This window comes from Streptomyces sp. NPDC033178, assembly GCF_055577685.1.
Window position 1 is genome coordinate 1 of record NZ_JBVIPT010000033.1, and the last position, 57,671, is coordinate 57,671.

General features: G+C 71.1%; 42 protein-coding genes and 1 pseudogene (1 of these 43 running past the window's edge). 27 read left to right on the forward strand and 16 right to left on the reverse strand.

Annotation, left to right across the window (positions count from 1 at the left end):
* The first annotated feature begins 413 nt into the window (after positions 1–413).
* On the forward strand, positions 414–863 hold the full coding sequence (locus ACZ5VQ_RS46785; RefSeq protein WP_307526818.1) for a PTS sugar transporter subunit IIA: 450 nt from the start codon (positions 414–416) through the stop codon (positions 861–863).
* A 76-nt stretch (positions 864–939) separates the two neighbouring features.
* The gene (gene ptsP / locus ACZ5VQ_RS46790) at positions 940–2,610 is read left to right on the forward strand and encodes a phosphoenolpyruvate--protein phosphotransferase (protein WP_469110387.1); all 1,671 of its coding nucleotides are present in this window, start codon (positions 940–942) and stop codon (positions 2,608–2,610) included.
* Positions 2,611–2,704: 94 nt separating this feature from the next.
* On the opposite strand, the gene ACZ5VQ_RS46795 is transcribed toward ptsP, so the two are convergent.
* Together ACZ5VQ_RS46795 and ACZ5VQ_RS46800 are read right to left on the reverse strand one after the other, a co-directional pair.
* Positions 2,705–3,601, reverse strand: a complete 897-nt coding sequence (locus tag ACZ5VQ_RS46795; protein ID WP_469110347.1) for a hypothetical protein — start codon at positions 3,599–3,601, stop codon at positions 2,705–2,707.
* A 114-nt stretch (positions 3,602–3,715) separates the two neighbouring features.
* On the reverse strand, positions 3,716–5,683 hold the full coding sequence (locus tag ACZ5VQ_RS46800; protein ID WP_469110348.1) for an acetoacetate--CoA ligase: 1,968 nt from the start codon (positions 5,681–5,683) through the stop codon (positions 3,716–3,718).
* A gap of 213 nt (positions 5,684–5,896) precedes the next feature.
* Here ACZ5VQ_RS46800 and ACZ5VQ_RS46805 point away from each other — a divergent pair, with 213 nt between their 5' ends.
* Positions 5,897–8,263 (forward strand): glycoside hydrolase family 31 protein, encoded by a 2,367-nt coding sequence (locus ACZ5VQ_RS46805; protein ID WP_469110349.1) that lies wholly within the window; start codon positions 5,897–5,899, stop codon positions 8,261–8,263.
* 83 nt (positions 8,264–8,346) lie between these two features.
* Here the strand turns inward: ACZ5VQ_RS46805 and ACZ5VQ_RS46810 are convergent, their stop codons facing one another.
* Both ACZ5VQ_RS46810 and ACZ5VQ_RS46815 read right to left on the reverse strand, forming a co-directional pair.
* Positions 8,347–8,883, reverse strand: coding sequence for an NUDIX domain-containing protein (locus tag ACZ5VQ_RS46810; protein ID WP_469110350.1), 537 nt, complete (start codon positions 8,881–8,883; stop codon positions 8,347–8,349).
* A 47-nt stretch (positions 8,884–8,930) separates the two neighbouring features.
* Positions 8,931–9,740: a M15 family metallopeptidase gene (locus ACZ5VQ_RS46815; RefSeq protein ID WP_469110351.1), complete on the reverse strand. Its 810-nt coding sequence runs from the start codon at positions 9,738–9,740 to the stop codon at positions 8,931–8,933.
* Between the two features lie 325 nt (positions 9,741–10,065).
* Between ACZ5VQ_RS46815 and ACZ5VQ_RS46820 the strand changes: the two genes are divergently transcribed.
* The 5 genes from ACZ5VQ_RS46820 (at position 10,066) to glpK (ending at position 16,504) form a co-directional block, all read left to right on the forward strand.
* On the forward strand, positions 10,066–10,491 hold the full coding sequence (locus ACZ5VQ_RS46820) for a Zn-ribbon domain-containing OB-fold protein (protein ID WP_469110388.1): 426 nt from the start codon (positions 10,066–10,068) through the stop codon (positions 10,489–10,491).
* A complete protein-coding gene (locus ACZ5VQ_RS46825; protein ID WP_469110352.1) occupies positions 10,488–11,678 on the forward strand; it encodes a lipid-transfer protein in 1,191 nt (396 codons plus the stop codon). Before ACZ5VQ_RS46820 ends, ACZ5VQ_RS46825 begins: the two co-directional genes overlap by 4 nt.
* 115 nt (positions 11,679–11,793) lie before the next feature.
* Entirely contained in the window at positions 11,794–13,446 is a 1,653-nt protein-coding gene (locus ACZ5VQ_RS46830; protein ID WP_469110353.1) for an EAL domain-containing protein, read from the forward strand.
* Between the two features lie 785 nt (positions 13,447–14,231).
* Positions 14,232–14,957: an MIP/aquaporin family protein gene (locus tag ACZ5VQ_RS46835; protein ID WP_055613366.1), complete on the forward strand. Its 726-nt coding sequence runs from the start codon at positions 14,232–14,234 to the stop codon at positions 14,955–14,957.
* Between the two features lie 35 nt (positions 14,958–14,992).
* Positions 14,993–16,504, forward strand: coding sequence for a glycerol kinase GlpK (glpK, locus tag ACZ5VQ_RS46840; RefSeq protein ID WP_469110354.1), 1,512 nt, complete (start codon positions 14,993–14,995; stop codon positions 16,502–16,504).
* Positions 16,505–16,673: 169 nt separating this feature from the next.
* Here glpK and ACZ5VQ_RS46845 read toward each other — a convergent pair whose 3' ends face one another.
* Both ACZ5VQ_RS46845 and ACZ5VQ_RS46850 read right to left on the reverse strand, forming a co-directional pair.
* On the reverse strand, positions 16,674–17,279 hold the full coding sequence (locus ACZ5VQ_RS46845) for a GTP-binding protein (RefSeq protein ID WP_307526799.1): 606 nt from the start codon (positions 17,277–17,279) through the stop codon (positions 16,674–16,676).
* Positions 17,260–21,093 carry a hydantoinase B/oxoprolinase family protein gene (locus ACZ5VQ_RS46850; protein WP_469110355.1) on the reverse strand — a complete coding sequence of 1,278 codons (3,834 nt, stop codon included), beginning with the start codon at positions 21,091–21,093 and terminating at the stop codon, positions 17,260–17,262. Before ACZ5VQ_RS46850 ends, ACZ5VQ_RS46845 begins: the two co-directional genes overlap by 20 nt.
* A gap of 251 nt (positions 21,094–21,344) precedes the next feature.
* Here ACZ5VQ_RS46850 and ACZ5VQ_RS46855 point away from each other — a divergent pair, with 251 nt between their 5' ends.
* From ACZ5VQ_RS46855 to ACZ5VQ_RS46870, 4 genes are all read left to right on the forward strand, one after another.
* Positions 21,345–22,184 carry an IclR family transcriptional regulator gene (locus ACZ5VQ_RS46855; RefSeq protein WP_469110356.1) on the forward strand — a complete coding sequence of 280 codons (840 nt, stop codon included), beginning with the start codon at positions 21,345–21,347 and terminating at the stop codon, positions 22,182–22,184.
* A gap of 308 nt (positions 22,185–22,492) precedes the next feature.
* Positions 22,493–23,386, forward strand: coding sequence for a beta-keto acid cleavage family enzyme (locus ACZ5VQ_RS46860; protein WP_469110357.1), 894 nt, complete (start codon positions 22,493–22,495; stop codon positions 23,384–23,386).
* A gap of 130 nt (positions 23,387–23,516) precedes the next feature.
* Positions 23,517–24,518, forward strand: a complete 1,002-nt coding sequence (locus tag ACZ5VQ_RS46865; RefSeq protein ID WP_469110358.1) for a 3-hydroxyacyl-CoA dehydrogenase NAD-binding domain-containing protein — start codon at positions 23,517–23,519, stop codon at positions 24,516–24,518.
* The gene (locus ACZ5VQ_RS46870; protein ID WP_469110359.1) at positions 24,515–24,994 is read left to right on the forward strand and encodes a thioesterase family protein; all 480 of its coding nucleotides are present in this window, start codon (positions 24,515–24,517) and stop codon (positions 24,992–24,994) included. Before ACZ5VQ_RS46865 ends, ACZ5VQ_RS46870 begins: the two co-directional genes overlap by 4 nt.
* A gap of 74 nt (positions 24,995–25,068) precedes the next feature.
* Here the strand turns inward: ACZ5VQ_RS46870 and ACZ5VQ_RS46875 are convergent, their stop codons facing one another.
* From ACZ5VQ_RS46875 to ACZ5VQ_RS46885, 3 genes are read right to left on the reverse strand one after another with little or no spacing between them, the layout of a single operon-like run.
* Complete coding sequence (locus ACZ5VQ_RS46875) at positions 25,069–25,464, reverse strand: DUF742 domain-containing protein (protein WP_200399608.1); 396 nt, start codon at positions 25,462–25,464, stop codon at positions 25,069–25,071.
* A gap of 9 nt (positions 25,465–25,473) precedes the next feature.
* Positions 25,474–25,914, reverse strand: a complete 441-nt coding sequence (locus tag ACZ5VQ_RS46880; protein ID WP_189839795.1) for a roadblock/LC7 domain-containing protein — start codon at positions 25,912–25,914, stop codon at positions 25,474–25,476.
* Positions 25,911–28,904, reverse strand: coding sequence for a nitrate- and nitrite sensing domain-containing protein (locus tag ACZ5VQ_RS46885; RefSeq protein ID WP_469110360.1), 2,994 nt, complete (start codon positions 28,902–28,904; stop codon positions 25,911–25,913). Before ACZ5VQ_RS46885 ends, ACZ5VQ_RS46880 begins: the two co-directional genes overlap by 4 nt.
* A 792-nt stretch (positions 28,905–29,696) precedes the next feature.
* Between ACZ5VQ_RS46885 and ACZ5VQ_RS46890 the strand changes: the two are divergent.
* Positions 29,697–30,107, forward strand: a pseudogene (locus tag ACZ5VQ_RS46890) (hypothetical protein); the annotation flags it as partial.
* A 194-nt stretch (positions 30,108–30,301) separates the two neighbouring features.
* Here ACZ5VQ_RS46890 and ACZ5VQ_RS46895 read toward each other — a convergent pair.
* Positions 30,302–31,483, reverse strand: a complete 1,182-nt coding sequence (locus ACZ5VQ_RS46895) for an NAD(P)/FAD-dependent oxidoreductase (RefSeq protein ID WP_469110361.1) — start codon at positions 31,481–31,483, stop codon at positions 30,302–30,304.
* Entirely contained in the window at positions 31,480–31,827 is a 348-nt protein-coding gene (locus tag ACZ5VQ_RS46900) for a bifunctional 3-phenylpropionate/cinnamic acid dioxygenase ferredoxin subunit (RefSeq protein ID WP_469110362.1), read from the reverse strand. The genes ACZ5VQ_RS46895 and ACZ5VQ_RS46900 overlap by 4 nt, the downstream gene beginning before the upstream one ends.
* Before the next feature lie 215 nt (positions 31,828–32,042).
* Between ACZ5VQ_RS46900 and ACZ5VQ_RS46905 the strand changes: the two genes are divergently transcribed.
* From ACZ5VQ_RS46905 to ACZ5VQ_RS46945, 9 genes are all read left to right on the forward strand, one after another.
* Positions 32,043–32,861 (forward strand): IclR family transcriptional regulator, encoded by an 819-nt coding sequence (locus ACZ5VQ_RS46905; protein WP_200399604.1) that lies wholly within the window; start codon positions 32,043–32,045, stop codon positions 32,859–32,861.
* A 237-nt stretch (positions 32,862–33,098) separates the two neighbouring features.
* Positions 33,099–34,184, forward strand: a complete 1,086-nt coding sequence (locus ACZ5VQ_RS46910; RefSeq protein WP_469110363.1) for an S-(hydroxymethyl)mycothiol dehydrogenase — start codon at positions 33,099–33,101, stop codon at positions 34,182–34,184.
* The gene (locus tag ACZ5VQ_RS46915) at positions 34,181–34,807 is read left to right on the forward strand and encodes an MBL fold metallo-hydrolase (RefSeq protein ID WP_469110364.1); all 627 of its coding nucleotides are present in this window, start codon (positions 34,181–34,183) and stop codon (positions 34,805–34,807) included. Before ACZ5VQ_RS46910 ends, ACZ5VQ_RS46915 begins: the two co-directional genes overlap by 4 nt.
* Positions 34,808–34,879: 72 nt before the next feature.
* A complete protein-coding gene (locus tag ACZ5VQ_RS46920; protein ID WP_469110365.1) occupies positions 34,880–37,330 on the forward strand; it encodes a GcvT family protein in 2,451 nt (816 codons plus the stop codon).
* Between the two features lie 22 nt (positions 37,331–37,352).
* Positions 37,353–38,507: an N-methyl-L-tryptophan oxidase gene (gene solA, locus ACZ5VQ_RS46925; RefSeq protein ID WP_469110366.1), complete on the forward strand. Its 1,155-nt coding sequence runs from the start codon at positions 37,353–37,355 to the stop codon at positions 38,505–38,507.
* 11 nt (positions 38,508–38,518) lie between these two features.
* Positions 38,519–39,682 carry an aromatic ring-hydroxylating oxygenase subunit alpha gene (locus ACZ5VQ_RS46930; RefSeq protein ID WP_469110367.1) on the forward strand — a complete coding sequence of 388 codons (1,164 nt, stop codon included), beginning with the start codon at positions 38,519–38,521 and terminating at the stop codon, positions 39,680–39,682.
* On the forward strand, positions 39,675–41,141 hold the full coding sequence (locus tag ACZ5VQ_RS46935) for an aldehyde dehydrogenase family protein (RefSeq protein ID WP_469110368.1): 1,467 nt from the start codon (positions 39,675–39,677) through the stop codon (positions 41,139–41,141). Before ACZ5VQ_RS46930 ends, ACZ5VQ_RS46935 begins: the two co-directional genes overlap by 8 nt.
* Before the next feature lie 190 nt (positions 41,142–41,331).
* The gene (locus tag ACZ5VQ_RS46940; RefSeq protein ID WP_469110369.1) at positions 41,332–42,909 is read left to right on the forward strand and encodes an APC family permease; all 1,578 of its coding nucleotides are present in this window, start codon (positions 41,332–41,334) and stop codon (positions 42,907–42,909) included.
* Between the two features lie 52 nt (positions 42,910–42,961).
* On the forward strand, positions 42,962–44,512 hold the full coding sequence (locus ACZ5VQ_RS46945) for a GMC family oxidoreductase (protein WP_469110370.1): 1,551 nt from the start codon (positions 42,962–42,964) through the stop codon (positions 44,510–44,512).
* Positions 44,513–44,583: 71 nt separating this feature from the next.
* On the opposite strand, the gene ACZ5VQ_RS46950 is transcribed toward ACZ5VQ_RS46945, so the two are convergent.
* The 4 genes from ACZ5VQ_RS46950 to ACZ5VQ_RS46965 all read right to left on the reverse strand — a co-directional run bounded on the left by ACZ5VQ_RS46950 (position 44,584) and on the right by ACZ5VQ_RS46965 (position 52,879).
* On the reverse strand, positions 44,584–49,374 hold the full coding sequence (locus tag ACZ5VQ_RS46950; RefSeq protein ID WP_469110371.1) for a coiled-coil domain-containing protein: 4,791 nt from the start codon (positions 49,372–49,374) through the stop codon (positions 44,584–44,586).
* A 118-nt stretch (positions 49,375–49,492) separates the two neighbouring features.
* Complete coding sequence (locus ACZ5VQ_RS46955; protein WP_469110372.1) at positions 49,493–50,371, reverse strand: hypothetical protein; 879 nt, start codon at positions 50,369–50,371, stop codon at positions 49,493–49,495.
* A gap of 139 nt (positions 50,372–50,510) precedes the next feature.
* Entirely contained in the window at positions 50,511–52,037 is a 1,527-nt protein-coding gene (locus ACZ5VQ_RS46960; protein ID WP_469110373.1) for a hypothetical protein, read from the reverse strand.
* A gap of 146 nt (positions 52,038–52,183) precedes the next feature.
* Positions 52,184–52,879: a GntR family transcriptional regulator gene (locus tag ACZ5VQ_RS46965; RefSeq protein ID WP_469110374.1), complete on the reverse strand. Its 696-nt coding sequence runs from the start codon at positions 52,877–52,879 to the stop codon at positions 52,184–52,186.
* Positions 52,880–53,076: 197 nt separating this feature from the next.
* On the opposite strand from ACZ5VQ_RS46965, the gene ACZ5VQ_RS46970 reads away from it, so the two are divergent.
* Genes ACZ5VQ_RS46970 through ACZ5VQ_RS46990 form a run of 5 tightly spaced genes read left to right on the forward strand, consistent with a single transcriptional unit; the run spans position 53,077 to position 57,472 of the window.
* Positions 53,077–54,396, forward strand: coding sequence for an MFS transporter (locus tag ACZ5VQ_RS46970; RefSeq protein ID WP_469110375.1), 1,320 nt, complete (start codon positions 53,077–53,079; stop codon positions 54,394–54,396).
* Complete coding sequence (locus ACZ5VQ_RS46975; protein WP_469110376.1) at positions 54,393–55,214, forward strand: putative hydro-lyase; 822 nt, start codon at positions 54,393–54,395, stop codon at positions 55,212–55,214. The genes ACZ5VQ_RS46970 and ACZ5VQ_RS46975 overlap by 4 nt, the downstream gene beginning before the upstream one ends.
* A 19-nt stretch (positions 55,215–55,233) precedes the next feature.
* Positions 55,234–55,992: a LamB/YcsF family protein gene (locus ACZ5VQ_RS46980; protein ID WP_362084805.1), complete on the forward strand. Its 759-nt coding sequence runs from the start codon at positions 55,234–55,236 to the stop codon at positions 55,990–55,992.
* Positions 55,989–56,603: a 5-oxoprolinase subunit PxpB gene (gene pxpB, locus ACZ5VQ_RS46985; protein ID WP_469110377.1), complete on the forward strand. Its 615-nt coding sequence runs from the start codon at positions 55,989–55,991 to the stop codon at positions 56,601–56,603. Before ACZ5VQ_RS46980 ends, pxpB begins: the two co-directional genes overlap by 4 nt.
* Positions 56,603–57,472 carry a 5-oxoprolinase subunit C family protein gene (locus ACZ5VQ_RS46990; protein ID WP_469110378.1) on the forward strand — a complete coding sequence of 290 codons (870 nt, stop codon included), beginning with the start codon at positions 56,603–56,605 and terminating at the stop codon, positions 57,470–57,472. Before pxpB ends, ACZ5VQ_RS46990 begins: the two co-directional genes overlap by 1 nt.
* A 129-nt stretch (positions 57,473–57,601) precedes the next feature.
* On the opposite strand, the gene ACZ5VQ_RS46995 is transcribed toward ACZ5VQ_RS46990, so the two are convergent.
* Positions 57,602–57,671, reverse strand: partial view of an SGNH/GDSL hydrolase family protein gene (locus tag ACZ5VQ_RS46995; protein WP_469110379.1) — the 3' portion only. Its footprint extends 788 nt past the window's final position; only the last 70 of its 858 coding nucleotides appear in the window; its start codon lies beyond the right edge, outside the window — the gene reads right to left on this strand; it ends in the stop codon at positions 57,602–57,604.

Below are 57,671 nucleotides of genomic sequence, written 5' to 3' on the forward strand. Positions count from 1 at the left end.
TTTGGCACGCTGTTGAGTTCTCAAGGAACGGACGCTTCCTTCGTACTCACCCGAGAGACTCTCTCGCGGCTTTCCTCCGGGCGCTTCCCTTCGGTGTTCCAAACTCTATCAGTGATTTTCCGTCTCTCTGACCGCGGTTCTGCGGACATGCAGAACCAGACCCCGAGATAGGATCCGACAAGTTGGATGCTGCCAGGCAAGGACGCTTGGTCGCGTCACTCGGCCTCAAGCAGGTCTACGACTCTACATGCGGCTGCGGAGCGCGTGCAAATCGTTTGTGCTGTGCTCTACGGTCGCCAACCGGGTCCTCTCGTGCGGAACCGGCACTTCATATGACTTACGCTGCTGAGCAGCGCGCCGTCCAGGACAGGCAGCGACGGCCCATATGCATCTCCGCCCCTGGGAGGCTTCCCATGACCACCGTGACGTCCCCTCTTGCAGGACGCACCATCGGACTCACAGCCGTACCTGATCCGGTCTTCTCCGGAGCCATGGTGGGCCCCGGCACCGCGATCGACCCCGTCCGGGAGGCCTCGGCGGCCGTCGCCCCCATCGACGGCGTTGTTGTCTCGCTCCACCCTCATGCATTCGTCGTGGTCGACGAAGAGGGGCACGGAGTGCTGACGCACCTCGGTATCGACACCGTTCAGCTCAACGGCGAGGGCTTCGAGCTGCTCGTCAACAAGGGCGACACCGTGCAGCGCGGCCAGTCCGTGGTGCGCTGGGACCCAGCTGCGGTCGAGGCCGCCGGCAAGTCCCCCATCTGCCCCATCGTGGCACTCGAAGCCACAGCCGAGTCCCTCTCCGATGTCAGCGTTGACGCAGACGTGAAAGCTGGCGACGCTCTCTTCGGCTGGCACTGACTTCCCTGGCGTCATGAACAGCAGGCACGACAACCATCGCGGCGGCGGGACCCGCCGCTCTATCGGAGACGGTGACATGGAGACAACGCTGCGAGGCGTCGGCGTGAGCCACGGTGTGGCGATCGGCGAGGTTCGGCACATGGGAACGGCGGTGCTGGAGCCGCCTGCCAAGCAGATACCGACGGAGGACGCGGAGCGCGAACAGGGGCGCGCCCGCAAGGCCGTCGAAGCCGTTGCGGCCGACCTGATGGCACGCGGCAATTTGGCGGGCGGCGAAGCCCAGGCTGTTCTGGAGGCCCAGGCCATGATGGCCCAGGACCCGGAGCTCATGGCCGATGTCGAGCGGCGTATCGCGGTCGGGAGCACGGCGGAGCGCGGGGTGTACGACGCGTTCGCCTCGTACCGCGCGCTGCTGGCGAATGCCGGTGAGTACCTCGCCGGTCGTGTGGCGGACCTCGACGATGTGCGGAACCGTATCGTCGCCCGGCTCCTCGGTGTGCCGATGCCGGGTGTGCCGGACAGCGACGAGCCGTACGTCCTGATCGCTCGTGACCTCGCACCCGCCGACACCGCTCTGTTGGACCCGACGCTGGTCCTCGGTTTTGTGACCGAGGAGGGTGGGCCGACCAGCCACAGCGCGATCCTGGCTCGGGCGCTCGGTGTTCCCGCCGTGGTGGCGCTGCCGGGTGCGGGTGAGCTTGCCGAGGGCACGTTGGTCGCCGTGGACGGCAGCACCGGCGAGATCTTCGTGAATCCGAGTGCGGAGAAGAAGGCCGAGATGGAGGCCGCGGCCGCTGCGCGCAAGGCCGCGCTGGGCGCCTCGACCGGGCCCGGTGCAACCTCGGACGGGCACAAGGTGCCGCTGCTGGCCAATGTCGGTGGTCCCTCGGACGTTCCCGCTGCGGTCGCTGCCGGTGCCGAGGGCGTGGGTCTGTTCCGTACCGAGTTCCTCTTCCTTGACGACAGCAAGAACGCGCCGTCGGAGGAGAAGCAGGTCGAGGCGTATCGCAAGGTGCTTGAGGCCTTCCCTGAGGGGCGGGTCGTGGTGCGGGTGCTCGATGCTGGCGCCGACAAGCCGCTCGACTTCCTGACGCCGGCCGACGAGCCGAACCCTGCGCTGGGCGTGCGCGGGCTCCGCTCGCTGCTCGACCACCCCGATGTGCTGCGGACGCAGCTGACGGCGCTCGCGAAGGCTTCCGAGGGTCTGCCTGTCTACCTCGAGGTGATGGCGCCGATGGTCGCGGACCGTGCCGACGCCAAGGCGTTCGCCGACGCGTGCCGTGAGGCGGGTCTGCGGGCGAAGTTCGGTGCCATGGTCGAGATTCCGTCGGCCGCTCTGCGGGCGCGGTCGATCCTGCAGGAGGTCGAGTTCCTGTCGCTGGGGACCAACGACCTCGCGCAGTACACCTTCGCCGCCGACCGCCAGGTGGGTGCCGTGTCCCGGCTGCAGGATCCGTGGCAGCCCGCGCTGCTCGACCTGGTCGCGCTGTCCGCCGAGGCGGCCAAGGCCGAGGGCAAGAGCTGTGGTGTCTGCGGCGAGGCCGCTTCGGACCCGCTGCTCGCGTGTGTGCTGACCGGCCTCGGTGTCACCTCTCTCTCCATGGGTGCCGCGTCGATTCCTTACGTCCGCGCGACGCTGGCCAAGTACACGCTGGCCCAGTGCGAGCGTGCCGCGGCGGCCGCGCGCGCCTGTGACAGTGCCGAGGAAGCGCGCACGGCGGCCCAGGCGGTGCTGTCCGGCGAGTAGTCGGTGCCGTCAGCCGTCGATGCCGTGCGCCGTTGTCGCTGATGGGCCCTGGTCGAGGGGCGCTCCGCCTGAGGGTGGGGCGCCCCTCGTGTGTTCAGTGGGTGTGCCGTGTCGTGGGCCCTTCCTCCCCCAGGTCGGGTGGTGCGCAGTAGTCGACTCCGGATTCCGGGGAGACGAGGTCGCCGGAGACGATGTCGGTGCAGTAGGCGTCGAAGACCTCGCCGGCGGTGAGCGGCTCCAGGCCTTCGCCGCGAAGTCGCCAGCCGTAGACACGGTCGGTCGTGTCGGGGGTGCTGGCGCGCAGGACCAGGCCACCGGGGCTCTGGGTGGCGATGCCCAGTGCGAGCACGGTGGTGAATTCGAGGGCCTCGGCCTCGTCCAGGTGGGGTGTTCCGTGCTGGTCGTCGTCGGCCCGGAGGACCGCTACGAGCGTTTCGGGCTCCGTGGAGACGCTGCACACGAGGTGGCGCTCGCCCGGGCCCGAGGCGTCGAGGATGCGGACGAGCAGGTCGGAGGCGCGTACGAAGGCGACTCGGCCGATGTCCTCGCCGCAGGATGCGCAGGTGCCGATGCGGGACAGCAGCGTCGTCGCGTACTCCCAAGTGGCCTGGCGGACGGCTTCGTCGATGAGGTTCGGGACGAGGTGGTCGAGGGGCTGGCCCTCGTACGGGACGGTCGCGCCTGTCGCGGCGAGTTCCGCGGTGAAGCGGGTGCGGCTGGACGGTGTGTCCGGTTCCAGACCGTGCTCGGCGCAGAATTCCGCGTACTCCTCGGGGTCGAAGAGTGCCACCGTGGTGTGGCCGCCCTGGGAGGCGAGGGTTCGGAGCAGGGCTTCCACCTGCTGGAGATAGCTCGCGTGGCTGTCGAAGGTGAAGGTGCGGTAGCGCCGCCGCATCGCGGTGAAGTCCTGCTCGTCGGTCAACAGCCCGATGGTTCCGGCGATTTCGCGGCGCAGGACGCGTCGCATGGTCTGGTGCTGGGTGTGTGCCATTTTTCCCCCTGCGTGCAGTCGATCAATGCTCACTCACAGTAACCGGCAGCACTGACAACGCCCCTGGGACGTGGGGGGGAGCACGCCCGAGGCGACGCTGGAATGCAGGGTTGGTCAGGCTCGCTTGCGGGCCAGTTCCTCGTAGAAGTGGAGCAGGTCGAGGTTGTCGATGGAGCCGGGGTTGACCGCCTTCTCCAAGGGGGTGCCCTGGAGGAGGCGTTTGACCGGGACCTCGATGCGCTTGCCGGTGAGGGTGTGCGGGACTCCGGGTACCTCGATGACCTCGTCGGGGATGTGGCGAGGTGAGAGCTGCTCGCGGATGGTCTGCTTGATGCGGCTCAGGAGGGCGTCGTCGAGTACGGCTCCGGGGGCGAGGTGGACGAAGAGGGGCATCCAGTAGCCGCCGTCGGGCTGTTCGATGCCGATGACGAGGGACTCGCGGATCTCGGGGAGCCGCTCGACGGCTTCGTAGATGTCGGCCGAACCCATGCGGACGCCCTGGCGGTTGAGGGTGGAGTCCGAGCGGCCGTGGATGACGACGGAGCCGCGTGCGGTGACGGTGATCCAGTCGCCGTGGCGCCACACTCCGGGGTACGTGTCGAAGTAGCTGTCGTGGTAGCGGCTGCCGTCTGGGTCGTTCCAGAAGCGGATGGGCATCGACGGCATGGGGTTGGTGACGACGAGTTCGCCGACCTCGTCGATGAGGGGTTCGCCGCTCGGGTCCCACGACTGGAGGTCGGTGCCCAGGCCGGGTGCCTGGAGTTCGCCGACGTGGACGGGGAGGGTGGGGACCGCTCCCGCGAAGCAGGAGCACACGTCGGTGCCGCCGCTGACGGAGGCGATCCACAGGTCGTCGCGCACCTCGTCGTGCAGCCAGCGGAATCCGTCGGGCGGCAGGGGCGAGCCGGTGGTGGCGACGCACTGGACGCGGGAGAGGTCGAAGTCACGGGAGGGGTGGACGCCCGCCTTCCGGCAGGCCATGACGTATGCCGCCGACGTGCCGTAGAGGGTGGCGCCGGTGCGTTCGGCGATGCGCCACTGGGCGGCGGTGTCCGGGTAACCCGGGCTGCCGTCGTACAGGACGATCGTGGTGCCCGTCAGGAGGCCGGAGACGAGGAAGTTCCACATCATCCAGCCGGTGGACGTGTACCAGAAGAAGCGGTCCTCGGGCCCCAGGTCGCAGTGGAGGCCGAGCTGCTTGAGGTGCTCGACGAGGATGCCGCCCTGGGACTGGACGATGGCCTTGGGGAGGCCGGTCGTGCCGGAGGAGTAGAGCACCCACAGGGGATGGTCGAAAGGGACCTCTTCGTAGACGGGCGTTACGTCCGCGGATGTGAGGGCCGACCATTCCAGGGCACCCTCGGGGGCCTCGGTGCCGAGCAGCGGGATGTGGACGACGGCGCGCAGGGTGGGCAGTTCGCGGCGCAGTTCGGCGACGGTGTCGCGGCGGTCGTGTTCCTTGCCGCCGTAGCGGTAGCCGTCGACGGTGAACAGCACGACGGGTTCGACCTGCTGGAAGCGGTCGAGGACGCTGCGGGCGCCGAAGTCGGGGGCGCAGGACGTCCAGACGCCGCCGACGGCCGCGGTGGCGAGGAGGGCGACGACGGCCTGGGGCACGTTCGGGAGGTAGCCGCTGACGCGGTCCCCCGGGCGTACGCCGAGGGCACGGAGTTCGGCGGCCAGGGAGCCGACCTGGCGGCGCAGTTCGGACCAGCTGACCGGGGTCGGTTCGTGGTTCTCGTCGACATGGAGGAGGGCCGGTTCATCCGCTCGGGTGTCGGCCGCTCGCAGGGCGTGCTCGGCGTAGTTGAGGGTGGCTCCCGGGAACCACTGTGCGCCCGGCATCGAGCGGTCGCCCAGCACGCGCGCGTAGGGGGTGGAAAACCGTACGTCGAACCACTCGGTGACGGCTTTCCAGAACGTGTCCAGTTCGTCCACGGACCAGCGGTGCAGAGCGGCGTATCCACCCTCGGCGGGGGCTCCGTGGTGCTCGGCCGCCCAGGTCTGGAATCGGGTGATCTGTGACTGGGCGATGCGGCCCGGGTCGGGTTGCCAGAGCGGCGAGGGGTTCGCTGAGGTCATGGGGCGGCTCCCGGACAGTGCGCGTCGTGTGCGTGTACCGCGCACGGGCTGGGGTGTGCGCGTCACGCGGCTGACACGGACGATGCCATGTGATCGACATCCGCACCAGGGCGAGCCCCACATAGTCCGGCGCGTGAAGATGTGGTCCTGCCACGGGTGAACGGAAGTTGAACGACTCACTCATCGGCCGCTTCGGGTGGCAGGCTGAGCAGCATGGACGGTCGTGACCTGGTGCGTTCGATGAAGGCGGTCGGTTCGGTGGGGTCGGCCCAGGGGCTGCGTACCGTGCGGGCCGCGTGGCGGAGGAGGCGTGCCGACGCCTCGGGGCTGCCGCCGCGGGGCGCCGAGCGTGCGCGGGTTCCCGGGCCCGTGCTGAGCGTGGAGCCGGGTCCGGGTGGCGGGGTCGTCCGGTTCACCCGGTCGGAGCTGCGGATCACCGTCACGGCCGGCGGAGCCGTCTTCTGGGGTTGGGACGGGGCGGGGCCCGAGCCGTCTTACGCGCTCGTGGGCTCCTCTCCCGAACCGGATCCCCGGGCCCTGCTGGAGCCGGACAAGGACGGCGCGTGGCGGGTCGTGGCGGAGCGGATGACGGTCGTCGTGTCGCGGCACGGGGCCGTGGAGGTGCGTACGCCGGGCGGGGTGACCCTGCGGCGGGATCTGCCGCCGCGGTGGTGGGAGCCGGTGGGCGGTGGGGAGGCGCGCTGGATGCAGCGGTCCGAAGTGGCCGCGGACGCACGCTTCTTCGGCCTGGGCGGGCGCGCGTCGGGGCCCCGGCTGCGCGACGGAACGTATCGGCTGTGGAACACGGATCCGGGGCACGCCTTCGGGCCCGGCGACGATCCGCTGTACATCACCATGCCGGTGCAGATGGTGGTGGCCGACGCGGCCACCCACCTGGTGTTCCACGACAACACGTGGGACGGCGGTGTGACGCTGCGCGAGGGCGAGGAGGGTGCAGGGTCCGGGCACGACCGGGCCGGGACGAGCGAACTCCGGATGGACGGCGGGCCCCTGCGCTGCTGGGTGATGGTGGGCAATCCCGCGCGCGTGCTGCACGCCTGGGCGTCTCTCACCGGGGCCGCCGCGCTGCCGCCGGCCTGGGCCCTCGGGCACCATCACGCGCGGTGGGGCTTCGGGAGCGAGGAGGAGGTGCGACGGATCGTCGGCGGCTATCACGAGCGCGGGCTGCCGCTGGAGGCCGTGCACCTCGACATCGACCACTTCGACGCGCATCAGGTGTTCACGGTCGACCGGGACCGGTTCCCGAAGCTGCCGGTGCTCGCCGAGGAACTGCGCCGGGACGGGATCCGGCTGGTGTCGATCGTGGATCCCGCGGTGAAGGCGGAGCCCGGTAACGCCGTGTACGGCAGTGGGACCGCCGAGGAGGCCTTTGTTCGGGACGCCGCCGGGCAGCCGGTGCGTGGTGTGGTCTGGCCGGGTGAGGTGGTCTATCCGGACTTCACGCGCGCGCGTACGCGCCGGTGGTGGGGCGGTCTCTACGAAGAGCGGCTCTCCCACGGGTTCGCCGGTTTCTGGCACGACATGAACGAGCCGGTGTCGTTCGCCGCCTTCGGGGAGTCGACGCTGCCCCGTTCGGCGCGGCACGACCTGGAGGGTCGCGGCGGTGACCATCGCGAGGCGCACAACGTGTACGCGCTCGGCATGGCGCGGGCCGGCTACGAAGGCCTGCGCGAACTGACGCCCCAGGAGAGGCCGTTCCTGTTCTCCCGCTCCGGGTGGGCCGGAATGCAGCGCTACGGAGGGACCTGGTCCGGGGACGTGGCCACGGGGTGGCCCGGTCTGCGGGCGTCCCTGTCGCTGGTGATGGGCCTCGGGCTGTGCGGCGTGCCGTATTCGGGTCCCGATGTGGGCGGCTTCGACGGGAGCCCCTCCCCCGAGCTGTATCTGCGGTGGTTCCAACTGGGGGCGTACCTGCCGCTGTTCCGTACGCACGCGAGTCTGCGGGCGGGACGCAGGGAGCCGTGGGAGTTCGGTGACGACGTTCTCGGGCACGCGCGCGTGGCGCTCGTCGAACGGCGGCGGCTGCTGCCGTACTTCATGACGCTGGCGCATCTGGCACGCCGTACGGGTGCGCCCTATGTGCGGCCGGTGTGGTGGGGCGCGCCGGAGGACAGGGCGCTGCGGGACTGTGAGGACGCGTTCCTGCTCGGTGACTGTCTTCTGGTGGCGCCTGTACTGGACCCGGGCGCCGATCGGCGTGCGGTGCAGCTGCCGCGCGGGCGCTGGTACGACACGGTGACCGAGGAGGCGTACGAAGGGCCCGGGCAGGTACTGCTCGATGCCCCCTTGTCGCGGATTCCGGTCCTGGCCCGTGCGGGGGCCGTACTGCCGGTGCGTGGCGAGGACGGCGGCCTGGAGCTGGAGGTGTGGGCGCCCGCCCGCGGACGGACCGGGGGCGGGCTGGTGGTGGAGGACGCGGGCGACGGCTGGGAGGAGCCGGAGATCGAGCGCTATGTGACGCGTCGGAAGGGGAGGCGGGTGATCGTCGAGCGGTACGGGGAGGACGGCCGCAGTGAGCCGTCACTGCCCGTTCGGGTGCGGGGGCTGGGAGCGATGTGACACGCCCCTGAAGGGGGCCCACAGCCCCCCGGTGGGGCCACTCCCGAGTCGGGCGTGACCCCACCGGGGCGCGTGCGGAGCTCTCAGACGTATCGGCCCTCGAACCACGCCTTCGCCGCCAGGGTGTGCAGCGGGAAGGCGAGTTCGGTCGCCCTGCGCAGCAGCTGCCAGCCCTCGGTCTCGTCGGTCGCGACGGACGGCGGCAGGTCGGCCACCGGACGCTCCGGGAGGGCTCCGAAGAGCAGCAGGTGGCCGTCGGGGGAGCTCAGCGCGTCGACGAGCCGTACGTCGCGGCCGGCCGCGGCGATGCCCGTCTCCTCCTTGAGCTCACGGACGACGGCCTGCCGCCAGTCCTCCCGTTGGTCGATGAACCCTCCGGGCAGGGCTGTGCCCCCGCGCGCGGGGGCGATGGTCCGGGTGATGACGACCAGGGCCGCGCCCTTGGTGTCGTACACGGGTTGCAGGGCCACCGCGACCGGAGTCGGGTTGCGGTAGGCCACGGTTCCGCAGGAGGAGCAGGTGCGGGGCCAGCCGGAAACGCCCTCTCCGTAGGGCGCGCCGCAGCTCGAACAGTGGGAGTCCGGCGCGGAGTTGACGGACGGGATCTGGGTTGGAGACACGCCCGGGACTGTATCCGATCATCACAAGGACGGCTGCGCGGGCCACCTCAGTGGGAGTGGATGAGGGATTTCCTCGACACCGGGAAGTCGAAATAGGTGTCGGGGTACAGCTCGGGCTTGTACGTGAAGTGCCACCACTCCTCGGCCAGGTTGACGAAACCGAGGCCTTCGAGGGTGTCCTTCAGGAGCAGCCTGTTGGCGCGCTGCTGTCCCTGGATGCGCGGGTCGAGGGTGTGCGACAGGGTGTCGAAGCAGTCGTAACCGGTGCCCATGTCCACGGAGTTGTCCGGGAAACGCTCGCCCTGGGGCGCGAAACAGGGCACGAGGGGCTCTCCGGGGACGTACGGGCGGGTCGGCAGTGCCGGGAGCTTCACGAGGGTGAGGTCCATAGTCGAGCCGCGGCTGTGGCCGGACTTCTCCGCGATGTAACCGTCCTCGAACAGACGGGTCTTGTCGACGTTCGGGTAGAACTCGTCCTTCATGGCCTGGTCTTCGAGGTCCTTGGCCCAGCGGACGAAGTGGTCGACGGACCGCTGGGGCCGGTAGCAGTCGTACACCTTCAGGGAGTAGCCCTGCACCAGCAGTCGTTCCTGAGCCTTGTGGAGGGCCTCGGCGGCGGGCCTGGTGAGGATGCAGAGGGGCTGCTGGTAGCCGTCGATGCGCTCACCCACGAAGTTGTGCGGGGTGAAGTAGCGGATCTCCTCGATGATCGTGGGGTCCACGGATCTCAGGGCCACGAAGTCGGCGGGAGCCTTCGGCTCGGTCGTGGCCCGGGCCGTCACGGAGGCCGCGGTGACGGCCAGCAGGGCGGCGAGGACGGTGACGAGGCTGCGTACCGCCATGGAGAGTCGTGTCATGTTCCCTGCATCTATCAGGTGCGGGTTCCCCGGGGGAAGAGATCGGATACAGTCCGCGCCCGTTCGGGTGAGCGGACAGGGCCGGGGCGAGATGCGACCCGCGTGGCTCAGGGATGAGGAACGGCCGGAACCACCCCCGTGGGCCCCGGCCGTCCCTACCGATACTCCGACGCCCAGGAGGCCTGATCGGTTCTCCCCTGACGGCCCGGATTGTGCCCGGTGAGGCACTCCGGCGCCCTGCCCAATCGACTCCGCCCGTGGCACACTTCTGACGTTCCGTCAGATCCAGTGCCGTGGAGGGATCTTGTCGCGCACCCGTACACCCGTGGTCACCGGCTGGTTCACCGGCGAGGGGGAGGAGTTCCGGCTCCTCGGCACGCGCTGCTCGGCCTGCGCGTCGGTGTTCTTCCCGCGTGAGGACGCCTTCTGCCGCAATCCGGGTTGCCCCGGCGGCGATCTGGCGGAGGTCCCGCTGTCGCGGCGCGGCCGCGTGTGGTCGTACACGGACAGCCGTTACCGACCGCCGTCACCCTATGTGTCCGATCCGGAACTCGAATGGCGGCCGTACGCGTTGATCGCTGTGGAACTGGAATCGGAACGGCTCGTGGTGCTCGGACAGACCGTTCCCGGGGTGACCGTCGCCGACCTGGCGGTGGGCATGGAGGTGGAGGTCGTCCCGGGCGTGCTGAACGAGGACGCGGAGACGACCTGGACGACCTGGCACTGGCGGCCGACGGGGGTGACGGCATGACGGACGAGGTGGCGGTGCTCGGCGCGGGCATGCACCCCTGGGGCAAGTGGGGGCGCGGCTTCGTGGAGTACGGGACGGTGGCCGCGCGCGCGGCGCTCGCCGACGCGGGGGTCGACTGGCGGGACGTCGGCTCGATCGTCGGCGCGGACACGGTCCGTGGCGGATACCCGGGGTATGTGGCGGGGGCGACGTTCGCCAAGGCACTGGGCTGGCAGGGCGCCCGGGTCGCGAGCGTGTACGCGGCGTGCGCGTCGGGGGCCCAGGCCGTCAACACCGCGCGGGCGCAGATCCTTTCGGGTCTCGCGGACGTGGTCCTGGTGGTCGGCGCGGACGCGGCCCCGAAGGGCTTCTTCCGGCCTGCGGGCGGGGAGCGGCCCGACGATCCGGACTGGCTGCGGTTCCGGGTCCTGGGGGCGACGAATCCGACGTACTTCGGGCTGTACGCGCGCCGGCGGATGGCCGTCCACGGGGACACTCTGGAGGACTTCGCGCAGGTCAAGGTGAAGAACGCGGCTCTGGGGGCGCTGAATCCCAACGCCCGCTACCGCAAGCGGGTCACGGCCGAGGAAGTCGCCGCCTCGGCCGTCGTGGCCGATCCGCTGCGGCTGCTCGACATCTGCGCGACCTCGGACGGGGCGGCGGCGCTCGTGCTGTCCAGCATGGAGTTCGCACGCCGTCACGGGGCGGCGGACCCGGTGCGGATCCGCGCGGTGTCCACGGTGACGCCGCGCTATCCCAACACCGTGCTGGACCTTCCCGACATCGCTACGGACTCCGCGGTCGGGGCGGAGCCGGCGGCCGACACGTTCCGCGCGTCGATCGCGCGGGCCGCGTACGAGGAGGCAGGCGTCGGCCCCGAGGATATCTCGCTCGCGGAGGTCTACGACCTGTCCACGGCCCTGGAGTTGCAGTGGTACGAGGATCTGGGACTGTGCGGCGAGGGCGAGGCGGCCAAGCTGCTGCGCGTGGGCGCGACGGCGCCGGGGGGACGAATACCGGTGAACGTCAGCGGCGGACTCGCCTCCTTCGGAGAGGCCGTTCCGGCGCAGGCCATCGCCCAGGTCTGCGAGCTCACCTGGCAGTTGCGAGGAGCGGCGGGTGACCGGCAGGTCGCGGGGGCGCGGGTGGGGATCACCGCGAACCAAGGACTGTTCGGCCACGGGTCGGCCGTGATCGCCGTCAGGTGAGGAGGCGCGGTGTGCCGGCGGGGGGCGTCCGCACGCTGTGTGATCGGCCCGGAATCGTGCGTGAACAGCTCGTGAACTGCGCCTGGGCGCACGCGGGTGGCGTCATTATGCTTCCGTGCCCTCCTGGACGGATACTGTCCGCTTCGCCTTCCAACCGGTCGTCAATCTGACGACCGGAGGGGTCACGGCGCTGGAGATACTCGCCCGTCCGGAGTCCGGTGACATCCTCGCTCAGGCGCGCCGGGATCCCGAACTCGACGGCCGGCTGGCCGCGTTGGCGATGCGGGCGGCGGCCCGTCAGGAGACGCTGCTGCCGCTGCACGTCAACGTGTTCGCCGGGACCCTCGCCGATCTCGGAGGGCTCGCCGCGCTCCGTGACGAGGTGCGGGAGGCCGGGCGCATGCCGTGGGAGGTGACGGTCGACGTCGGCCCGCCCTTCACCCACGTACCGCACCAGGCGCTCCTCGAAGCGGTGACGGTGCTGCGGGACGCGGGTTTCCGTATCTGCGCGGACGGCATCGGCGACGGTGACGTGCCCCTGCGGTTGCTCGCGGATCTCGCGCCAGATCTGGTGAAGCTGGACGCGTCCCTGCTGTCGAGGCCGGCGGTGGTGCGGGCGATGCGCACGCTGTGCGAGCAGCTCGGGGCGTTGTTGTCCGTCGAGGGCGTGGAGACCGAGTCGCAGTGCGCGGCGGCGGTGTCCGCGGGCGCGCAGCTGGCACAGGGCGAGTTGTTCGCACCTCCGGCACGGCGGCCCGCGGCGGATGTGTACGTTCCGGCCCTCTCCCCCGTGGCCGCGGCGACGCCGCCCTACGGGCCGCCCGTACGACAGTTCGTACGGCCTGCCGCGCTGCTGCCCGCCGGGGCGTCCGCGGGGCAGGTGCGGGCGCTGCTGACCGGGTCGCCTGAGGTCTCCGGGGTGGTGCTCGTGGACGCCGCCGGGGTGCCGGTGCGGTCGGTGCACCGCTCACGGTTCCTGCTGTCGCTGTCGGGGCGCTACGGGCACGCGCTGTACGCCGACCGGCCCGCCGCGAGGCTGGGCGATCCGCCGCGCACGGTCGGGGTCGACGCGACCGCGTGGGAGGTTCTCGACGTGGTGGCGGACGGGGCACGGGACCGTACGTCGGACGATGTCGCGGTCGTCGACCGGCTCGGGCGGTGCGTGGGCGTCGTACGGCTGGCGGATCTCGTACGGGCGCTGGCGGAGAGCCGTGTCGAGGAGGCAGCCGCGCTCAATCCGCTGACGCGGCTGCCCGGTTCAGACGCGATCACCGGTGAGGTGGACCGGTGGATCGCCGACGGGCGGGTGTTCACGCTCAGTTGGCTGGACGTCGACGGCTTCAAGCGGGTCAACGACGGTGCGGGGTTCGCGGCGGGCGACGAGCTGATCCGGGCGGTGGGGCGGGCGCTGCGGGCGGCCGCGTCCGGGGCCACGCGCGTGGGGCACATCGGCGGTGACGACTTCCTGGTCCTGGCTGATCCGGAGTGGCTCGATCCACTGGCCACGTCGGTGCTCGACACGCCCTGGTCGGCGGGCGGGCTCGCCGTCACGCTGTCCCTCGCCACCGTACTGTGCGCCCCTGGCAGCGTCACCGACCACCGCGAGGCCGCCGCGTGTCTGGCGCCCCTCAAGCAGGCCGCGAAGTCCCTCCGGGGGGCCAGCTGGGTGCTGGGCCGCGCGGGCCTGCCGGGCCACGAGATCCGACGGGGGTCGGGGGCCGCACCGGCCCATGCCGAGAGTTGGGCGGGCGGGCCCGGGCGGGGATGAGTCGCGCTCGGCTGCGGGCCAGCCGAGCTGCGGCGAAGGGTGCCGCGGTGGTGCGTCGGCCGGGCTCAGGGTGCGGCCGCGCCGGGGCTGGCGGCCGGCTCCGGAGCGGCTGAAAGTTCCCGGCGGCTGAGGACTGCCGGGCTGCTGAGGGCTACCGGGCCGCCGAGAGCTCCCGGGCGGCTGAGAGTTCCCGGGCCGCCGAGGGCTACCGGGCTGCTGAGGGCTGCCGGTACAGCGCCGACTCGCCCCGCGGTGCCGTGAAGGTCACGCCACCGGCCCGGCCGATTCGGGCGACCTCCCGGGCCGCCTTCTCCGCCCCGCGGCACCGGCACACACGCCCTCCACCGCGGTGCACGCACCCCGAAGGCCGCGTTCCCGCTGACCGGCCGAACGCCGACAAGCCCCGCCCGGCTCCCGCCGCGAGAACCCGTCGACCCACGCCCTCCACCGTCGCGTACACACCCCGGAAAGCGGCCGCCCCGTCGAGCCGTCTGCGCGGGCCCGAACCGTTGTCGCCCGCGACCTTGACGCTCTCACAGTGCCGGTGAACACTTCCGGTGTCAGTCGGCATCGCCGCATTCCGGCGTATTCAGGCACTGCGCCGCGCAGGCTCTCGCCTGCGCCAACGGGTCATGCCCCACGGGCGATTCGACTACGACGGCACGCTCGTCACGGACGCCGGGCGGGGCGCGGGATCTCCCTGTCCTCGGCTGAAGTAGCCATGGGAACGCACCCTGCACGGTGGACCGGGGCGGATCGCCCCGGGCCTGGGCCTAGGAGCCGCCATGAGCAACGGAGACATTTTCGTCGGTGAGGTCATCGGCACAGCGATTCTGATCCTCTTCGGCGCCGGAGTGGTCGCCGCGGTCGTACTCAACTACTCCAAGGCGAAGGACGCCGGCTGGGTCGTCATCGCGTTCGGCTGGGGCTTCGGCGTACTGGCCGGTGCCTACACCGCCGCGCCGCTGTCCGGAGGGCACCTCAACCCGGCGGTGACCGTCGGGATCGCCATCGACACCGGGGACTGGGACAAGGTCCACATCTACATCGCCGGACAGATGGTCGGCGCCTTCCTGGGCGCGGTGCTGTGCTGGCTGGTCTACTACGCCCAGTTCCAGGCCAACGCCGACGAGGAGATAGCGCAGCCCACGCTCGGGATCTTCTCGACCGGCCCCGCGATCCGCAATCCCGTGGCGAACCTCATCACCGAGATCATCGCGACCATCGGTCTGGTGCTGCCGATCCTGGCGTTCGGCCTCACCAAGGGGCTCGGCGAGTCCGGCACCGCGATCCTGATCGTGTCGTTCCTGGTGGTCGGCATCGGTCTGTCGCTTGGTGGTCCGACGGGGTACGCCATCAACCCGGCCCGTGACCTGGGCCCGCGCATCGCCCACGCCATCCTGCCGATCCCCAACAAGGGGACGTCGGACTGGAGCTACTCGTGGATCCCGGTGGTCGGGCCGCTGATCGGCGGAGTACTTGCCGGGCTCATCTTCAAAGCAGCCTTCTGAGGCAGCCGTCCGAAGAATCCGACGAAGGGGACGTCATGACGGACAAGTTCGTCGCCGCAATCGACCAGGGCACCACGTCCAGCCGCTGCATCGTCTTCAACCAGGACGGCGCCATCGTCGCCGTCGACCAGCGAGAACACCGCCAGATCTTCCCCAAGCCGGGCTGGGTGGAGCACGACGCCACCGAGATCTGGTCGAAGGTGCAGGCCGTGGTCGCGGGCGCGCTCGCTAAGGCGGGGCTCCGCGCCGACCAGCTCAGCGCGATGGGGATCACCAACCAGCGCGAGACGACGGTCCTGTGGGACCGCGCCACGGGCAAGCCCGTGCACAACGCCATCGTCTGGCAGGACACCCGAACCTCCGCGCTCTGCAACGAACTCGGCGGCTCGGACGGTCAGGACCGTTTCCGCGAGCAGACCGGACTGCCACTGGCCAGCTACTTCTCCGGGCCCAAGGCGGCCTGGCTGCTCGACAACGTGCCGGGGCTCCGGGCCCGTGCCGAACGCGGCGAGATCGCCTTCGGCACGATCGACTCCTGGCTGATCTGGAACCTCACCGGCGGCACGGACGGCGGAAAGCACGTCACCGACGTGACCAACGCCGGCCGCACCATGCTGATGAACCTCGAAACACTCCAGTGGGACCCGTCCATCCTCTCCGCGATGAACGTCCCCGAAGCAGTCCTCCCGGAGATCAAGTCCTCGTCCGAGGTCTACGGGACCGCCGTCGGCCAACTCGCGGGCGTCCCGGTGGCGTCGGCGCTGGGCGACCAGCAGGCCGCGGTGTTCGGACAGGCCTGCTACGACGTGGGCACTGCCAAGAACACGTACGGAACGGGCAGCTTCCTGCTGCTCAACACCGGGAACCGGCCCGTGCCCTCGAAGAACGGGCTGCTGACCACGATGGGGTACAAAATCGGCTCGGAGGCGCCGGTCTACTGCCTCGAAGGGTCCATCGCGATCACCGGCGCGCTGGTGCAGTGGTTCCGCGACCAGCTCGGCATCATCCGTACCGCCGACGAGATCGAGACCCTCGCCGAGAGCGTCGACGACAACGGCGGCGCGTACATCGTGCCCGCTTTCTCGGGCCTGTTCGCGCCCTACTGGCGCTCCGACGCGCGCGGTGTCGTCACCGGCCTGACCAGGTACGTCACGAAGGGGCACCTCGCGCGGGCCGTCCTGGAGGCGACGAGCTGGCAGACGCGTGAGGTCGTGGACGCCATGTTCCAGGACTCCGGGGTGCAGATCACGACCCTGAAGGTGGACGGCGGCATGACCAAGAACAACCTGCTGATGCAGCACCAGGCGGATGTGCTCGGGGTGCCGGTGATCCGCCCGAAGGTCTCCGAGACGACCTGCCTGGGCGCTGCCTACGCGGCCGGTCTGGCGACCGGGGTGTGGAACGACCTCGACGAGCTGAAGTCGCACTGGCAGAAGGACGTCGAGTGGACTCCGAACATGGAGGCGTCCGTCCGTGACCGCGAGTACCACAACTGGCGCAAGGCGGTGGAGAAGAGCTTCGGCTGGCACGAGGACGGCGAGGGCTGACCCGGCCCTTTTCGGGGTCCACGCGCGCGTGCGGCATCGACGTCCACTCGCGCGTGCGGCCCAGGAGGATGCCTGAGGACTGCGGCCCGTACCCCTGTCGGCGGGGGTACGGGTCGTACTCGTGCCGCTATCGGTTGCCCGGGCAGGCCGGGGGTCGTCGGCCGGTGTCTCAGGTGGTGACGGTCTGACGGCGCTCGGCGGCGTACGCCATCGCGTGCTGGACGACCTCGATGAGGACTTCCTTGACCGACTCCCGGCCGCGCGCGTCGCACAGGACGACGGGGACTCCGGGGTCGAGGTCGAGGGCCTGGCGGACGTCGTCGATGGGGTAACGGGCCGCGCCCTCGAAGCAGTTGACGCCCACCACGAAGGGTATGGAGCGCCGCTCGAAGTAGTCGACGGCGGCGAAGCAGTCCTCCAGGCGGCGGGTGTCGGCGAGAACGACGGCACCCAGGGCGCCGGTGGCGAGCTCGTCCCACAGGAACCAGAAGCGGTTCTGGCCGGGCGTCCCGAAGAGGTACAGCACCAGGTCCTCGCGGAGCGTGATGCGGCCGAAGTCCATGGCGACCGTGGTGGTGTGCTTGCCCTCCACACCGCTGGTGTCGTCGACGGGACGGCCCGCCTCGGTCAGCAGCTCCTCGGTGCGCAGCGGCTTGATCTCGCTGACGGCGCCGACCATGGTGGTCTTGCCCACGCCGAAGCCGCCCGCTACGAGGATCTTGAGCGTGACGGGTTCGACGGGGGCCTTTCCGCGCTCAGTGCGCCCGAAGATCATCGTTCTCTTCTCCTGCTTCAGTGGTGTCGCGTGCTTCGGTGGAGCTTGCATCGGTGGTCGAGCTTGGTTCGTTGGTGGAGCTTGCTCGGGTGGTGGCGCTTGCTTCGGTGGTGCCGGACGGTGGTGGACCGTATCCGCCGCCGCCGGGTGTTTCGATGACCAGCACGTCGCCGGGGCCGACCTCGGCCGCGTCGCTCCCGGCGAGTTCGGTGACCGTGCCGTCCGCGCGCTCCACGCGGTTGGCGCCCAGCGTCCCGGGTTCGCCGCCCGCCATACCGTAGGGCGGGACCCTGCGGTGCTGGGAGAGCGTGGAGACGGTCATCGGCTCGTGGAACCGGATGCGGCGTACGGCACCGTCACCGCCCCGCCACCGTCCGGTCCCGCCGCTGCCGCGTCGTACGGCGAACTCGTCGAGCTGGACCGGCAGTCGCCACTCCAGGACCTCGGGGTCCGTGAGTCGCGAGTTGGTCATGTGGGTCTGTACGACGGGCGCGCCGGGGAAGCCGTCGCCCGCACCGGACCCGGAGGCCACGGTCTCGTAGTACTGGTACCGCTCGTTGCCGAAGGTGACGTTGTTCATGGTGCCGGAGCCCTCGGCCTGCACCCGGAGAGCACCGTACAGGGCGCCGGTGATCGCCTGTGACGTCTCCACATTTCCTGCCACAACGGCGGCCGGTGGCCGCGGGGCGAGCATCGAGCCGGGCGGTACGACGATGTCGAGGGGCCGCAGGCAGCCGTCGTTGAGCGGGATGTCGTCGGCGACCAGGGTGCGGAAGACGTACAGGACGGCCGCGTTGACCACCGCGAACGGCGCGTTGAAGTTGGTGGCGAGCTGCGGGGATGTGCCCGTGAAGTCGACTCTCGCGGAGCGTTCTTCGCGGTCCACGGAGACGTGGACCCGGATCACGGCGCCGGAGTCGGTCTCGTAGGCGAACTCGCCGTCCTCAAGGGTGTCGATGACGCGGCGGACCGCCTCTTCGGCGTTGTCCTGGACGTGCTTCATGTACGCCTGGACGACGTCGAGCCCGAAGTGCTCGATCATGCGGGCGACTTCGTCGACGCCCTTCTGGTTGGCAGCGATCTGGGCGCGCAGGTCGGCGAGGTTGGTCCTCGGGTTGCGCGAGGGGTAGGGCGCCTCGGTGAGGAGGCCCCGGGTCTCGGCCTCCCTGAGGCGGCCGCCCTCCACGAGCAGCCAGTTGTCGAAGAGGATGCCCTCCTCCTCGATGGTGCTGCTGTTGGCCGGCATGGACCCGGGCGCGATGCCGCCGATCTCCGCGTGGTGGCCGCGCGAGGCGACGTAGAAGAGGATGCGCCCGCCGTCCGCGCCGCCGCCGTCCGTATCGCCGCCGTCCATGTCGCCGCCGTCAAGATCGTCACGGCCCGCTGTGCCGTCACCCTCCGTGTCGAAGACCGGGGTGATCACCGTGACGTCGGGGAGGTGGGTGCCGCCGTGGTACGGGTCGTTGACCGCGTATGTGTCCCCGGGGCGCATGCTGTCGCCGCGGCGGCGGATGACCTCCTTGACGCTGGTGCCCATCGAGCCCAAGTGCACTGGGATGTGGGGGGCGTTGGCGACCAGGTTGCCGTCGGGGTCGAAGAGTGCGCAGGAGAAGTCCAGGCGCTCCTTGATGTTGACGGACTGGGCGGTGGACTCCAGCCGGGCGCCCATCTGTTCGGCGATGGCCATGAAGAGGTTGTTGAAGACCTCAAGGAGAACGGGGTCGACTTCCGTACCGAGATCGGAACTCTCCGTGACCGCCACGCGTTCCATGACCAGATGCCCGTCGTCGGTCATGGCCGCCTGCCAGCCGTCGTCGACGACGGTCGTCGAGCTGGCCTCGGTGATGATCGCGGGGCCGGTGACGGTGTCGCCGGGGGGCAGTTCCTCGCGGCGGCGCAGGGGTACGTCGCGCCAGGTGCCGCCGGTGTGGAGGCTGACCGTCTCCGGGGTGCCGGGCGCGGAGTGCGGGGTGACGAGGGCGGAGAGATCGGGGGGTTCGGTGAGACCGGTGGCTTCCACGGAGAGGGCTTCGACGACGACCGGACGGTCGAGGGTGAAGGAGTAGGTGGCGCGATGGCGGTCTTCGAAGGTGCGAGTCATGGTGTCGGGCTCGGTCAGCTCGACGGTGAGTGCCGTGTCCGTGCCGTCATAGCGCAGCTGGGCCCGGCGGGTGACCCGGATGCGGTCCTCGGGGACGTCCTCGGCGAGGAGTTCGGCGCGAGCCGCGCCCTCCAGGCCGTCGGCGGTCTTGAGGATGCCGGGCATCGCGGAGGCTTCCAGGGGCGCCTCGACGGACTGTTCGCGCATGGCGGTGGTGTCGGCGAGCCCGATGCCGAGTGCGGAGAGCACCCCGGCCATGGGCGGCACGAGGACCGTGCGGATGCCGAGCGAGTCGGCGACCATGCAGGCGTGCTGGCCGCCCGCGCCGCCGAAGGTCGTCAGTGCGTAGCGGGTGACGTCGTGGCCCTTCTGGACCGAGATGCGCTTCACGGCGTTGGCGATGTTGGCCACGGCGATCTGCAGATAGCCTTCGGCGACCTGCTCGGGCGTGCGGTCGTCGCCGGTCCGCTCGCGGATCTCGTCGGCGAGGGCGGTGAAGCGGTCGCGGACGAGGGCCTCGTCGAGCGACTGGTCGCCGTCGGGGCCGAACACCCTGGGAAAATGGGCGGGTTGGATCCGGCCCAGGGCCACGTTGGCGTCGGTGACGGTGAGCGGGCCGCCGCCCCGGTAGCAGGCGGGGCCCGGGTCCGCTCCCGCCGAGTCCGGCCCTACGCGGTAGCGGGAGCCGTCGAAGTGGAGGACGGACCCGCCGCCGGCCGCGACGGTGTGGATGTCGAGCATGGGCGCGCGCAGCCGGACGCCGGCGATCTGAGTGGTGAAGACGCGTTCGTACTCCCCCGCGAAGTGCGAGACGTCCGTGGACGTGCCGCCCATGTCGAAGCCGATGACCCGGTCGAAGCCGGCCAGTTGCGACATCCGCGCCATGCCGACGATGCCGCCGGCCGGCCCGGAGAGGATGGCGTCCTTGCCGCGGAACTGTCCGGCTTCGGCGAGGCCGCCGTTGGACTGCATGAACATCAGCCGTACGCCGCGGAGTTCGTCGGCGACGTGCTGGACATAGCGGCGCAGGACGGGAGACAGATAGGCGTCGACGACGGCCGTGTCACCACGCGGGACGAGCTTCATCAGGGGGCTGACCTCGCTGGAGAGCGAGATCTGCGGGAAGCCGGTGCGGGCGGCCAGTTCACCGACGGCCTGTTCGTGGGCGGGGTGGAGGTGGCTGTGCATGCAGACGACGGCGACCGCGCGGATTCCGGCGTCGTACGCCTCCTGGAGGGGCCCCGCGAGGGCGTCCAGGTCGGGGGCGCGCAGGACGGTGCCGTCGGCGGCGATGCGTTCGTCGACCTCGATGACGCGTTCGTGGAGCAGTTCGGGGAGTTCGATCTCGCGGGCGAAGATCCGCGGGCGGTTCTGATAGGCGATCCGCAGCGCGTCGCGGAAGCCGCGGGTGACGACGAGGAGGGTGCGTTCGCCCTTGCGCTCCAGGAGGGCGTTGGTGGCGACGGTGGTGCCCATACGAACGGATTCCACCGGTAGGCCGTTGTGGTGACCGGGTTCCTGCTCGGCTGCTCGTCCTGTCGGTGCGTCGCCGGCTTCGGTGAGGAGTTCACGGATGCCCGCCACGGCGGCGTCGGCGTACCGGGACGGGTTGTCCGAGAGGAGTTTGCGGGTGAGCAGCCGTCCGTCGGGGCGCTGGGCGACGACATCGGTGAAGGTGCCACCGCGGTCGACCCAGAACTGCCAGCCCTTCACGTCTGTCTCCCCGATGTCGCGCTGCTCCGGCCCTGAGCCGGAGGTGCCTTTCGACGATCGGTCAGATCATATCGGGGTCCGGCACCTCGGCGTTCGGTCCAGAGCGGGCGCCGCTTGGCGGCCGGCCTCCTTCAATTGGCCACTAGAGCGTTCACATAGCGCGATGGTTGCGCGGATAATGAGATCGTAGAGATCGCACTCAAGCTGGCCAAGGGGCCGAATTCCGGCCGAACCGTCAGGAGCCAAGGAAAATGCGTACGCCCAAGCCCCCTCTCGCAGACGACAGCACCACTGGCGATACCGACGGGAACGCCCCACGTCTCGCCGAGCCGGGCGGATCGTCCGGCAAGGTCCAGTCCCTGGAGCGGGCGATCACGCTGCTGGAGGCGACGGCGGACAGCGCGCCGGACGGCGACACGGCGACGAATCTCGCCAGCCGCTGCGGACTCAACCGGGCCACGGCCTGGCGGCTGCTGTCCACCATGGAGCAGTACGGCATGGTCGAGCGCGATCCGCTGACCAGCCGTTACACCGTGGGTTTCGCGGTCGCCCGGATGGCCTCGGCCGCCGGGTTCGACGGGCTCATCCGGCGCTCCCACGGCGTCCTGCGCCAGGTCAGCGAGCAGACGGGCGAGACGGCCAACCTCGCGGTGGTGCAGCAGCTCGGGCTGACGTACATCGACGAGGTGACTCCCCCGGTGGTCCTCAGTGCCAAGTGGCTCGGGCGGCAGGCACCGCTGCACGCCACCTCCACCGGGAAGGCGCTGCTGGCCTGGCTGCCGGCGGAAGAGGTGGACGTGCTGCTGGCCGAGCCGCTGACCGCGTACACCGACACGACAGTCGCCGACCGGGGGCGGCTGCGCGCGGAGCTGGCCGAGACGCGGGAGCGCGGATACAGCGTGTGCGCGGGCGAGATGGAGCGGAACCTGTACGGGGTGTCCGCGCCCGTCCTCGGCACCCGCGACCGGCCGTTCGCCGTGCTCAGCATCTGGGGCCCGCAGGACCGGGTGCCCGAGTCCCGATTCCCGGCGCTGGGCGCCTTGGCGTGCGGTGCGGCCGAGGAGGTGGCGCGGGCGGCGCGGGCGTTGTGACCCCCTCGGGGCGGCCACGCGGCCACGCGGCCAGGCGGCCGGTTCCGGGGTGGGGCGGGGCAGGCGCTGCCGGTCGGGCGGGTGCTGGTGGCGAGAGTGAGGCCGGTACTGGCCGCGGGGCCGGCACTGGCGGAGGTGCCGGTACCGGCGGTGGTGCGGCGCCCCGGGCCGGTGCCGTGGGCGGGCGCCCTTGACGGACGGCGGGCCCAGGCGGCATGTTCGTTATGTGCGATGCATGAACGCTATGCGAGCGGCGTGCGCGCAATCACTCCACCTGACACCCACCCCCGCACAGCGGAGGCCCCCGCATGACCATGAACCAGGACGTCATCATCACGTGCGCCCTCACCGGTGCCGGCGACACCGTGCGGAAGAGCCCGCACGTCCCTGTGACCCCCGAGCAGATCGCCCGCTCCGCCGTCGAGGCCGCGGATGCCGGAGCTGCCGCCGTCCACATCCACGTGCGCGATCCGGAGACGGGGGCGCCCTCACGGGACCCGCGGCTGTACCGGGAGGTCGTCGAGCGCATCAGGGAGACCGGCACGGACGTCGTCGTCAACCTGACCGCGGGAATGGGCGGCGATCTGGTCATCGACCCGGAGGAGCCGCTGAGGCACCTGCCCGGCACCGACCTCGTGGGCGGACTCGACCGGCTGCCGCACGTCGAGGACCTGTTGCCCGACATCTGCACCCTGGACTGCGGCTCCCTCAACTTCGGCGACGGCTCGAACCTCTATGTGTCCACCCCGGACATGCTCCGTACGGGGGCCGCGCGCATCCAGGAGCTGGGCGTACGGCCCGAGTTGGAGATCTTCGACACCGGGCACCTCTGGTTCGCCAAGCAGCTGCGCACCGAGGGGCTGCTGGACGATCCGACCGTCTTCCAGCTGTGCATGGGCATCCCGTGGGGCGCGCCCGCCGATCCGGGCGTACTGCAGTCGATGGTGAACATGCTGCCGGAGGGCTCCCAGTGGGCCAGCTTCGCCCTCGGGCGGATGCAGATGCCGTGGGTCGCCCAGTCGGTGCTGCTCGGCGGGCACGTACGGGTCGGTCTGGAGGACAACCTCTACCTGGGCAAGGGCGTCAAGGCGACCAACGCACAGCTGGTCGAGCGCGCGGTGACGATCGTCGAGGCGATGGGGGCGCGCGTCGCCACGCCGGACGAGGCCCGGCTGAAGCTCGGCCTCAAGCCACGTGGCTGACCCGCGGAACGAGGTGCGCGCCGACCGCACGCCCAGCAGAGACCGCACACCCGTCACAGACCGCGCGACCCACAGACTGCCGACCGCCGCAGCCGCCGTCCCCCCACGTCGAGCCCCCAAGGAGCCCTTGGTGCCCCACACTTCAGACGCCCCCGACATCGCGCGGACCTCCGTGACCCGGCCCGCCCCCCAGGACGTACGGACCGTGGCCTGCGTCGGCGCCGGGGTCATCGGCGGCGGCTGGGTCGCACACTTCCTGGCCCGCGGGTATGCCGTCAGGGCGTGGGACCCGGCGCCCGACGCCGAGGCCCGGCTGCGCCGTCTCGTGGACGCCGCGTGGCCCGCGCTGGAGCAGCTGGGCCTCGCGCCGGACGCCTCGCCGGCCCGTCTCACGGTCACCGACACGCTCGAAGAGGCGGTGTCGGAGGCCCAGTTCGTGCAGGAGAGCGCCCCGGAGAAGCTGGAGCTCAAGCGTGAACTGCTGGCGAAGCTGGACGCGGCGACGCCCGCCGGGATCGTCATCGCCTCCTCCACGTCCGGCTATCCGATGACGGACATGCAGACGGGGGCCGTCACGCCGGGCCGGCTGGTCGTCGGCCACCCCTTCAATCCGCCGTACCTCATCCCGCTCGTCGAGGTCGTCGGCGGCGAGCGTACGGACGCGGCGGCGGTCGAGTGGGCCTCCCGCTTCTACGAGTCGGCGGGCAAGTCCGTGATCACCATGGAGCGCGAGGTTCCCGGTTTCATCGCCAACCGTCTCCAGGAGGCGCTGTGGCGGGAGGCCCTGCACATGGTCGCCAACGGCGAGGCGACGGTGCGTGAGATCGACCGGTCCATCACCGAGGGCCCCGGTCTGCGCTGGGCGTTCATGGGCCCGATGCTCACCTTCGCGCTGGCCGGCGGGGACGGCGGCATGGCGCACATGCTGGACCACTTCGGCCCGTCCCTGAAGTCCCCCTGGACCCGGCTGGAGGCCCCGGAGCTGGACGGGGCGCTCTACGACGCCGTCGTCGCGGGCTGCGAGGACGCCTCCGACGGCCGGACCATCCCGGACCTCGTCGCAGAGCGCGACCAGGGGGTCATAGACGTCCTGCGCGCCACCGGCCGACTGCCCGGGGCCGGCGCCCGATGACGTCCCTGCCCCTCTTCCGCGAGACCGTGCGCCCCGAGTGGATCGACTACAACGGGCACTTGAGCGAGGCGTTCTACGTTCTCGTCTTCGGCCACGCGACCGACGCGATGATGGACGGGACGGGGATGGACGCCGCGTACCGCGCGGACAGCGGCTGTTCGCTCTACACCGTCGAGTCGCACATCCGCTATCTGCGGGACGTACCGGAGGGGGCCCACCTGGGCGTCCGCACCCGGATCCTCGGGGCGGGCGGCAGGAAGGCGCACTTCACGCACGAGATGTACGTCCTGGACGCGGCGAACGACGCACCTGGCGCGGACGCCACCGTGGTCGCCACGTCGGAACTGCTCGCCCTCCACGTGGACCAGAAGGCCGGGCGGACCACTCCGTTCCCGGAGGGCGTCCGCGACCGGCTCGCCCCACTGGTGGAGACGGCGCCCGCGTGGGCCGGGCGTGCCATCGCCCCGGTCGTCTGAGGTCGCCGGGGTCGTCCGAGGTCGCCGGGTTCCTCTGACGCGGAGGCCCGGATCGCCCGGGCCTCCGGGTCGCGTCACAGGGCCCGGAGGCCGCTGATCACATCGCGGAGAATGCTTTCGTCCGGCAGCTCGGCAGGTGGTACCGGACGCGTCACATGGACCAGCTCGTCGTCCACGAGGTCGCCGATGAGGACGCGTACGACCCCGACGGGCAGGTCGAGTTCGGCGGCGAGTTCGGCGACCGACTGGGGGGCGTCACGGCAGAGCCCGACGATGTCCACGTGCTCCGGAGACAGCGAGTGGTCCGCCTCCGGGTCCTCGGCGTGCAGCTCGGTCACGACCACCGCGATCAGGTCGAGGCGGTGCTGGGCCGCGCTGGTGGTGCGGCCGCGTGTCATGGCATACGGACGGACCACGGGTCCGGCCTCGTCGTCGAACCAGTGGGACATCCCCTGACTGTCTCCGCTCATGCCATCCCACTACCCGCCCGAGGGCAATTCGGTGCGCGGAGCGGCGGCCAGATGTGCGCCGACCCTCTTGACCAGCAGCGTCATCTCGTACGCGACCTGCCCGACATCGGAGTCGGAGTCGGAGAGGACCGCGAGGCAGCTGCCGTCGCCCGCGGCCGTGACGAACAGGAAGGCCTCGTCCAGTTCGACGATGGTCTGGCGGACGCTGCCCGCCTCGAAGTGTCGCCCGACGCCCTTGGCGAGGCTGTGGAACCCGGAGGCGACGGCGGCCAGATGTTCGCTGTCCTCCCTCGTCAGGTCGGTGGAGACCCCCGTGGGGAGGCCGTCCCCGGAGAGCACGAGTGCTTTGCGGATGCTGGCGACACGCGCCACCAAGTCGTCGAGGAGCCAGTTGAGTTCCCCCGTCGACGTGCTGGTCGTGGTGTGGCCGGCGGCCTTCGGTGCGGTCATCGACCGTCTCCCTTAGTCGTTCCTGGTGCTGTGCCGTCCTGGGCCTCGTCGCCCTCGGCGTTCTCCTCACGGCCGCGTCGCCAGCCGCGCTGGAGCGAGGCCATACGGTTGCGTACTTCGTCGGCGTCGCGCTCCGTGGGGTCCGCCGCGCGGGCTGCGTCGTTCGCGGCTCGCCGGTCGGGGCCGTCCTTGAGCTGGGGGGCCAGATTGGCCTGTCGTACGCGGCGGGGCAGTGCACCGGTGCCGCCTCCGGCAGCCGCGCCGGGGCGGGTTCCGCCGCCGGCCGGGGTGCCGGGGTGGGTGCCGCCGGACTCGACGCCGCGACGCGACGCGCGCTGGGGAAGGGCCGGGGCGTCCGCGTCCCGGTGCCCTTCGACGGCCTCAGGTCGGCGCGTGAGCGCCTCGCCGGGGTCCGCCGGGCCGCCGCGCTCGCCGCCGCGTCCGAGGGCCTGACGGCGCTCCACAGCGTCGTCCGCCGACTCGGTGGCTCGGGGCCAGTCGTCCGCGGGGTCGCGGCGGGAGCCGAGGGAGTCCCCGGGCTCGCGGTGGGAGGGTCCTCGCCTGACGCTCCTCGATCGCTTCGGCAGGTCCTCCAGCACGCCGGGCCGCTCGGACGACTCCCGGGCCGCCTGGGGCGGTTCCGCCACCTCGTCGGCGTCCGCGCGGTCCGTCGCCTCGTCGCGCCGTGTCTTGGTCTGGGTCACGGGGCGCCCGTGGGAGCTGACGAGCTTGGGGGCCCGGCGGCGCGGGAGCTGCACGGGCGCGCCGGACGGCTCGTCGGCTTCGCCGTCCGCGTGCGACGGATCGCGCGGATCCGGCCGTACCTGCGGCTGGTCCCCCGGCACCCCCGCGATGGAGCGGCGCGGGCGGAAGATGCCGCCGCGTTCGCCTTCCTGGTCGTCGAGGGGGTCCGGGAAGTCGTCGAGGGCGTCCAGATCGACGGGCGCCTCCAGTTCGACGGGCCCGTCCAGCATCGAGGCGGTCCGGCCGGGCAGCGTGACCGGCACCTGGGACAGGGCCGCCGTACGGCCCTCGTCGCCGTCCTTCTTCGAAGGGAGTGCCCGGTCGAGCCGGAAGCCCATGCCGTTCGTGTCGGGCACGTCGTCCGAGAGGAGCGCGTCCGGGACGAAGACCACGGCGGTGGTGCCGCCGTACGGGGACGGCTGGAGCGAGACGCGGACGTTCTGTCGCTGGGCGAGCCGGCTGACCACGAAGAGACCGAGCCGGTCGGTGTCCGAGAGCTCGAACTCGGGGGTCTCGGCGAGCCGCAGGTTGGCGTCGAGGAGCGCCTCCGCGGCCATGCCGAGGCCGCGGTCGTGGATCTCCAGGGTGAAGCCGTTGGCGACGCGCTCGCCGAGCACCTGGACGGCCGTGTGGGGCGGCGAGAACACCGTGGCGTTCTCCAGGAGTTCGGCCACGAGGTGGGTGACGTCGGCGACCGCGGACCCGGTGACGGCCATCCGCGGCAGCCTTCGTACCTCGATGCGCTCGTAGTCCTCGACCTCGGCGACGGCGGCGCGTACGACGTCCATCAGCTGGACGGGTTTGCGCCACTGGCGGGACGGGGCGGCGCCGGAGAGGATCACCAGGCCCTCGGCGTGCCGGCGCATACGGGTCGTCAGGTGGTCGAGGCGGAACAGGTCGGCGAGTTCGTCGGTGTCGTCGGTCCTGCGCTCCATGGTGTCGAGCAGGGTGAGCTGCTTGTGCAGCAGGACCTGGCTGCGGCGGGCGAGGTTCACGAAGACCTCGGAGACGCCGCTGCGCAGCTCGGACTGTTTGACGGCGGCCTCGACGGCGGCCCGCTGGAGGATGTTGAGGGCCTGGCTGACCTCGCCGATCTCGTTCTTCTCGTACTCCAGACGCGGGACCTCGGTCTCCACGTCGACCTGTTCGCCCGCGGAGAGGCGGCGCATTACGCTGGGCAGCCGTACGCCGGCGGTCTCGTGGGCCTCCTGGCGGAGCCGGCGCAGGTCGCGGACGAGGCTGCGGCCGATGCGTACGGACATGAAGAGCGAGACCAGCAGCGCGGCCAGGCCCAGCACTCCGGCGATGCCGGCCTTGACGATGACGCCGATCGCCACGGGGCGCACACGGTCCTGGAAGCGGTCGCCCGCCTGGGTGTTGAGCTTGTCGAGTCCGTCGAGGACGTCGCCCGCGACGCCGTCCCAGCTCTTGGCGGTGACTCCGCGGGGCTCGCCGGGAGCGGAGGCGATGACGGACTGCTCGGCCACGCGCAGCGGGGCGGTGGCGGCGTTCTTCCAGTAGCGGTCGTAGCGTGCGCGCTCGGCGTTGGGCAGCAGCGGCAGACCGACCTCGTACATGAGCGTGCGCTGGGCGACGAGGTCGGAGACGTCGCGGGCCTCCTCGCGGGTCACCCGGCCGACGACGAGGGCGGAGCCGAGGAGGGCGTCCTCACGGGCGAGCAGCTCACGGGCGCGCGACATGTTGACGAGGGCGCGGCCCTGCTTGTCCACGTCCACGTTGTCGAGGACCTGGAGGTTGGTCAGGAGGGTGAAACAGGGGTCCACCAGGCGGTTGTAGAGGTCGAGTGCCTGGAGGCGGGTGACGGTGCCGTCCTCGACGCTCTGACGCAGCGGACCGACGCCGTCGAAGGCGTCCAGGATCGCGGTGAGCCGCTCGGTGGTCTCCGCGCCCATCTCGTCCCGCAGATCGCCGTCCTTGGCGTTCCTGCGGATCTTCGACACGACGTCGTCGGTGGCGGTCCGGGTGCGCCGCAGATCGGCGAGTGCCTCGGAGGCCCGGGGGTCGGCGAGATAGACGAGCGTCTGACGGCGCTCGTCCTGCAGGACGCTGATGACGTCCTCGGTCGGATAGCCGATCTCCTGGACGATGAACGTCGTGTCGAACAGCTGGTTGACTTCGCGCCCCGTGAGTACCGTGGCGAAGCCCCAGATCCCGGTCAGGGAAACCAGCGGCACGAGCAACAGCGCCACGATCTTCCGGCGGATGGACTTCCCGCGAAAGCGCATGGCCTCCCCCAGCTCGACCCCCGGCGACCGGGGGCACACATGTGCGTCAACAAACGGCGTGAGCCTACTACCGACACAGTGGTATCTCGAAGGCCTGTCCGGACCGACTCGTTCCGGGACGGTAACAGGACATCAGCAGTTGTCCGTTCATTGCGGGAGATTGCCTCCCCGAATCCGACACGGGACACCGGACGCCATCCGGTCCGCATAGCGGGCCAGTTGGCCGGAATTTTACGGTCGGCGGGAATCTTCGGGTTACGTCGATCGTCTGTCTGTACGGAAGTTGGAGGCGGAATCGGCAGCAGGTGCCGCATGCCGCGCCCAGGCGGCGTAAAACAGCGCAAGCCGGGCAGCCAATGGGGAGCCGGGGTTCTCGTGACTCCGGAGCAGGCGGTTGTCGGGCGGTTGGGGAGTGACGAGTTGATGGGCACGGCGGAGCGGCACGGGACAGCCGGGACGGGCGTCGCGGAGGCCACGAAGGCACGGCGGGGTCCACAGGCGCAGGATCGCGACATTCCGGCCGGCATCCCGGCCGACGTCCCGGTGAGGGCAGCCGAGAAGGAGTCCCTGCCAGGGGCCGAGGCGGAAACCGGGGCGGGGCCGGCCAGGGGGGCTCGGTTCGTGGTGGGAGCGGACGCGGAGACCGGGGCGGAAACCGTCGCGGACACGGAGGCTGAAACAGAAGCGGAGCCGAAGGCCGAGACGGAGACCGCGGCGGAAGCCGTAACGAACGCCGAGGCTGGATACGCCGCGAACGCCGGAGCGGAAGCCGTCATGGAGGCCGGGGCGGAAGCCGAAGAGCAGGGGTACTACCGGCAGTTGTGGGTCGAGGAGCCCGCGACCCGGCGCCGGCTGCCCGATCCCGTGCGGGCGTCCGCGGTGCGGGCCGTCATCATCATCGCCGTCACGCTGATCCAGGCGATGGTCGCCTTCCTGTGCACGCTGGCCGGTTCCTGGCTCGCGTTCCCCATGGTGCTGAGCAGCGTGGCGAGCACGGTGGTGGCCACCTGGGGCGCCCTGGACGTATGGGTGACGCGCCAGGTGTGGAACCAGCGCAACGGCGTGGTGTCGGTGCCCAGCAGCACGGCTCGTGCCCTGCGGCGCGAACGGCGCAGGGCACGGCGCCAGGAGCGGGCGGCGGAGCGGACCAAGGAGCGGATACGCCGACAGGGCGGCGGCGCGGGCCAGTTGTCGCACTCCTAGAGGCGGCGCTCTTCTGGTGGAAGGCAACGCCCGTTGGCAAGCCGCGGTCGGCAGCACCCCGCAGCCGGCACCCAGCGGCAAGCCCCCCGGGGAGCGCTCCAGGGCACTGCCTCGGGTCGGCCACTGGGCGCGGCCGCGGCGACGCCTCTCCCCGCCAGGACACGGCGACAGCCCTCTCCCATTGGGTGGCCCCGCTAGGAGGCGGCCGCCTCCACCGTCACCCCGCGCCCGAGTTCACGGCGGGCACGCATGAACGGTCGTGGTCGGTCCACGGAGAGCACCGCGGTCGTCCGGCCGTCCCGCTCGTACAGGGCGAGAAGGCCCCCCTCGTCGGGCGCGTCGTCGCTGACGCCGCCCTCCGCGATCCGGACGGTGTCGGTGTCGAGCCGCCGTCCGGCGAACTGGATCCGTGCTCCGTACTGGTCGGACCAGAAGTAGGGCATCGGGCGCACGGTCTCCGCCGTGTGTCCCGCGAGGAGGTTGCGCACGGCGACCCGGGGCTGCTCGGTGGCGCTGGTCCAGTGTTCGGCACGGGTGCCGCCGACGCGGGCGACGTCACCGACGGCGACCACCTGGGGCAGAGCCGTCACGCAGCCGTCGTCGCACAGCACTCCGTCGTGCAGTGCGAGGGTCGAGCCCGCCAGCCAGTCGGTGTTGGGGATGGCGCCGATGCCGACGATCACGATGTCGGCGGGGAGCAGCCGGCCGTCGGCGAGTTCCACGCCGGTCACCGCGACCGTGCCGCGCAGCCCGGCGACGCCGGTGCCCGTGACCAGGTCGACGCCGCCGCGCCGGTGCAGCCCGGCGCACACCGCAGCCATCTCCGGGCCGAGTTGGGGTACCAGCGGCAGCGGTGCGGCCTCGACGACGGTGACGTCGTGGCCGAGTCCCGCGCAGGAGGAGGCAGTTTCGGCGCCGATGAAGCCGCCGCCGATGACGACCACACGGCGGGTGCCCGCGGCGAGTTCGGCACGCAGCGCACGCGCGTCGTCGAGGGTGCGCAGGGTGTGGACTCCGGCGAGTTCGCAGCCGGGGAGCCCCCGGGCCGAGGCTCCGGTGGCGATGACCACGCCGTCGGTGGAGACGGTGCGGCCGTCGCCCAGGAGGACGGTCCGGCCGCGCACGTCCAGGCCGCGGGCCCGGACGCCGAGCAGCCACTCGGCGTCGAGCTCGGTGGTCTCCTCGGCGTCGGAGAGGGCGAGTTGGTCCTCCCCGGACCGGCCTGTGAGGAAGTCCTTGGACAACGGGGGGCGGTCGTAGGGGCGGTGCGGTTCGTCCCCGACGACCACCAGTCGCCCGTCGAACCCTTGGGCACGCAGTTCCCGGGCCGCGTACAGCCCGGAGAGCGAGGCCCCGACGACGGTCACGGTCCTCATGCCGCCGTGCCCTCCTCTTCGGACGCCGTTACGGCCAGCACTTCGGCCGCCACGTGGACGTGGACCACGCCGTCGTCGACGGTGACGCGGTGGGTACGGACGGCCCGACGTGCGGGAAGGCACGTCGGCCGGCCGGTGCGGAGATCGAATGACGCGGCGTGGAGCGGGCATTCGACCAGACAACCCTCCAGCCAGCCCTCGGAGAGGGACGCATCCTGGTGGGTGCAGGTGTCATCGATGGCGTACAGCTCGCCGTCGGCGTTGAACACGGCGATGGGCGGTGTGGTGTCGATACGGACGGATTCGCCCGCGGGGAGGTCATCAAGGCGGCAGACGGGAATCACGGGCCCCCCTCTCGGTCCAGGACCCACGGTCCGGGACCTCTCAGGTCCGGTCTGGTCCGAGACCTTCCCGGTCACGGACTCTTCGGTAACATGATGTTTCGTATGGCGCACGAGGGAGCGCTATGCGCAACAGAATCCGCGCGGGATGCCCGTCACGTCAAGGGCTTCCGGCAGATGCGGCTCAATCCGGGCCGCCAGGTGGTGAGAGTTGAGTTATGACCCGCACGCAAAAGCAGGCTGACCGCACAGAGGAGACACCCGGGAAGCAGAGCAGGGGCGCGGGGAGCGCCGTCCAGTCCGTGGACCGCGCCGTGAGCGTGCTGGAGATCCTCGCCCGGCTCGGTGAGGCGGGCGTCACCGAGATCGCCGACGAGCTGGAGGTGCACAAGTCCACCGCCTTCCGGCTCCTGGGAGTGCTGGAGAACAGGGGATTGGTCGCCCAGGCCAAGGACCGCGGGAAGTACTACCTGGGCGCCGGCGTACTACGCCTGGCGGGGGCGGCGGCAGTGCGTCTGGACATCTCCCAGGAGGGCGTGCCCGTGTGCCGCGAACTCGCGGACGAGGTGGGCGAGACCGTCAACATCGCTGTCCTCGACGACAACGCGGCGGTCAACATCATGCAGGCGCGCGGCGCCGCGTCCGTCACCGCACAGAACTGGCTGGGCAGACGCACCCCGCTGCACGCCACGTCCAGCGGAAAGGTACTGCTGGGGCATCTGCCGCCCACCCTGAGGGAAGGACTGCTTGCCAGGCCGCTCCCGCGTTTCACCGAGCGCACGATCACCGGTACGGCCGCGCTGCGCGGCGAACTGGAGGCCGTGGTGGAGCAGGGGTACGCGTTCGCCCTGGAGGAGCTGGAGCTGGGGCTGGCCGCGACGGCCGCCCCGGTGCGCGCCCACGACGGGAAGGTGATCGGCGCGATCAGCGTCTCGGGCCCGGTGTACCGGCTGGACTCGGACCGCCTGCCCGATCTCGCCAAGCGCACGGCGGCAGCCGCCGCCGACCTGTCGCGCCGGATGGGATACGGCTTCTGACGGAAGCGGGACCGGACACGGACCGGAGCCGGAGACCGGTCACCGGAGGGACACGGCACGAAGCGCGGGGCCAGGAACGCCTGGCCCCGCGTTTCTGTGTGTCGGACAGATTTCGTGCCGCCCGTTCCTTTTGCCAAGGATTAACCCGCACCTCTTGACGGCCCCTTGGCGGCGTTCTCACTATGTTCCTCATCGCGCAACCCATAGTGCATTGCGCAACAGCAGAGGAGCTTGGTCGTGCCACACGAGGTCCGTGCCGTAGTCGCTGTGAAGAAGGGCGCACCCGTCGAGGTGCAGACGATCGTCGTTCCCGATCCGGGTCCGGGCGAGGTGCTCGTCTCCGTGCAGGCCTGCGGGGTCTGCCACACGGATCTGCACTATCGGGAGGGCGCGATCAACGACGACTTCCCGTTCCTGCTGGGCCATGAGGCGGCGGGCACGATCGAGGCGATCGGCGAGGGCGTGACCGACCTCAAGACCGGCGACTACGTGGTCCTGGCCTGGCGCGCCCCCTGCGGTTCCTGTCGCTCCTGTCGCCGCGGCCGTCCCTGGTACTGCTTCGACTCGCGCAACGCCACCCAGCCGATGACCCTCCTGGACGGCACCCCGCTCAGCAACGCCCTCGGTATCGGCGCCTTCGCCGAGAAGACCCTGGTCGCGGCCGGACAGGCGGTGAAGATCGACCCGGCGGCCCGGCCCGAGGCCGCGGGCCTGATCGGCTGCGGGGTGATGGCCGGCTACGGAGCGGCCGTGAACACCGGCAACGTCGGCCGCGGTGACACGGTCGCCGTCATCGGCTGCGGCGGAGTCGGCAACGCGGCCATCGCGGGTGCCTGCCTCAACGGCGCCATGAAGGTCATCGCCGTCGACATCGACGACAAGAAGCTCGACCAGGCGGAGAGGTTCGGCGCCACCCACACGGTCAACTCCCGCGGCACCGATCCGGTCGAGGCCGTACGGGCGCTCACCGACGGCTTCGGCGTGGACATCGCCATCGACGCGGTGGGCCGCCCGGAGACCTTCAAACAGGCCTTCTACATGCGCGACCACGCGGGTCTGCTGGTCCAGGTCGGCGTCCCGTCGCCGGACATGAAGGTCGAGCTCCCGCTGATCGACGTGTTCTCCCGGGGCGGCGCGATCAAGTCCTCCTGGTACGGCGACTGCCTGCCCAGCCGGGACTTCCCGTTCCTCATCGACCAGTACCTGTACGGGCTGCTGGACCTCAACGCCTTCGTCACGGAGACCATCGCGCTCGACCAGGTCGAGGAGGCCTTCGCCAAGATGCACCGCGGCGAGGTGCTGCGCTCGGTGGTGGTCCTGTGAGCGCCCGGGGGACCGTACGGATCGAGCGGGTGGTCACCTCCGGCACGTTCAGCCTCGACGGCGAGACCTTCGACGTCGACAACAACGTCTGGCTGGTCGGCGACGACGAGGAGGTGCTGATCGTCGACGCCGCGCATGACGCCCGTACGATCCACCAGGCCACCACCGGCCGCCGGGTGACGGCGATCGTGTGCACCCACGCGCACGACGACCACGTCGACGCGGCGGCCGAACTGGCCGGGCTCACCGGCGCGCCGGTGCTCCTGCACCCCGGCGACCACGAACTGTGGGCCGCCACCCACCCCGACCGCAAGCCGGACGGCGAACTCTCCGACGGACAGCGGATCGGCGTCGCCGGGATCGAGCTCCAGGTGATCCACAACCCCGGCCACACCTGGGGCAGCTGCTCCCTGTACGCCACGTTCCTCGACGCGGTCTTCACCGGGGACACCCTCTTCCACGGCGGTCCCGGCGCCACCGGGCGCTCCTACTCCGACCGGCCGACCATCGAGGCCTCCATCCGCAACCGGCTGCTCACGCTGCCCGGCGACACGGACGTCCACACCGGACACGGCGAGGACACCACGATCGCCGCCGAACGCCCCAACGTCCCCGCTCCATAGGCGCGTTCACCTCTCCGCTCCACAAGCGCGTTCACCCCCGCCACGACAACCCCCACCACGACAAGGAGGGGCATGTCCAGCACGCCCGAAACGAACCCCCGCGTGGTCATCGTGGGCGCCGGCATCGTCGGCTGCTCCCTCGCAGACGAGCTCACCGCCCGCGGCTGGACCGACGTCACCGTCCTCGAACAGGGACCGCTGCCCGCTCCCGGCGGCTCCACCTCGCACGCGCCCGGCCTGGTTTTCCAGACGAACGCGTCGAAGACCCTCACCGAGTTCGCCCGGTACACGGTCGAGAAGTTCAACTCCCTCGAAGTGGACGGGGTCTCCTGCTTCAACCCGGTCGGCGGCCTGGAGCTGGCGACGACTCCCGAGCGCCTGGCCGAGCTGCACCGCCGGGCCGGATACGCCGCTTCCTGGGGCATCCGCGGCGAGATCGTGAGCGCGGCCCGGTGCAAAGAACTGTGGCCACTCGTCGATCAGTCGATGGTCCTCGGCGGCTTCCACACCCCCGACGACGGACTGGCCCGCGCGCTGCTCGCCTCCCGCGCCCAGCTGGCCCGGGCCGAAAGCCGCGGCGCCCGCTTCCTGGACCGGCACACGGTCACCGGCATCGAGCAGGAAGCCGGCAAGGTCACCGCGGTCGTCACCGACCGGGGCACCTTCCCCGCCGACCATGTGGTCTCGGCGGCCGGTTTCTGGGGCCCGGTCATCGGCCGCATGGCCGGCATCGACGTCCCTCTGCAACCGCTCGCCCACCAGTACGCGAGGACCAGGCCCCTCCCCGAACTGGCCCGGGCCACCGAAGAGGCCTCGAAGCCGATCCTCCGTTTCCAGGACCGCGACCTCTACTTCCGCGAGCACACCGACCGCATCGGCATCGGCAGCTACGCGCACAAGCCGCTCCCCGTCGACCCGTTCGCGGTCCTCGACTACGACGAGGCGCGCGCGAACGACATGGAGATGCCGTCCTCGTTCCCCTTCACCGAGGAGGACTGGGCGCCGAGCTGGGACGACTGCCGCCAACTGATGCCTGCACTGCGCGAGGCGGAGATCGAGGAGGGCTTCAACGGCGTCTTCTCCTTCACCCCCGACGGCATGCCCGTCCTCGGCGAGGCCCGTGCGCTGCGCGGCTTCTGGCTGGCGGAGGCCGTGTGGGTCACCCACTCGGCCGGAGTGGCCAAGGCGGTGGCCGAGTGGATGGTCGACGGCCGCCCGGAGACCGACGTCCACGAGTGCGACCTCACCCGCTTCGAGGACGCCCAGCGCTCCCCCTCGTACATCAAGGACCGCGGCTCGCAGCAGTTCGTCGAGGTGTACGACGTGCTGCACCCGCTCCAGCCGATGGAGCGGCCGCGTCCCCTGCGGGTCAGCCCCTTCTACGCCCGTCAGCAGGAGCTGGGCGCGTACTTCCTGGAGGGCGGTGCCTGGGAGCGCCCGCACTGGTACGAGGCGAACGCCCCGCTCGTCGACACCCTCGGCCCGCTCCCCGAGCGGGATGCCTGGTCGGCGCGCTACTGGTCGCCGATCGCGGCGGCCGAGGCGAGGGCGACCCGCGAGAAGGTCGCTCTCTACGACATGACCCCCCTGCGCCGCCTTGAGGTCACCGGCCCCGGAGCCCTCGACTTCCTGCACGGCATGACCAGCAACAACCTCCGCAAGAAGCCCGGCGCGGTGACGTACACCCTGCTCCTGGACGAGACGGGCGGCATCCGCTCCGACCTGACCGTCGCGCGGCTCGGGCCCGACCGCTTCCAGGTGGGCGCCAACTCCCCGGCGGACCTGGACTGGTTGACCAGGCACGCTCCCGAGGGCGTACACGTCCGGGACATCACCTCCGGCACGTGCTGCATCGGAGTCTGGGGTCCGCTCGCTCGCGACCTCGTCCAGCCGCTGACCCGCGACGACTTCTCGCACGAGGGCTTCGGCTACTTCCGTGCGAAGGAGACGTACCTCGGGCATGTCCCGGTCACCGCGATGCGCCTGAGCTACGTCGGCGAGCTGGGCTGGGAGCTCTACACCTCCGCCGACCTGGGGCTCCGCCTCTGGGACACGCTCTGGGAGGCGGGCCGGGAGCACGGTGTGATCGCCGCCGGGCGTTCCGCCTTCAACAGCCTGCGGTTGGAGAAGGGCTACCGCGCGTGGGGCGTCGACATGACCGACGAGCACGATCCGTACGAGGCGGGGGTCGGATTCGCCGTCCGCCTGGACAAGGGGGACTTCACCGGGATGGCGGCGCTGGAGGCCCGGGGCGAGCCCCGACGCCGGCTCACGCCACTGCTCCTCGACGACCCCGGGTCGGTCGTCCTCGGGAAGGAACCCGTGTACGTCGACGGCTCCCCCGCGGGCTACGTCACCAGCGCGTCGTACGGGTACACGCTGGGTCGTTGCATCGCCTACGCCTGGCTGCCCGTGCTCCCCACCGGGGCGAGTGTGCACGTGGAGTACTTCGGCGAGAAGGTGCCCGCGACCGTGGCCGATGAGCCGCTCTTCGATCCGAAGATGACCCGCATACGACGTTGATCACAAGCTCTGGAGGTCCCCTGTGTCCCCTACCTACGACGTGATCGTCATCGGTCTCGGCGGTATGGGCAGCGCTGCCGCCCACCATCTGTCCTCGCGCGGTGCGCGGGTGCTCGGGCTGGAGAAGTTCGGGCCGGTGCACAACCGCGGTTCCAGTCACGGTGGTTCGCGGATCACCCGGCAGTCCTACTTCGAGGACCCGGCGTACGTACCGCTGCTGCTGCGCGCGTACGAGCTGTACGAGGACGTGGAGCGGGCCACCGGCCGGGACATCGCGACGCTGTGCGGTGGTGTGATGGTCGGGCCTCCCGACTCGCTGACCGTCTCCGGTTCGCTGCGCTCGGCCAAGCAGTGGGACCTGCCCCACGAGATGCTGGACGCGGCCGAGATCCGCCGGCGCTTCCCGACGCTCGACCCGAAGGACGACGAGGTCGCGCTCTACGAGAAGAAGGCCGGCCTGGTCCGCCCCGAGAACATGGTCGCGGCCCATCTCCAGCTCGCCACCCGGCAGGGCGCCGACCTGCACTTCGACGAGCCGATGACCCGCTGGGAGCCGTACCGGGACGGGGTACGCGTCCACACGGCCGAGAACACGTACACCGCGAGCCAGCTGGTGATCTGCCCGGGCGCCTGGGCGCCTCAGCTGCTCACCGACCTCGGGGTGCCGTTCAGCATCGAGCGGCAGGTCATGTACTGGTTCCAGCCGAAGGGCGGGGTCCGGCCGTTCCTGCCCGAGAACCATCCGATCTACATCTGGGAGGACGCGGACAACGTCCAGGTCTACGGCTTCCCGTCCATCGACGGGCCGGAGCTGGGCGCCAAGGTCGCCTTCTTCCGCAAGGGCGTCGAGTGCACCCCGGAGAACATCGACCGAACAGTCCACGAGGACGAGATCCGGGCGATGGCGGACCACATGTCCCGCTGCATCCCGGACCTGCCCGGCACCTTCCTGAAGGCCGCCACCTGCATGTACTCCAACACCCCGGACGAGCACTTCGTCCTCGCCCGGCATCCCGCGCACCCGGAGTCCGTGACCGTGGCCTGCGGGTTCTCCGGGCACGGGTTCAAGTTCGTGCCGGTGGTCGGCGAGATCCTCGCCGATCTGGCCCTCACGGGCACCACCGCTCACCCGATCAGCCTGTTCGACCCCCACCGCCTCGCCGCCGCGCCCGCCTGAGGAGCACGCACGTGACGACGACCCCCGTCTCCCCCGCCCCCGTCTCCGCCCCCGGTCAGCTGCCGCCCAGCCTGATCGCCACCCTTCCGGGGCACTACTACACCGACCCGGAGATCTTCCGGCAGGAGCAGGAACGGCTCTTCGAGTCGATGTGGTTCTGCGCCGTCCGCGGCGCCGACCTGGCCAAACCGGGCGCGTTCCGTACGGTCCAGGTCGGCCGCGAGAGCGTCCTGATCACCAGGTCGCGCACCGGTGAGCTGCGCGCCTTCCTGAACGTCTGCCGCCACCGCGGGGCCCGTCTCTGTCTGGAGGAGGCCGGCGAGGTCCGGCGCAATCTCCAGTGCCCGTACCACGCGTGGACGTACGACCTCGACGGCAAGCTGATCGCGGCGCCGAACCTGGTGAAGATGCCGGACGTCGACCGCACGGAGTACGGCCTGGTCAAGGTCGCGCTGCGGGAGTGGCTCGGCTACGCCTGGGTGTGCCTGGCCGACGAGCCGCCGTCCTTCGAGGAGACGGTGATGGGCGCGGCCGTGGAGCGGCTCGGGAACGTGGCGGCCATCGAGCACTACGGCACGGAGAACCTCGCCCTCGGGAAACGCATCACCTATGACGTGAAGGCGAACTGGAAACTGATCGTCGAGAACTTCATGGAGTGCTACCACTGCGCGACGATCCACCCCGAGCTCACCGACGTCCTCCCGGAGTTCGCCGACGGCTACGCCGCCCAGTACTACGTGGGGCACGGTGCCGAGTTCGGCGAGGAGGTCAAGGGATTCACCGTCGACGGCAGCGAGGGCTTCGGGAAACTTCCCGCAGTCGCGGAGGATCAGGACCGTCGTTACTATGCGATAACGGTCAAACCCACCGTGTTCATCAATCTCGTCCCCGACCATGTCATCCTGCACCGCATGTTCCCCCTCGCCGAGGACCGGACGATCGTGGAGTGCGACTGGCTCTACGCACCCGAGGTCGTCGAGTCGGGCGCCGATGTCTCGAAGTCCGTGGAACTCTTCCACCGCGTCAACGCCCAGGACTTCGAGGCCTGCGAGCGTACGCAGCCCGCGATGGCGTCCCGCGCCTACCGGAGGGGCGGGGTGCTGGTGCCCACCGAGCACCACATCGGGATTTTCCACGAGTGGCTCATTGGCATGCTGGGAGGCATGGATGGCTGATCTCTATATCGGCGGCACATGGACGAGCGCGCGGGAGAAGGGCACCCGCGAGATCCGCTGTCCGGCCGACGGTTCACTCGTCGCCGTCGTGGACGAGGCGGGCCCCCATGACACGGCCGACGCGATCGCGGCCGCGCGCCGCGCCTTCGACGACGGCCCCTGGCCCCGGACGCCCCCGAACGAGCGCGGTGACCTGCTGCTCCGGGTCGCCGACCTGCTCGCCCGGGACAAGGACGTACTCGCCCGCGCGGAATCCCTCGACACCGGCAAACGCCTGGTGGAGAGCGAGTACGACATCGACGACATCGAGAACTGCTTCCGCTACTTCGGCCGGCTCGTCGCGAGTGAGTCCGGCCGGGTCGTGGAGACGGGCACGGAGGGTGTCGACAGCCGGGTCGTATACGAACCGGTCGGTGTCTGCGCGCTGATCACGCCCTGGAACTATCCGCTGCTCCAGACGGCCTGGAAGGTCGCCCCGGCGCTCGCCGCGGGCAACACCTTCATCCTCAAGCCGAGCGAGCTGACCCCGCACACCGCGATCCATCTGATGCGCCTCCTTGAGGAGGCCGGGGTGCCCGCCGGCGTGGCGAACCTGATCCTCGGCGCCGGTCCCGAGGCCGGCGCTCCGCTGGGCGACCATCCGGACGTGGACCTCGTGTCCTTCACCGGCGGTCTGCAGACCGGCCGCAGACTCATGGCCGCGGCGGCCGGGACGGTGAAGAAGGTCGCCCTCGAACTGGGCGGCAAGAACCCGAACATCGTCTTCGCCGACGCCGACTTCGAGACGGCCGTCGACATGGCGTTGACGGCCGTCTTCCTGCATTCCGGGCAGGTCTGCTCGGCCGGGGCTCGGCTCCTGGTCGAGGACTCGCTGCACGACCGGTTCGTCGACGAGGTCGTCCGCAGGGCCCGGCAGATCAGGCTGGGCGGACCGTTCGACGAGCAGGCGCAGACCGGTCCGCTGATCTCGGCGGCCCACCGGGAGAAGGTCGAGGCGTACGTCGCCAAGGGCCTGGAGGAGGGCGCCGTCCTGCGCTGCGGCGGGGAGCGGCCGGCCGATCCTCCGCACCCGGACGGCTTCTACTACCCGCCGACCGTGCTCGACGAGTGCTCCGGCCCCATGTCGGTCGTCCAGGACGAGTCCTTCGGGCCCGTGCTGACCGTGGAGCGGTTCACGGACGAGGCGGAGGCGGTGCGGCTGGCCAACGACACGATCTACGGTCTGGCCGGCGGGATCTTCACCTCGGACGAGGCGAAGGCCCAGCGGGTCGCGTCCGCGCTGCGGATCGGCACCGTCTGGATCAACGACTACCACCCGTACGTCCCACAGGCCGAGTGGGGCGGTTACAAGCAGTCCGGGTTCGGGCGGGAGCTCGGTCCTGCCGGTCTCGCCGAGTACCGCGAGACCAAGCACATCTGGCGCACGACCAATCCCAGTCCACAGGGCTGGTTCTCCTGATCCATGTCCCCAGGGTCGGTTCTGCGGATCTTTCGCAAGAAACCGGCACTCCCCATGGTCAGAACCAGTCGCGAGCACCGTAAGATCCAGCCTTCTTCACCCTGAGATCCAGCACCCGCGCACCAACGACCCCGCACGAGCCGCACTCCCCTCCCGCCCGGGAGAACTCCCCCTTCCCAGGAGGCGCCTCATGACCACCACCGCTCAACCACCTGAGAAACAAAGTAACGACGACTCCGAGCTCAACGAGTTCGGCTACAAGCCCGAACTGAAGCGCACGCTCGGCAATTTCCACACCTTCGCCGCCGGTATCAGCTACATCTCCATCCTCACCGGCACCTTCCAGCTCTTCTACTTCGGTTACGGCAGCGGCGGACCCGCCTACTGGTGGTCCTGGCCCATGGTCTTCGTCGGCCAGTTCATGGTCGCGCTGTGCTTCGCCGAACTCGCCGCCCGCTATCCGGTGGCCGGCTCCGTCTACAACTGGTCCAAGAAGGTGGGCAACCCGCACATAGGCTGGCTGGCGGGCTGGACGATGCTGATCGCCTCGATCGTGTCGATCGCGGCCGTGGCCCTTGCGTATCAGTTGACGCTTCCCCAGATCTCTTCCGCGTTCCAGTTCGTGGGCGACGGCACCGGCAAGTACGACGTCGCCACCAACGCCGTGCTGCTGGCCTCCGTGCTCATCATCTTCACCACCCTGGTGAACGCCCTCGGCGTGAAGCTGATGGCCCGGATCAACACGGCGGGCGTCTTCATCGAGCTGATCGCCACCGTCGTACTGATCGTGCTGTTCGCCGTGCACATCACCCGTGGACCGGGCGTCGTGCTGGAGACCAACGGCACGGGAGCGGGCCAGCCCGGCGGCTACCTCGGCGCGTTCCTGATCGCGTCGCTGGCGTCCGCGTACGTGATGTACGGCTTCGACACGGCCGCCTCGCTCGGCGAGGAGTCCCTCGACCCGTCGCGCAACGCGCCGCGCGCGATCCTCCGCGCCATCGTCGCCTCGTTCATCCTCGGCGGGCTCATCCTGCTGCTCGCGCTGATGAGCGTGTCCAGTCTGAAGGGCGACAAGCTGTCCACGGACGGCCTGCAGTACGTCGTCCTCAACGTGCTCGGCGAGGACGCGGGCAAGGCCATGCTCTGGTGCGTGTTCATCGCGGTCACCGTGTGCGCCCTGGCCGTTCACACGGCGGCGATCCGGCTGGCCTTCGCGATGTCCCGCGACAACAACCTGCCCGCCTCCGCCAAGCTGGCCAAGGTCCATCCGCACTTCCAGACCCCGATCCTGCCCGCGGTGATCATCGGCATCCTGGCGCTGGCGATCCTGGTGGTCAACATCCGCCAGCCGCAGATCTTCACCGTGGTCACCAGTATCGGCATCATCCTGATCTACCTCGCCTATCTGCTGGTCACCGGGCCCATGCTGGTGGCCAGGCTGCGCGGCAAGTGGCAGCCCGCGGGCGACGGCAAGTTCTCGCTCGGCCGCTGGGGGCTGCCCGTCAACATCGTCGCCGTGGTGTGGGGCGCGGCCATGATGATCAACCTGATCTGGCCACGAGCCGCGGTCTACAACGCGGCCGCCCCGTACCACTGGTACCTGCGCTGGGGTGCCGTCCTGTTCGTCGGCATCGTGATGGGCGGCGGCTTCGCCTACTACTGGTTCGTGCAGCGGCACCGCACCGGAGTGCTCGCCGAGCACCAGTACAAGTCCCCCGACACACCTCTTCCGCCGTCCTCGCCCGCGGCCACCCCGACGGCCGACTGAGCGCCCGATCCGAAGGCAGAACGTCGCAAGGACTCAAGGAGGTCAACTCCCCATGAACGAAGACGAGTTCGACTATGTCGTGGTCGGCGGAGGCACCGCGGGCAATGTGGTCGCGGCCCGGCTCTCCGAGGACCCGTCCGTCACGGTGTGCGTCCTGGAGGCGGGGCCCAGCGACGTCGGTGACGACGACGTCATGAAGCTGGAACGCTGGATGGGGCTCCTTGAGTCCGGCTACGACTGGGACTACCCGGTCGAGCCGCAGGCCAGCGGCAACAGCTTCATGCGCCACGCCCGCGCCCGGGTGCTCGGCGGCTGTTCCTCGCACAACTCCTGTATCGCCTTCTGGGCACCGGCCGAGGACCTGGACGGCTGGGCGGCCGCGGGCTGTACGGGCTGGAGCGCAGCCGAGCTCTTCCCGCTCTACCAGCGGCTGGAGAACAACGACGCTCCGGGCGAGCACCACGGTCGTACGGGGCCCGTGAAACTGCGGACACTCAAGAGCGACGACCCTTGTGGCACCGCCCTGTTGGAGGCCTGCGCCCAGGCGGGCATCCCGACCACGGCGTTCAACACCGGCAAGACGGTTGTGCGCGGGGCCAACTGGTTCCAGATCAACTCCGACGAGAACAACATCCGCCAGTCCTCGTCGGTCGCGTATCTGCACCCGATCCTCGGCAAGCGTCCGAACCTGGACGTACGGACCGGGGTGCGGGCCAAGAAGCTCGTGCTCGACGGGCGGCGCTGCGTGGGCGCCGAGTACCTGGACCCGGACCTGATCCACACCCGGACGGTACGGGCCAGGCGCGAGGTGATCGTGTCCTGCGGCTCCATCGACAGCGCGAAGCTGCTGATGCTGTCGGGCATCGGGCCCGCCGGGCATCTGCGCGAGGTGGGTGTCGAGGTGGTGGTGGACTCGGCCGGCGTGGGCGAGAACCTTCAGGACCACCCCGAGGGCGTCATCATGTGGGACGCCAAGCAGCCCATGACGACCACCTCCAGCCAGTGGTGGGAGGCGGGCATCTTCTACGACACCGAGCCCGGCCTGGACCGGCCGGACCTGATGTTCCACTACGGGTCCGTGCCGTTCGACATGAACACGGCCCGGTGGGGCTATCCGACCTCCGAGAACGCGTTCTGTCTCACGCCGAACGTGACGAGCGCGAAGTCGCGCGGCACGGTGCGGCTGCGGACGCGCGACTTCCGGGACAAGCCCAAGGTCGATCCGCGGTACTTCACGCACGAGCACGACGCGCGTGTGATGACGTTCGGGCTGAAGCTGGCCCGGCGTATCGCGGAGCAGCCCGCGCTGAGCGGGTGGGCCGGGGCCGAGCTGGCCCCCGGGCCGGATGTCCGGACGGACGACGAACTGCTCGACTACATCCACAAGACGCACAACACGGTCTATCACCCGTCCTGCACGGTGAAGATGGGCGCGGACGACGACGCCTCGGCCCCCCTGGATGCCCGGCTTCGGGTGAAGGGGATTGAGGGGCTGCGGGTCGCCGACGGGTCCGTGATGCCGGATCTCGTGGCCGTCAATCCGTGCATCACGACGATGATGATCGGCGAGAAGTGTGCTGATCTTTTGAAGGAGGACGCGTAGGCAAGCCCCTTCAGGGGCGCGGGGAACTGCGCGGCCGGTCACGGCGGGCCCGCAGTTCCCCACTGCCGTGGCTACGGAACACTCGGCGCCGGGCGCTTGTACATGCGGGTCGCCGTGATCTCCGTGTGCACCGCCTCCCCGGCGGGAGCCTCCCGCGGCAGACCCGGCCGGAGGTGTTCCTCCACGCTGATGTACTTCAGCCCGGCACGGAGGTCCGCGTCGTTGCGCAGGCGGATGACCAGGGGGAACTCGGCGAGCGCGGTCGTGTCGAACAGACCTGTGGTGTAGAGGAGTTGGACGCCCAGCGCGTCCGACACGGCTCGCTGGAGCTCCAGCAGATACGTCGCGTTGGCGCGGCCGATCGGGTTGTCCAGGAAGAGCGTGCCGGCATGCCGGTGCTTGTCGCTGCGGCCCCGGTCGTTCGAGCGCAGGGCCGCCATCGTGCAGTACAGCGCGATCGCGGCGGTGAGCAGCTGACCACCGGAGAACACGTCGCCCATCTGTCCTACGGGCACGCGCTCGGCGCGCAGCACGGCGTCGGGCTTGAGAATCTCTACGGCGACGCCCTTCGGCTGCAGGGCCGCGCTGACCCCTCTGAGCAGCAGGGACATTCCGTCGCGGCGCATGTCGGAGTTCTTCTTGACGGCCGCGCGGGTCGCCTCGTCGACGACCTCGCCGAGCCGCTCGGCGAGCGTGGCCTGGTCGGGCTCCTCGAAGCGGATGCGGAGGAACTCCTGCCCGGACCACTCCCCGAGCCCTTCGGGGAGGCGGGACAGGCGCTGGGCCGACCTGAGCGTGGCGAGCGCGGACTCCACGAGCCCGCGCAACCGGTCGACGATCGAGTCGCGGTTGCGCTCCAGCTGCTCCAACTCGTCGGTGAGGACGCGCAGTCGGGGTGCGAAGGCGTCGGCCCACTTCTGTGCGTGCTCGGGCAGGGAGGACGCCGGCAGCTCACGGATCTGCTGGCGGGCGGGCGTGCGCACCTGCTCGTAGCGCGTCGAGTTGGCATGCCGGACGAGTACGTCGCTCGCCTCGCGCACCGATGTCTCGGCGGCGGAGAGGTCGGCCGCGCAGCCGCGCAGGGAACGGCGGGACTCGGCGGCGGAGTGCCGGGCCTCTTCGAGGGTGCCCGGGTAGGGCTCGGGCTCCTCCTGCTCCTCGTCCGAGTGCTCCCTGAGGAGGTCCCGGAGCAGGGCGGCCGTCTCGTCGAAACCGCCCGCCGCGTCCTCGGCGGCGCGGTGGGCGTCGAGCAGTTCGGCGTGGGCCGCGCGCGCCTGGCTCAACGCCTCGGTGCGGGAGGCGAGTTCGCCGGTGGCGGTGCGCAGCAGGCTCTGTGCGTGCTCGGCGTCGCGCGGGACCAGGTCCTCGGGCAGCTCGGTGTGCGCCTCGCCCTCCTCGGGCGCGTGCCGCTCGGCCTCGCCCCGCAGCCGTCCGAGTTGCTCGCTCGCGGTCGACATACGTGTTTCCAGAAGCTGGACCAGTTCCTCGGCGCGGGCCGCGGCGGCCTGCCGGGAGGGTCCGTCGGAGCCGTCGGTGGACTCCAGGAGCTGGGCGGCGCGCGTACGCACCTTGTTGCTCAGCCGCTCCAGCTCCGCGAGCGCCGCGCTCTCGTCGCTCTCGGCGCGGGACTGCTCGGCCCGCAGGTCGGCGCCGACTCCGACCTGTTCGTAGAGCTGGGAGGCGGCTCGGTAGGCCTCGCGCAGGGCGGGCAGCGACGACTTGGCGGCAGCCGGGTCGGCCTCCGGTACGTCGTCGGGGGCGCCCGCGATCTCCGCGCGCTCGCCGCGCAGGGCGCGGGCCGTGCGGCGGGCGTCGTCGGCGGCGCGCTGGGCGCCGCGCCGGTCCTCGTCGGCGGCGCGGGCTCGCTCCAGGCAGGACTGGGCGCGGGCCTCCGACTCGGCGGCGTCGTCGGCGAGTTCACGCAGCTTGACCTGCCAGCCGGCCCGCTCGCGCAGCCGGAAGGCGAGTCCGGCAAGTGCGTCGGCGGCGCGCCGGGCCCGCTGCGCGGCCTCCTGCCGCTCGTCCCGTACGAGGGCCGCCTCGGCCGCCGACTCGTCGGCCTCGGCCCGGACCGTACGCGCCTCGGACAGCTCGGCCTCGGACTCCTCGGCGAACGCGCGCGCGTCGTGGGCCGCCGTGGCCAGCTCGGTGAGCCGCCCCGCCGGACAGCCCGTCCGCCAGGAGGCGAGCCGTGCGGCCAGCTCCCGGTCCTTGGCGAGCCGGGCCGCCAACTCCCGGATCTCCTCGTCCCGTTCGGCCGCGCGCGTCCGCAGTGTCTGCCGCTCCTCGTCGGCGGCGTGCTCGTCGTGCATGGCAGGGTTCGGCGGTACGAGGAAGACGTCTCCGTCGCCCGCGTCGGGGGCCGGGGTCGGGGCGAGCAGCGCGGCGGCCGTGCCGACGGCCACGGCCGAGCGCGGGAGCAGCGCGGCGTCGATGAGGGCTTCGCGGGCCCTCGCGTGGGTGTCCGGGTCCGTGATGATCACGCCGTCGACCAGCTCGGGCCGCGCGGCCAGCACGCGCGCGTGGTCAACGGGGTCGACGGCCTGCGCGAGATAGCGCCAGCCGGGGAGCGCGGGGATGCCGTGCTCGCCCAGGTACTCCACGGTGGCCAGCACGTCGGGTCCCGGCGGCAGCAGCCCGCCGTCACCGAGCGCGCCGAGGATCCGCGCGTCGTCGGCCGCGGCGGTCCGCAGCTCGAAGAGCTGCCGCTCGGCGGAGGCGACCCCGTCGTCGAGGAGCTGCCGGAGCTCGTCGGCGTAGTGGTCCAACTCCTCGGCGGAGAGGGGCGCTTCGTCCGACAGGGCTTCGGCGTCCGGGCCGCCCCGCCCTCGACGGGCGCCCGCCACGTCGGTGCCGGGGCCCGTCCCGGAAGCACGGCCCGACGTGTTCCCATGGTCGGCTCCGTCCGCTCGCGCGCCGCCGCTCGCACGTGCGGCGCCCACGGTCGAAGCGGTGCCCGCGCCCTGTCGTGGCTGCGGCAACCCGCCGCGGCCGGAGCCCCCCGAACCGCCGGAGGCACCCGGCAGGCTCAGCAGTTCGGCCAGTCGCTCCTCCCCCGCCAGCGCCCGGGCGGTCCCCCGCTCGGCGTCGTAGGCGCGCTCGGCGGCCGTCGCGGCGTCGGCCGCGCGGGCCGCCGTGAGCTCGGCGCGGGACTCGGCGGACGCCGCCTCGCGGGAGTGCTCCGTGGTACGGCGGGACGCCTCGCGCGCGGTGTCCCACGCGGCGACGGCGGTCTTCTCGGCGTCACTGGCGGCGAGCGCGGCACGGGCCGGGTCTGCGTCGGGGGCCGTGTCGTCGAGCCACCCTGCGCGCACCGCCTCGGCGGTCTCCTGCTCGACCTCGCTGAGGCGCTGACGCAGATGGCCGATCTCGCTTCGGGCGCGCTGTGCCTCGGTGGCGGCGGACGTCGAGTCCCGGTAGGCGGCCTCGCCGACCTCCTGGAGCGCGGCGGACCGCTCCTCCTCCTCGTTGGCGACCGTCTCGGCCCCCTCGGCCGCGGCGTGCAGCGCCCGTACGAGATCGGCGGCGGCCTTGGCGCGCGCGGCGAGCGCGGGCGCGGCGTCCCGCTCTGCCTCGCGGATGGCAACGGCCACGCGCGCCGAGCGGTCGGCGGAGGCGCGGTGCCGCAGCACGAGCTCGGCGGCCTGCCACGCGGAGTGCAGCGTGCGCGCGTCGGCGAGCTCCCGCTTCTGCGCGGCCGCGCCCTTCTCGGCCCCGGCGAGGGCCAGGGAGGCGTGCCGGTAGGCGAGTTGGGCCGCGATCAGCGCGCTGCGCTCCCGGGAGCTGTCGGCCTCGGTGACGCGGTGGGCGGCGGCGGTGACCTGCTGGGCGAGGTCGCCGGTGCGGCCCCGCTCCTGCCCGGCTCGCGCGGAGAGCCGCCGCGCCAGCGTCCTCGTACGCCGCTCGGCGCCCGCGTGGATGTCCCGTGCACGCGAACGCGTGCCGGTCGCCTCGACGATCCGCCCGAGCAGGTCGACGGACCCGGCGGTGAACTCGCGCTCGGCGATCAGCTCGGCCCGCCGCCCCAGCTTGTTGCCGAACCCGCCGACCAGGTCCGCGAGCCCGTCGGTGTCCCGGGTGTCGGTGACCGCCCGCAGCAGCAGATCGGTGAAGTCGGAGTCCTTCTTGACGGCGAAGAGACCGGCGGCCTCGCCCTCGTCGGCGTTCATCTCGCGCTGGTAGCGGAAGAGTTCGGGGTCCAGGCCCAGGTCGCCGAGGTGTTCGATCCAGCGGTCGTGGATCTCCTCCCAGTGCACTTCAAGGTGCGGGTACGCCTTGCCCGCCTCGGTGAGCGCGTCCCGGAAGCCCTTCATCGTGCGTCGGCGTCCCTGCGCGCCGGAGGCGCCCTCGGCGGACGGCCGCACGGAAGTGGCCTCGGCCACCGGCAGGTTGTCCAGGCTCAGCCCGGGCCCGGGCCGGAAGGAGTACCAGGCCTCCGCGAACTTCCGCGGATCGTTGGAGACCTGGCGCCCCCGCCACTCACTGACCTTGCCGACCACGACACACTCGCCGGTCAGCGTGTGCTGCCACTCCAGCGCCACGTGCCCGCAGTCGTCCGCGAGCAGGAACTTCCGCAACACGCCGGAGCTGGCGCCGCCCAGCGTGTTCCGGTGGCCGGGCAGCATCACGGAGAAGATCAGCTTGAGCAGTACGGACTTGCCGCCGCCGTTCTCAAGGAAGAGCACACCGGCGGGCGCGGGGCGGCGCGGCGGCCCGACGGGCTCCTCCTCGAAGAACTCCGCCTGCGTGGGCGCGGGGTCGGGCACGGGCTCGCCGACACCCCGCAGGTCCAGCACGGTGTCGGCGTAGCGCGCACCGGCAGGCCCGATGGAGTAGAGGCGGACCCGGGACAGCTCGTACATGGCGGCGGACTCTCGTAGTCGTAAAGGGAGTTGGGACGGTCGGTCAGAGGGTCGGGGCGGTGGGCCGGGATCAGCGGGCCGAGGTCAGTGGGTCGGGGTCAATGGGCCGACCGCCGGTTCACGAGTGGAACGGCAGTCCGGCATCGGCGGCCAGCTCCAGATCCTCGGTGTCCTCGGCGGGCAGCAGGCTCGCGGTGCCGTCGGTGACCGGCACGATGCCGAGCTCCAGCAGCTCGGCCATCGCGGCACTGCCCGCCATGTCCCGTACCTGGAGCTGGTAGCGGGCGGTCGTCCGGTACGTCCCCCCGCCGTCGTCCCCGGTGCGCTGCAGGAACCCCGAGTCGGTGAGGAACGCGACGGCCTTGCCGATGATGCCGGTGGTCGAACCGGCGAGTCTTCGGGCGTCCTTGGTGGCCCCGGTGGAGCTGCGCCGCGCCCAGATCCGCCAGGCCGCCTCAAGACCAGGTGCGTCGGTCGCCGGGTCGGTGTTCTCCCCCTGCTCGTCGGCCCGCTCCTCCAGCCGCCGGCAGGCCTGCCGCACAAAGGCATCGACACCGTTGACGGACACCCGCCCGATGTACCCGTCGTCGGCGAGGTCCTCCGGGCGCGGGAACGCCATGGCGGCGACGGCGAGATGCGCGAGCCCGTGCAGGAACCGGTCCCCCGAGTCGGCCGACGCCCGCCGCGCGTAGTCGCCCATCCGCACGGCGAACACCGAGTCCTCGGCCGCGGTCACCGCCATCCCCGCGCGCGGGGACACCTCCAGCACCACGAGCCCGAGCCCGGTCGCCACGGCATCGGCCAGCCGCGCGAAGGCAGGGTCCTCCCGATACCTCCGCAACAACTCGGCGTACTCCTGATCCCGCGCGGGCTGCAACTTGGGCTGCAGCCCGAAGGCCACGAGGCGCGCGGCATCGGCAGCGTCGGCGGGAGTGACGGCGCTACTCACCGGAGCGGCGACAGCCTCCGGCTCACTCCACTCGACTTGCTCGGTCACAACTACTGCAACTCCCTGAACTTGAATACGGGGCTGAGGACAAGCGCCCCCTTAGGGGCGCGGGGAACTGCGCGACCAGCCACGGCCGGCCTGCAGCCAACAGACAAACCGAAGTCACCCGGCAAACCCAGCGAACCGCTCACGCCGCATCCTTCCGATCTGCCGCCATACCCACCGCATCCAGCAGAGCCATCCCCACGATCAGATCGGCCCCACCGAACTCCGGATCGTCCAACTCCGTCCCGTCGTCCACGGCGAACAGCAGCTTCTCCTCACCCTGCCGATACGCCGTGCCGACCGGCGGACTGGCCGCGTGCACGGCCAGCAGGGCGAGCAGATAAGGCAGTTCGGGGTCCTGGCGCCGCGCGTCGGCCAGCAGCCCGGACAGCCGGCGCGGCGCGTCGGCAGGCAGGTCGAGCAGCTCCATGGCGGCGGCAAGCTGCTCCTCGCTGAACCGGCTGTCGTCCGGCGTGGCGATCAGATCCGGCTCGGGCATCTCGGCACCGAGGTGCTCCCGCTCTATCGGCGGTGTCAGCAGAAGATCGACAAGGTCACCGACCCGAACGGACGCGGGCGTCCGAAGCCCCGTCCCACGGGCGAAGAACGCGTCGGTCACCCGCAGCGCCTGTTCCACGGGCAACGGCAGTACGGGCGCGACGAGATGCCCGTACAGATCTATCCCCGACGTCGTCATCGGCGTCGCGAAGGCCTGCCGGTCCTGCTCGGCACGGAACAGCGGCCCGGCCTCCAGGAGCCGGGACTGCAACTGCGTGTGCCGCCGGATGCAGTCCTTGACGATGTCGACCAGTTCGGCGGCCCGCCGCTTCTGCTCGGCGTCCTCCGACTCGTCCCGTGCCTTGCGGATGTTCGTGAGGATCGCGTTCTCATGCCGGTAGCGGTCGGCGACATGGTCGAGCGCCTCGGCGATCATGTCGGGCACGGCCTGCAGCCAGTCCACCGCCCGTACGTTGCGCCGGGTCGCGTCCAGGGCCCTGCGGAGCGTCTCGGAGTACTGCACGGTCCGGTAGCGGGCCTGCTCGGCGGCGAGCTGCGCGTCCGCGAGCCGGCCACGGCTGATCAGCACCTCCAGCTTGACCTCGGCGGCGATCTGCGCACTGGTGACGTCGGTGTCGAGGGCGCCCACGAGCACGTTGACCGCCTCGTCCGTCGTACGGAGATACACGCTCCCTCCGTAGCCGGGCACCTCCTCGATGAGCTTGAAGTCGTAGTCCCGGCGCACATACGAACCGTCGGGCGCGAACGTGCCGTACACGGCCCGGAAGCCGCGGTCGACGCTGCCGACGTTGATGAGGTTCTCCAGGACCCAGCGGGCGACGCGCTCGTGCTCGGCGACGGGCCGGCGCGGGGCCTGGGCGGCGATGCGCGGGATGAGCCTCGCCACTATCTGGTCGTGGTCGGCGCCCGTGTCGAAGTCCATGTTCAGTGTGACGAGGTCGATGGCGGCGAGGGCCACCTCCGCCATCCCGTACACCGAGTACTCACCCGCGAGGTTCGCCTTGCGTACGTCGAGGTCGTGCAGCGGCGCGGTGCAGGCGAGCGCGCGCAGCCGCCGCGCCAGTCCCTCGTCGGCGGCCGGGCCCGGTGCGGGGCGCGGCCCCGCGCTGAGCTGGGGCGGAACACTGTCCGTCGATGCAGGCGAAGTCACGGTGCACAGACTAGGTCCTCGGTCTGACATCGACCGAAACGCTCCGCTGGGATCGCCGGATGGCCGCGGGTGGTTTGTCGTCCGCGGGTTGACCGCGGCTGGTCGCGCCCGCGCGGCGGAGCCGCAAATGTCACAGCCCCGCGTCCCTAAGGGGCGTCCTCCGCCACGCGGCGCCCGTAGACCTCCACGACCCTTTTGCGTGAATCATCCAGATATACGCCGAGCAGACTCTCGGCCTCCTCGCGGTCGCCGTCCTGGAGGGCCTGCAGTATCCGGCCGTTGCGGGCGAGGTACGGCTCGTGCAGTCGGCGGGGGTCGTCCACGAGGTGGAAGGCGAGGCGCAGTTCGGCGAAGACGCTGCGCATCAGTTCGTCGGTGCGGGCGCTGCCGGCGAGCGCCACCAGCTCCCGGTGAAAGTGGATGTTGGCCGTACCCAGGCCTTTCCAGTCACCTTCGCGGGAGGCCCGTCGCCCGTCCGCGACGGCCTTGGCGAGGCCGTCCACCGCGTAGGGCGGTTCGCCGAGTCCGCGTACGACGGCGCATTCGACGAGGCTGCGGGTGCGGTAGATGTCCTCGACGTCCTCGACGGTCAGGACCCGCACGAAGACACCCCGGTTGAGCTGGTGGACCAGCAGGCGTTCGTGCGTGAGCAGCCGGAACGCCTCGCGCAGCGTGTTGCGCGAGACGCCGAGCGCGCTGCCGATGCTGTCCTCCGACAGCCGTGTGCCGGGCGGGAAGAACCCTTCGGCGATCCGGCTTCTGAGGATGTCCGAGACCCGCTCGGCGGTGCTGGTGCGACCCAGCAGCGCGCGGTCGTCCGCCAGTCCGTTCAGTTCGGCCACGCCCGAATTCAATCGCAGATACAAGAACGAAACAACATGGGTATTGAGGGATCGTTCAACGATCCTCTACCTTGCTAGTCAGGCACCGGCCGCTCACTCCGGAGCCGACGGCTTCCGCACGCCACAGTTCGGCCCGCAAGTACTTCCGCACGGCTCAGTCCTCAAGCACCCTCCCGTCCCTCATCTGCGAGGTGCCCATGAGCACGACCCCTCCACCGCAGGCCCTGAACACCGAGACGCGCCCCGGAGCGGGTGAACCCACCGCCGACGAGGGCGCGTTCGCCTGGTTGCGGGCACTGGGTCCGCGCGGCCGCCGCGCCTTCGGCGGCGCGTTCGGCGGCTATGCCCTGGACTCGTACGACTACTTCACGCTGCCGCTGAGCATGGTGGCGCTGTCCGCGTACTTCGGCCTCAACAGCGGCCAGACCGGACTGTTCACGACCGTCACCCTGGTCGTGTCCGCGATCGGCGGCGCGGCCGCGGGTGTGATCGCGGACCGGATCGGGCGCGTCAAGGCGCTGATGATCACCGTCATCACGTACGCGGTCTTCACCGTGGCCTGCGGCTTCGCGCCCAACTACGAGACCCTGCTGGTCTTCCGCGCCCTCCAGGGGCTCGGTTTCGGCGGTGAGTGGGCGGTCGGCGCGATCCTGGTCGCCGAGTACGCGAGCCCCAAGCACCGGGGGCGCACGCTCGGCGCGATCCAGAGTTCCTGGGCCGTGGGCTGGGGACTCGCCGTGCTGGTCTACACGCTGGTCTTCCAGTACCTGGACGACGACCTCGCCTGGCGCGTGATGTTCTGGACCGGTGCGCTGCCGGCCCTGCTCGTCGTCTGGGTACGCCGCAATGTGAAGGACGCGCCCGAGGCGGCCCAGCGCCGCAAGGAGAGCCCCGAGAAGGGCTCGTTCGCCACGATCTTCAAGCCGGGCACGGCCGCCTCGCCCGGACTGCTGAAGACGACGATCTTCGCGGTCCTGCTCTCCACGGGCGTCCAGGGCGGCTACTACACGCTGGCCACCTGGGTCCCGACCTACCTCAAGACGGACCGCGGGCTGTCCGTCGTCGGCACCGGCGGCTACCTCACGTTCCTGATCTCCGGGGCCTTCATCGGCTACCTGACCGGCGGTTATCTCACCGACAAGCTGGGCCGCAAGCGCAACATCCTGCTCTTCGCGATCCTCTCGGCGATCTGCATCCTGGCCTACGCGAACATCCCGAGCGGCGCCAACACCCTTGTCCTGGTGCTCGGTTTCCCGCTCGGCTTCTGTATGTCGGCGATCTTCAGCGGCTTCGGCTCGTTCCTCAGCGAGCTGTACCCGACCGCGGTGCGCGGCACGGGACAGGGCTTCACGTACAACACCGGCCGTGCCGTGGGCGCGGTCTTCCCGACGGTCGTCGGCTTCCTGGCCGACAGCTGGGGCGTCGGGGGCGCGCTGGTCTTCGGCGCGATCGGATACGGTCTCGCGGCGCTGGCCCTGATCGGTCTGCCCGAGACCCGTGGGAAGGAGCTCCTGTGAACCGTACGCAACACCGCCCCCTGAACCTTCTCGACGACCACGCGCACGCGTGGAGTCCGGCGGAGGCACGCTCCCGGTTCCGTTCGGGAGTGTCGGGTTCCACCGCGGGCTGCTCGGCGGGCCACACGCAGGCGAACCTGATCTCGGTGCCGGCCGACTGGGCGTACGAGATGCTGCTGTTCTGCCAGCGCAACCCGAAGCCCTGCCCGGTGCTCGACGTCACCGACGCCGGTTCCTGGACGACCGTCCTGGCCTCCGACGCCGACCTGCGGACCGATCTGCCGGGCTACCGGGTGTGGGAGCACGGCGAGTTGGTCGAGGAGCCGACGGACGTGCTGGCCCACTGGCGCGACGACCTCGTGTCGTTCCTCATCGGGTGCAGCTTCACCTTCGAGTCGGCGCTGTCCGAGGCAGGTGTGCCGATGCGCCACATCGAGCAGGGGCGCAACGTCTCCATGTACGTGACCAGCCGCCAGTGCCGTCCCGCCGGGCGGCTGCACGGCCCCATGGTGGTGTCGATGCGTCCGGTGCCGCCCGAGCACCTGCCCGCGGCGATCCGGGAGACCAGCCTGCTGCCCGCGGTGCACGGCAGCCCGGTGTACTGCGGCGATCCGGGCGGCCTCGGCATCGAGGACCTCGCCCGCCCCGACTTCGGCGATCCGGTGGACGCCGGGCCGGACGACATCCCGGTGTTCTGGGCCTGCGGCGTGACGCCGCAGGCCGCGGTGATGGCCTCGCGCCCGCCGTTCGCGATCACTCACGCGCCGGGCCAGATGTTCATCACCGACGCCCGCGACGAGCAGTATCGCGTCGCCTGACCGGGAGGAACAGCACTCCATGAGCACCATCGATCTGAACGCCGACCTCGGCGAGGGCTTCGGCCGCTGGCGCCTGACCGACGACGAACAGCTGCTGTCCGTCGTCACCAGCGCCAACGTGGCCTGCGGCTTCCACGCCGGGGACGCGGCCACCATGCGCCGGGTCTGCGACCTGGCGGCCGAGCGCGGCGTACGGATCGGCGCCCAGGTCTCCTACCGGGACCTGGCGGGCTTCGGGCGACGCGCGATGGACGTGCCGCCCTACGAACTGGCGTCCGAAGTGGCCTACCAGATAGGCGCCCTGGAGGTCTTCACGCGCGCGGCGGGCGCGCGCGTGGCGTACGTCAAACCGCACGGCGCGCTCTACAACCGCGTCGTGCACGACGAGGAGCAGGCCGGTGCGGTCGTGGAGGGCGTGCGGCTCGCGGACGCCACGCTCCCGGTGCTCGGCCTGCCCGGCTCGCGTCTCCTGGACGTGGCCGGGAAGGCCGGACTCCCGGTCGTCACCGAGGCGTTCGCGGACCGCGCTTACACCGAGGAGGGCACGCTCGTGCCGCGTGGCCGTGAAGGTGCGGTGATCACCGATCCGACCGCCGTCGTGGAACGCTCGGTGACCCTCGCCCGTTCTGGTGTCGTGACATCCCACTCCGGGCGTGACATCCCGGTTCGGGCCCGCTCCTTGTGCCTGCACGGCGACACACCCGGCGCGGTGGACCTGGCCCGCCTGGTCCGTGCACGTCTTGAGGAGTCGGGCATCCGCGTGGAGGCGTTCGTATGAGGGCACTGCCGGTCGGCGACCGTGCGCTGCTCGTCGAGGTGTCGACGGACGAGGAGGCACAGGCCCTGCACGCCGATCTGCTCCGCCGCCGCGCGGAGGGCTCCCTCTCCGTGCGCGAGATCGTCCCGGCGGCCCGTACGGTCCTCCTGGACGGCCTCGACGATCCGGCCGGGCTGGCCGCCCGGCTGACCACCTCGAAGCTGCCGCCCGCGCCTGCCCGCGCGCTGGAGGTGGTCGAGATACCCGTCCGCTACGACGGCCCGGATCTCGCGGCCGTCGCCGACCACTGGGACGTGTCCCCGCGGGAGGTCGCGCGGATCCACGCGGCGGCCGAATTCCGGGTCGCCTTCTGCGGGTTCGCCCCGGGCTTCGGCTATCTGACCGGTCTCCCGGCCCGCTACGGCGTGCCCCGGCACGCGACACCCCGTACGACCGTCCCGGCAGGTTCGGTGGGCCTCGCCGGCCCGTACACGGGCGTGTACCCGCGCTCGTCGCCGGGCGGCTGGCAACTGATCGGGACGACGGACGCGGTCCTGTGGGACCACGCGCGCGTGCCCGCCGCCCTGTTGTCGCCCGGCACGCCGGTCCGCTTCGTCCCGGTGGAGTCCTGATGACGGACCGCGCACTCGCCGTCGTACGGGCCGGGGCGCTGACCACCGTGCAGGACCGGGGGCGCCCGGGCCACGCGCACCTGGGCGTGCCGCGCTCCGGAGCGCTCGACGCGCCCGCCGCCGCCCTGGTGAACCGGCTCGTCGGCAATCCGCCCGAGGCGGCCGTCCTGGAGACCACGCTCAACGGCTGCGACGTACGGCCGCGTTCGTCCGTCACCGTCGCCGTGGGAGGTGCCCCGTGCCCGGTCACCATGGACGGTCGCCCGGTCGCCTGGGGAGCACCGGTGCGCGTGCCCGCCGGGGCACTGCTGTCCGTGGGGACGGCGGTCTCCGGAGTACGCAGTTACGTGGGCGTGTCGGGCGGAGTCGCCGTCGAACCGGTGCTCGGCAGCCGGTCGACGGACCTGCTGTCGGGCCTGGGCCCGCCGCCCCTCACGGACGGAACGGTGCTCCCCCTGGGGACGCCGATGGCCCCCCACGCGCGCGTGGACGTCGTCCCGCAGCCACGGCCCCCCGCCGAACTCGTCCTGCGGGTGACGCTCGGCCCACGCGACGACTGGTTCACGACCGCGGCGATCCGCATCCTCACCACGCACACCTACCGGGTCTCCTCGGCGAGCAACCGCATCGGCCTGCGCACGGAGGGTCCCGCCCTTGAGCGGGCGCGACCGGGCGAACTACCCAGCGAGGGAATGGTGTTGGGCGCCGTCCAGGTCCCCCCGGACGGCCGTCCCGTGGTATTCCTCGCCGACCACCCGACCACCGGCGGCTACCCGGTGATAGCGGTCGTCCGCCCCACCGACCTCCCCGCCACGGCCCAGGCGGTCCCGGGCACGCCGGTACGGTTCGTGCCGGTACGCCGCCGCTGACGTCCGTGCAGTTTCAGTGAGGTCGCCGCACTGCCGCGCCCCTTAGGGGCGCGGCAGTGCGGCGACAAGCCACAACGAACCCGCACCCGACCAACGAGCCGCCCCCAACAACGGCCAACCCGCGGAGCGCTACACCGCGTCCGGCTGCTCGCCCGACACCGACAGCGCCGCCAACGCCGCCGCCACCGCATGAGACGCA

Coding starts and splice junctions, on each gene's coding strand:
- ACZ5VQ_RS46785 (WP_307526818.1), top strand. CDS start 414: ATGACCACCGTGACGTCCCCTCTTGCAGGACGCACCATCGGACTCACA.
- ptsP (WP_469110387.1), top strand. CDS start 940: ATGGAGACAACGCTGCGAGGCGTCGGCGTGAGCCACGGTGTGGCGATC.
- ACZ5VQ_RS46795 (WP_469110347.1), bottom strand. CDS start 3,601: ATGGCACACACCCAGCACCAGACCATGCGACGCGTCCTGCGCCGCGAA.
- ACZ5VQ_RS46800 (WP_469110348.1), bottom strand. CDS start 5,683: ATGACCTCAGCGAACCCCTCGCCGCTCTGGCAACCCGACCCGGGCCGC.
- ACZ5VQ_RS46805 (WP_469110349.1), top strand. CDS start 5,897: ATGGACGGTCGTGACCTGGTGCGTTCGATGAAGGCGGTCGGTTCGGTG.
- ACZ5VQ_RS46815 (WP_469110351.1), bottom strand. CDS start 9,740: ATGACACGACTCTCCATGGCGGTACGCAGCCTCGTCACCGTCCTCGCC.
- ACZ5VQ_RS46825 (WP_469110352.1), top strand. CDS start 10,488: ATGACGGACGAGGTGGCGGTGCTCGGCGCGGGCATGCACCCCTGGGGC.
- ACZ5VQ_RS46835 (WP_055613366.1), top strand. CDS start 14,232: ATGAGCAACGGAGACATTTTCGTCGGTGAGGTCATCGGCACAGCGATT.
- glpK (WP_469110354.1), top strand. CDS start 14,993: ATGACGGACAAGTTCGTCGCCGCAATCGACCAGGGCACCACGTCCAGC.
- ACZ5VQ_RS46845 (WP_307526799.1), bottom strand. CDS start 17,279: ATGATCTTCGGGCGCACTGAGCGCGGAAAGGCCCCCGTCGAACCCGTC.
- ACZ5VQ_RS46855 (WP_469110356.1), top strand. CDS start 21,345: ATGCGTACGCCCAAGCCCCCTCTCGCAGACGACAGCACCACTGGCGAT.
- ACZ5VQ_RS46860 (WP_469110357.1), top strand. CDS start 22,493: ATGACCATGAACCAGGACGTCATCATCACGTGCGCCCTCACCGGTGCC.
- ACZ5VQ_RS46870 (WP_469110359.1), top strand. CDS start 24,515: ATGACGTCCCTGCCCCTCTTCCGCGAGACCGTGCGCCCCGAGTGGATC.
- ACZ5VQ_RS46875 (WP_200399608.1), bottom strand. CDS start 25,464: ATGAGCGGAGACAGTCAGGGGATGTCCCACTGGTTCGACGACGAGGCC.
- ACZ5VQ_RS46880 (WP_189839795.1), bottom strand. CDS start 25,914: ATGACCGCACCGAAGGCCGCCGGCCACACCACGACCAGCACGTCGACG.
- ACZ5VQ_RS46885 (WP_469110360.1), bottom strand. CDS start 28,904: ATGCGCTTTCGCGGGAAGTCCATCCGCCGGAAGATCGTGGCGCTGTTG.
- ACZ5VQ_RS46895 (WP_469110361.1), bottom strand. CDS start 31,483: ATGAGGACCGTGACCGTCGTCGGGGCCTCGCTCTCCGGGCTGTACGCG.
- ACZ5VQ_RS46905 (WP_200399604.1), top strand. CDS start 32,043: ATGACCCGCACGCAAAAGCAGGCTGACCGCACAGAGGAGACACCCGGG.
- ACZ5VQ_RS46920 (WP_469110365.1), top strand. CDS start 34,880: ATGTCCAGCACGCCCGAAACGAACCCCCGCGTGGTCATCGTGGGCGCC.
- ACZ5VQ_RS46935 (WP_469110368.1), top strand. CDS start 39,675: ATGGCTGATCTCTATATCGGCGGCACATGGACGAGCGCGCGGGAGAAG.
- ACZ5VQ_RS46940 (WP_469110369.1), top strand. CDS start 41,332: ATGACCACCACCGCTCAACCACCTGAGAAACAAAGTAACGACGACTCC.
- ACZ5VQ_RS46945 (WP_469110370.1), top strand. CDS start 42,962: ATGAACGAAGACGAGTTCGACTATGTCGTGGTCGGCGGAGGCACCGCG.
- ACZ5VQ_RS46950 (WP_469110371.1), bottom strand. CDS start 49,374: ATGTACGAGCTGTCCCGGGTCCGCCTCTACTCCATCGGGCCTGCCGGT.
- ACZ5VQ_RS46970 (WP_469110375.1), top strand. CDS start 53,077: ATGAGCACGACCCCTCCACCGCAGGCCCTGAACACCGAGACGCGCCCC.
- ACZ5VQ_RS46980 (WP_362084805.1), top strand. CDS start 55,234: ATGAGCACCATCGATCTGAACGCCGACCTCGGCGAGGGCTTCGGCCGC.
- pxpB (WP_469110377.1), top strand. CDS start 55,989: ATGAGGGCACTGCCGGTCGGCGACCGTGCGCTGCTCGTCGAGGTGTCG.
- ACZ5VQ_RS46990 (WP_469110378.1), top strand. CDS start 56,603: ATGACGGACCGCGCACTCGCCGTCGTACGGGCCGGGGCGCTGACCACC.